67 protein-coding genes, 1 tRNA gene and 1 other RNA gene (2 of these 69 only partly in view) are annotated in these 56001 nt (G+C 33.9%); 29 read left to right on the top strand and 40 right to left on the bottom strand.

Going from position 1 to position 56001, the window contains the following annotated elements; all coding sequences use genetic code 11:
• From ACW9XA_RS00680 to ACW9XA_RS00665, 4 genes are all read left to right on the top strand, one after another.
• Nucleotides 1-364, top strand: the 3' portion of a protein-coding gene (locus ACW9XA_RS00680) for a hypothetical protein (protein WP_300325850.1). It extends 56 nt beyond the left edge of the window; 364 of the gene's 420 nt are visible here — the last part of the coding sequence; its start codon lies beyond the left edge, outside the window; its stop codon occupies nucleotides 362-364.
• Nucleotides 365-438: 74 nt separating this feature from the next.
• Nucleotides 439-936 carry a hypothetical protein gene (locus tag ACW9XA_RS00675; RefSeq protein ID WP_457762533.1) on the top strand — a complete coding sequence of 166 codons (498 nt, stop codon included), beginning with the start codon at nucleotides 439-441 and terminating at the stop codon, nucleotides 934-936.
• Between the two features lie 44 nt (nucleotides 937-980).
• A complete protein-coding gene (locus ACW9XA_RS00670; protein WP_457762845.1) occupies nucleotides 981-1268 on the top strand; it encodes a dienelactone hydrolase family protein in 288 nt (95 codons plus the stop codon).
• Between the two features lie 60 nt (nucleotides 1269-1328).
• Nucleotides 1329-1721, top strand: a complete 393-nt coding sequence (locus ACW9XA_RS00665) for a CBS domain-containing protein (protein WP_457762532.1) — start codon at nucleotides 1329-1331, stop codon at nucleotides 1719-1721.
• Here the strand turns inward: ACW9XA_RS00665 and ACW9XA_RS00660 are convergent, their stop codons facing one another.
• Entirely contained in the window at nucleotides 1722-2147 is a 426-nt protein-coding gene (locus tag ACW9XA_RS00660; protein WP_457762531.1) for a hypothetical protein, read from the bottom strand. It lies immediately after the preceding gene.
• A gap of 48 nt (nucleotides 2148-2195) precedes the next feature.
• Between ACW9XA_RS00660 and ACW9XA_RS00655 the strand changes: the two genes are divergently transcribed.
• The 5 genes from ACW9XA_RS00655 (at nucleotide 2196) to ACW9XA_RS00635 (ending at nucleotide 5561) form a co-directional block, all read left to right on the top strand.
• A complete protein-coding gene (locus ACW9XA_RS00655; protein ID WP_457762530.1) occupies nucleotides 2196-2750 on the top strand; it encodes a DNA-3-methyladenine glycosylase I in 555 nt (184 codons plus the stop codon).
• Between the two features lie 29 nt (nucleotides 2751-2779).
• Entirely contained in the window at nucleotides 2780-3145 is a 366-nt protein-coding gene (locus ACW9XA_RS00650) for a carbonic anhydrase (RefSeq protein ID WP_457762529.1), read from the top strand.
• Nucleotides 3117-4424: an NRAMP family divalent metal transporter gene (locus ACW9XA_RS00645; protein ID WP_457762528.1), complete on the top strand. Its 1308-nt coding sequence runs from the start codon at nucleotides 3117-3119 to the stop codon at nucleotides 4422-4424. Before ACW9XA_RS00650 ends, ACW9XA_RS00645 begins: the two co-directional genes overlap by 29 nt.
• A 240-nt stretch (nucleotides 4425-4664) precedes the next feature.
• Nucleotides 4665-5180 (top strand): ferritin, encoded by a 516-nt coding sequence (locus tag ACW9XA_RS00640; RefSeq protein WP_457762527.1) that lies wholly within the window; start codon nucleotides 4665-4667, stop codon nucleotides 5178-5180.
• 48 nt (nucleotides 5181-5228) lie between these two features.
• The gene (locus tag ACW9XA_RS00635) at nucleotides 5229-5561 is read left to right on the top strand and encodes a hypothetical protein (protein WP_457762526.1); all 333 of its coding nucleotides are present in this window, start codon (nucleotides 5229-5231) and stop codon (nucleotides 5559-5561) included.
• A 2-nt stretch (nucleotides 5562-5563) separates the two neighbouring features.
• On the opposite strand, the gene ACW9XA_RS00630 is transcribed toward ACW9XA_RS00635, so the two are convergent.
• The 3 genes from ACW9XA_RS00630 to ACW9XA_RS00620 are packed head-to-tail and all read right to left on the bottom strand — an operon-like array spanning nucleotide 5564 to nucleotide 6239.
• A complete protein-coding gene (locus ACW9XA_RS00630) occupies nucleotides 5564-5737 on the bottom strand; it encodes a hypothetical protein (RefSeq protein WP_014964780.1) in 174 nt (57 codons plus the stop codon).
• A gap of 34 nt (nucleotides 5738-5771) precedes the next feature.
• Nucleotides 5772-6071, bottom strand: coding sequence for a hypothetical protein (locus ACW9XA_RS00625; protein WP_457762525.1), 300 nt, complete (start codon nucleotides 6069-6071; stop codon nucleotides 5772-5774).
• Between the two features lie 27 nt (nucleotides 6072-6098).
• Nucleotides 6099-6239: a hypothetical protein gene (locus tag ACW9XA_RS00620; RefSeq protein ID WP_457762524.1), complete on the bottom strand. Its 141-nt coding sequence runs from the start codon at nucleotides 6237-6239 to the stop codon at nucleotides 6099-6101.
• Nucleotides 6240-6454: 215 nt separating this feature from the next.
• On the opposite strand from ACW9XA_RS00620, the gene ACW9XA_RS00615 reads away from it, so the two are divergent.
• A complete protein-coding gene (locus tag ACW9XA_RS00615) occupies nucleotides 6455-6901 on the top strand; it encodes a pyridoxamine 5'-phosphate oxidase family protein (protein WP_457762844.1) in 447 nt (148 codons plus the stop codon).
• Here ACW9XA_RS00615 and ACW9XA_RS00610 read toward each other — a convergent pair.
• From ACW9XA_RS00610 to ACW9XA_RS00585, 6 genes are all read right to left on the bottom strand, one after another.
• Complete coding sequence (locus ACW9XA_RS00610) at nucleotides 6896-7675, bottom strand: DNA repair protein (protein WP_457762523.1); 780 nt, start codon at nucleotides 7673-7675, stop codon at nucleotides 6896-6898. The two genes, ACW9XA_RS00615 and ACW9XA_RS00610, sit on opposite strands and share 6 nt — an antisense overlap.
• A 37-nt stretch (nucleotides 7676-7712) precedes the next feature.
• Nucleotides 7713-7913: a hypothetical protein gene (locus ACW9XA_RS00605; RefSeq protein WP_457762522.1), complete on the bottom strand. Its 201-nt coding sequence runs from the start codon at nucleotides 7911-7913 to the stop codon at nucleotides 7713-7715.
• Between the two features lie 2 nt (nucleotides 7914-7915).
• A complete protein-coding gene (gene lysS / locus ACW9XA_RS00600) occupies nucleotides 7916-9505 on the bottom strand; it encodes a lysine--tRNA ligase (protein ID WP_457762521.1) in 1590 nt (529 codons plus the stop codon).
• Nucleotides 9506-9513: 8 nt separating this feature from the next.
• Nucleotides 9514-11097: a tRNA uridine(34) 5-carboxymethylaminomethyl modification radical SAM/GNAT enzyme Elp3 gene (locus tag ACW9XA_RS00595; protein ID WP_457762520.1), complete on the bottom strand. Its 1584-nt coding sequence runs from the start codon at nucleotides 11095-11097 to the stop codon at nucleotides 9514-9516.
• Nucleotides 11098-11153: 56 nt separating this feature from the next.
• The gene (locus tag ACW9XA_RS00590; RefSeq protein ID WP_457762519.1) at nucleotides 11154-11747 is read right to left on the bottom strand and encodes a DUF6659 family protein; all 594 of its coding nucleotides are present in this window, start codon (nucleotides 11745-11747) and stop codon (nucleotides 11154-11156) included.
• A gap of 73 nt (nucleotides 11748-11820) precedes the next feature.
• A complete protein-coding gene (locus tag ACW9XA_RS00585) occupies nucleotides 11821-13065 on the bottom strand; it encodes a cation:proton antiporter (protein WP_457762518.1) in 1245 nt (414 codons plus the stop codon).
• A 178-nt stretch (nucleotides 13066-13243) separates the two neighbouring features.
• Here ACW9XA_RS00585 and ACW9XA_RS00580 point away from each other — a divergent pair, with 178 nt between their 5' ends.
• From ACW9XA_RS00580 to ACW9XA_RS00565, 4 genes are read left to right on the top strand one after another with little or no spacing between them, the layout of a single operon-like run.
• On the top strand, nucleotides 13244-13381 hold the full coding sequence (locus tag ACW9XA_RS00580; protein WP_457762517.1) for a hypothetical protein: 138 nt from the start codon (nucleotides 13244-13246) through the stop codon (nucleotides 13379-13381).
• A 50-nt stretch (nucleotides 13382-13431) separates the two neighbouring features.
• Nucleotides 13432-13812: a hypothetical protein gene (locus tag ACW9XA_RS00575; protein ID WP_457762516.1), complete on the top strand. Its 381-nt coding sequence runs from the start codon at nucleotides 13432-13434 to the stop codon at nucleotides 13810-13812.
• Nucleotides 13813-13859: 47 nt separating this feature from the next.
• Nucleotides 13860-14327, top strand: a complete 468-nt coding sequence (locus ACW9XA_RS00570) for a universal stress protein (protein ID WP_457762515.1) — start codon at nucleotides 13860-13862, stop codon at nucleotides 14325-14327.
• A gap of 1 nt (nucleotide 14328) precedes the next feature.
• Nucleotides 14329-14766: a universal stress protein gene (locus ACW9XA_RS00565; RefSeq protein WP_457762514.1), complete on the top strand. Its 438-nt coding sequence runs from the start codon at nucleotides 14329-14331 to the stop codon at nucleotides 14764-14766.
• 37 nt (nucleotides 14767-14803) lie between these two features.
• Here ACW9XA_RS00565 and purM read toward each other — a convergent pair whose 3' ends face one another.
• The 6 genes from purM to ACW9XA_RS00535 all read right to left on the bottom strand — a co-directional run bounded on the left by purM (nucleotide 14804) and on the right by ACW9XA_RS00535 (nucleotide 18739).
• Nucleotides 14804-15826, bottom strand: a complete 1023-nt coding sequence (purM, locus tag ACW9XA_RS00560; RefSeq protein ID WP_457762513.1) for a phosphoribosylformylglycinamidine cyclo-ligase — start codon at nucleotides 15824-15826, stop codon at nucleotides 14804-14806.
• Between the two features lie 49 nt (nucleotides 15827-15875).
• On the bottom strand, nucleotides 15876-16601 hold the full coding sequence (locus ACW9XA_RS00555) for a proteasome assembly chaperone family protein (protein WP_457762512.1): 726 nt from the start codon (nucleotides 16599-16601) through the stop codon (nucleotides 15876-15878).
• Between the two features lie 94 nt (nucleotides 16602-16695).
• Nucleotides 16696-17079 (bottom strand): CBS domain-containing protein, encoded by a 384-nt coding sequence (locus ACW9XA_RS00550; protein ID WP_457762511.1) that lies wholly within the window; start codon nucleotides 17077-17079, stop codon nucleotides 16696-16698.
• Nucleotides 17080-17178: 99 nt separating this feature from the next.
• Nucleotides 17179-17694 (bottom strand): CNNM domain-containing protein, encoded by a 516-nt coding sequence (locus tag ACW9XA_RS00545; RefSeq protein WP_457762510.1) that lies wholly within the window; start codon nucleotides 17692-17694, stop codon nucleotides 17179-17181.
• A gap of 93 nt (nucleotides 17695-17787) precedes the next feature.
• A complete protein-coding gene (locus tag ACW9XA_RS00540; protein WP_457762509.1) occupies nucleotides 17788-18288 on the bottom strand; it encodes a universal stress protein in 501 nt (166 codons plus the stop codon).
• A 94-nt stretch (nucleotides 18289-18382) separates the two neighbouring features.
• Nucleotides 18383-18739 carry a helix-turn-helix domain-containing protein gene (locus tag ACW9XA_RS00535; RefSeq protein ID WP_297442965.1) on the bottom strand — a complete coding sequence of 119 codons (357 nt, stop codon included), beginning with the start codon at nucleotides 18737-18739 and terminating at the stop codon, nucleotides 18383-18385.
• Between the two features lie 180 nt (nucleotides 18740-18919).
• Here ACW9XA_RS00535 and ACW9XA_RS00530 point away from each other — a divergent pair, with 180 nt between their 5' ends.
• Nucleotides 18920-19855, top strand: coding sequence for a calcium/sodium antiporter (locus ACW9XA_RS00530; protein WP_457762508.1), 936 nt, complete (start codon nucleotides 18920-18922; stop codon nucleotides 19853-19855).
• Nucleotides 19856-19875: 20 nt separating this feature from the next.
• Here ACW9XA_RS00530 and ACW9XA_RS00525 read toward each other — a convergent pair whose 3' ends face one another.
• Genes ACW9XA_RS00525 through ACW9XA_RS00500 form a run of 6 tightly spaced genes read right to left on the bottom strand, consistent with a single transcriptional unit; the run spans nucleotide 19876 to nucleotide 26512 of the window.
• Nucleotides 19876-21234, bottom strand: a complete 1359-nt coding sequence (locus tag ACW9XA_RS00525; protein ID WP_457762507.1) for a TldD/PmbA family protein — start codon at nucleotides 21232-21234, stop codon at nucleotides 19876-19878.
• A gap of 1 nt (nucleotide 21235) precedes the next feature.
• Entirely contained in the window at nucleotides 21236-22492 is a 1257-nt protein-coding gene (gene cofH, locus ACW9XA_RS00520) for a 5-amino-6-(D-ribitylamino)uracil--L-tyrosine 4-hydroxyphenyl transferase CofH (RefSeq protein WP_457762506.1), read from the bottom strand.
• The gene (gene cofG / locus ACW9XA_RS00515) at nucleotides 22489-23658 is read right to left on the bottom strand and encodes a 7,8-didemethyl-8-hydroxy-5-deazariboflavin synthase subunit CofG (protein ID WP_457762505.1); all 1170 of its coding nucleotides are present in this window, start codon (nucleotides 23656-23658) and stop codon (nucleotides 22489-22491) included. Before cofG ends, cofH begins: the two co-directional genes overlap by 4 nt.
• A gap of 42 nt (nucleotides 23659-23700) precedes the next feature.
• Nucleotides 23701-24843 carry a S1C family serine protease gene (locus tag ACW9XA_RS00510; protein WP_457762504.1) on the bottom strand — a complete coding sequence of 381 codons (1143 nt, stop codon included), beginning with the start codon at nucleotides 24841-24843 and terminating at the stop codon, nucleotides 23701-23703.
• 38 nt (nucleotides 24844-24881) lie between these two features.
• Complete coding sequence (locus ACW9XA_RS00505; RefSeq protein ID WP_457762503.1) at nucleotides 24882-26090, bottom strand: glycosyltransferase; 1209 nt, start codon at nucleotides 26088-26090, stop codon at nucleotides 24882-24884.
• 5 nt (nucleotides 26091-26095) lie between these two features.
• Nucleotides 26096-26512 (bottom strand): type II toxin-antitoxin system RatA family toxin, encoded by a 417-nt coding sequence (locus ACW9XA_RS00500; RefSeq protein WP_457762502.1) that lies wholly within the window; start codon nucleotides 26510-26512, stop codon nucleotides 26096-26098.
• Between the two features lie 173 nt (nucleotides 26513-26685).
• Here ACW9XA_RS00500 and ACW9XA_RS00495 point away from each other — a divergent pair, with 173 nt between their 5' ends.
• Nucleotides 26686-26883 (top strand): hypothetical protein, encoded by a 198-nt coding sequence (locus ACW9XA_RS00495; RefSeq protein WP_300324329.1) that lies wholly within the window; start codon nucleotides 26686-26688, stop codon nucleotides 26881-26883.
• A 40-nt stretch (nucleotides 26884-26923) separates the two neighbouring features.
• Nucleotides 26924-27253 carry a tRNA-binding protein gene (locus ACW9XA_RS00490; RefSeq protein WP_457762501.1) on the top strand — a complete coding sequence of 110 codons (330 nt, stop codon included), beginning with the start codon at nucleotides 26924-26926 and terminating at the stop codon, nucleotides 27251-27253.
• A gap of 51 nt (nucleotides 27254-27304) precedes the next feature.
• On the opposite strand, the gene ACW9XA_RS00485 is transcribed toward ACW9XA_RS00490, so the two are convergent.
• Nucleotides 27305-27865 (bottom strand): TATA-box-binding protein, encoded by a 561-nt coding sequence (locus ACW9XA_RS00485; RefSeq protein ID WP_300324335.1) that lies wholly within the window; start codon nucleotides 27863-27865, stop codon nucleotides 27305-27307.
• Between the two features lie 145 nt (nucleotides 27866-28010).
• On the opposite strand from ACW9XA_RS00485, the gene ACW9XA_RS00480 reads away from it, so the two are divergent.
• On the top strand, nucleotides 28011-29132 hold the full coding sequence (locus ACW9XA_RS00480; RefSeq protein WP_457762500.1) for a DUF1512 domain-containing protein: 1122 nt from the start codon (nucleotides 28011-28013) through the stop codon (nucleotides 29130-29132).
• On the top strand, nucleotides 29129-29311 hold the full coding sequence (locus ACW9XA_RS00475; RefSeq protein WP_457762499.1) for a hypothetical protein: 183 nt from the start codon (nucleotides 29129-29131) through the stop codon (nucleotides 29309-29311). The genes ACW9XA_RS00480 and ACW9XA_RS00475 overlap by 4 nt, the downstream gene beginning before the upstream one ends.
• Nucleotides 29312-29319: 8 nt before the next feature.
• On the opposite strand, the gene ACW9XA_RS00470 is transcribed toward ACW9XA_RS00475, so the two are convergent.
• Both ACW9XA_RS00470 and map read right to left on the bottom strand, forming a co-directional pair.
• A complete protein-coding gene (locus ACW9XA_RS00470; RefSeq protein ID WP_457762498.1) occupies nucleotides 29320-29433 on the bottom strand; it encodes an Sjogren's syndrome/scleroderma autoantigen 1 family protein in 114 nt (37 codons plus the stop codon).
• Nucleotides 29434-29455: 22 nt separating this feature from the next.
• Nucleotides 29456-30352 carry a type II methionyl aminopeptidase gene (gene map, locus ACW9XA_RS00465; RefSeq protein WP_457762497.1) on the bottom strand — a complete coding sequence of 299 codons (897 nt, stop codon included), beginning with the start codon at nucleotides 30350-30352 and terminating at the stop codon, nucleotides 29456-29458.
• A 184-nt stretch (nucleotides 30353-30536) separates the two neighbouring features.
• On the opposite strand from map, the gene ACW9XA_RS00460 reads away from it, so the two are divergent.
• From ACW9XA_RS00460 to ACW9XA_RS00440, 5 genes are all read left to right on the top strand, one after another.
• A complete protein-coding gene (locus ACW9XA_RS00460; protein WP_457762496.1) occupies nucleotides 30537-30668 on the top strand; it encodes a hypothetical protein in 132 nt (43 codons plus the stop codon).
• 432 nt (nucleotides 30669-31100) lie between these two features.
• Nucleotides 31101-31177, top strand: a tRNA-Pro gene (locus ACW9XA_RS00455).
• A gap of 140 nt (nucleotides 31178-31317) precedes the next feature.
• Nucleotides 31318-31563, top strand: a complete 246-nt coding sequence (locus ACW9XA_RS00450) for a hypothetical protein (RefSeq protein ID WP_457762495.1) — start codon at nucleotides 31318-31320, stop codon at nucleotides 31561-31563.
• A gap of 138 nt (nucleotides 31564-31701) precedes the next feature.
• Complete coding sequence (locus tag ACW9XA_RS00445) at nucleotides 31702-34971, top strand: lamin tail domain-containing protein (RefSeq protein ID WP_457762494.1); 3270 nt, start codon at nucleotides 31702-31704, stop codon at nucleotides 34969-34971.
• A gap of 34 nt (nucleotides 34972-35005) precedes the next feature.
• Nucleotides 35006-35497, top strand: coding sequence for a DUF367 family protein (locus ACW9XA_RS00440; protein WP_457762493.1), 492 nt, complete (start codon nucleotides 35006-35008; stop codon nucleotides 35495-35497).
• On the opposite strand, the gene ACW9XA_RS00435 is transcribed toward ACW9XA_RS00440, so the two are convergent.
• Nucleotides 35494-37947 (bottom strand): ABC transporter substrate-binding protein, encoded by a 2454-nt coding sequence (locus ACW9XA_RS00435; RefSeq protein WP_457762492.1) that lies wholly within the window; start codon nucleotides 37945-37947, stop codon nucleotides 35494-35496. The two genes, ACW9XA_RS00440 and ACW9XA_RS00435, sit on opposite strands and share 4 nt — an antisense overlap.
• Before the next feature lie 48 nt (nucleotides 37948-37995).
• Between ACW9XA_RS00435 and ACW9XA_RS00430 the strand changes: the two genes are divergently transcribed.
• Nucleotides 37996-38682, top strand: coding sequence for a hypothetical protein (locus ACW9XA_RS00430; RefSeq protein ID WP_457762491.1), 687 nt, complete (start codon nucleotides 37996-37998; stop codon nucleotides 38680-38682).
• Here ACW9XA_RS00430 and ACW9XA_RS00425 read toward each other — a convergent pair.
• The 4 genes from ACW9XA_RS00425 to ACW9XA_RS00410 all read right to left on the bottom strand — a co-directional run bounded on the left by ACW9XA_RS00425 (nucleotide 38666) and on the right by ACW9XA_RS00410 (nucleotide 42439).
• On the bottom strand, nucleotides 38666-40414 hold the full coding sequence (locus ACW9XA_RS00425; RefSeq protein WP_457762490.1) for a DUF2070 family protein: 1749 nt from the start codon (nucleotides 40412-40414) through the stop codon (nucleotides 38666-38668). The two genes, ACW9XA_RS00430 and ACW9XA_RS00425, sit on opposite strands and share 17 nt — an antisense overlap.
• Before the next feature lie 7 nt (nucleotides 40415-40421).
• Complete coding sequence (locus tag ACW9XA_RS00420; RefSeq protein ID WP_457762489.1) at nucleotides 40422-40586, bottom strand: preprotein translocase subunit Sec61beta; 165 nt, start codon at nucleotides 40584-40586, stop codon at nucleotides 40422-40424.
• 86 nt (nucleotides 40587-40672) lie between these two features.
• Entirely contained in the window at nucleotides 40673-41542 is an 870-nt protein-coding gene (locus tag ACW9XA_RS00415) for an arginase family protein (RefSeq protein ID WP_457762488.1), read from the bottom strand.
• Between the two features lie 564 nt (nucleotides 41543-42106).
• On the bottom strand, nucleotides 42107-42439 hold the full coding sequence (locus tag ACW9XA_RS00410) for an Sjogren's syndrome/scleroderma autoantigen 1 family protein (protein WP_457762487.1): 333 nt from the start codon (nucleotides 42437-42439) through the stop codon (nucleotides 42107-42109).
• 104 nt (nucleotides 42440-42543) lie between these two features.
• Here ACW9XA_RS00410 and yciH point away from each other — a divergent pair, with 104 nt between their 5' ends.
• Together yciH and ACW9XA_RS00400 are read left to right on the top strand one after the other, a co-directional pair.
• Nucleotides 42544-42852 (top strand): stress response translation initiation inhibitor YciH, encoded by a 309-nt coding sequence (gene yciH / locus ACW9XA_RS00405; RefSeq protein ID WP_014964819.1) that lies wholly within the window; start codon nucleotides 42544-42546, stop codon nucleotides 42850-42852.
• A gap of 6 nt (nucleotides 42853-42858) precedes the next feature.
• Nucleotides 42859-43848: a CPBP family intramembrane glutamic endopeptidase gene (locus ACW9XA_RS00400; RefSeq protein ID WP_457762486.1), complete on the top strand. Its 990-nt coding sequence runs from the start codon at nucleotides 42859-42861 to the stop codon at nucleotides 43846-43848.
• Here the strand turns inward: ACW9XA_RS00400 and ACW9XA_RS00395 are convergent.
• The 3 genes from ACW9XA_RS00395 to cofD form a co-directional block, all read right to left on the bottom strand.
• Nucleotides 43837-44745 carry a transcription initiation factor IIB gene (locus tag ACW9XA_RS00395; RefSeq protein WP_457762485.1) on the bottom strand — a complete coding sequence of 303 codons (909 nt, stop codon included), beginning with the start codon at nucleotides 44743-44745 and terminating at the stop codon, nucleotides 43837-43839. The genes ACW9XA_RS00400 and ACW9XA_RS00395 overlap by 12 nt on opposite strands.
• Before the next feature lie 108 nt (nucleotides 44746-44853).
• A complete protein-coding gene (gene cofC / locus ACW9XA_RS00390; protein WP_457762484.1) occupies nucleotides 44854-45492 on the bottom strand; it encodes a 2-phospho-L-lactate guanylyltransferase in 639 nt (212 codons plus the stop codon).
• A gap of 1 nt (nucleotide 45493) precedes the next feature.
• Complete coding sequence (gene cofD, locus ACW9XA_RS00385; RefSeq protein WP_300324382.1) at nucleotides 45494-46414, bottom strand: 2-phospho-L-lactate transferase; 921 nt, start codon at nucleotides 46412-46414, stop codon at nucleotides 45494-45496.
• Between the two features lie 116 nt (nucleotides 46415-46530).
• Here cofD and ACW9XA_RS00380 point away from each other — a divergent pair, with 116 nt between their 5' ends.
• Nucleotides 46531-47898: a hypothetical protein gene (locus ACW9XA_RS00380; RefSeq protein WP_457762483.1), complete on the top strand. Its 1368-nt coding sequence runs from the start codon at nucleotides 46531-46533 to the stop codon at nucleotides 47896-47898.
• Between the two features lie 197 nt (nucleotides 47899-48095).
• On the opposite strand, the gene rnpB is transcribed toward ACW9XA_RS00380, so the two are convergent.
• Together rnpB and ACW9XA_RS00370 are read right to left on the bottom strand one after the other, a co-directional pair.
• Nucleotides 48096-48374: RNase P RNA component (gene rnpB / locus ACW9XA_RS00375), an RNA gene on the bottom strand.
• Nucleotides 48375-48407: 33 nt separating this feature from the next.
• Nucleotides 48408-49037: a class I SAM-dependent methyltransferase gene (locus ACW9XA_RS00370; RefSeq protein ID WP_457762482.1), complete on the bottom strand. Its 630-nt coding sequence runs from the start codon at nucleotides 49035-49037 to the stop codon at nucleotides 48408-48410.
• 400 nt (nucleotides 49038-49437) lie between these two features.
• On the opposite strand from ACW9XA_RS00370, the gene ACW9XA_RS00365 reads away from it, so the two are divergent.
• Nucleotides 49438-52395, top strand: coding sequence for a hypothetical protein (locus ACW9XA_RS00365; RefSeq protein WP_457762481.1), 2958 nt, complete (start codon nucleotides 49438-49440; stop codon nucleotides 52393-52395).
• On the opposite strand, the gene ACW9XA_RS00360 is transcribed toward ACW9XA_RS00365, so the two are convergent.
• The 5 genes from ACW9XA_RS00360 to ACW9XA_RS00340 form a co-directional block, all read right to left on the bottom strand.
• Complete coding sequence (locus tag ACW9XA_RS00360; protein WP_457762480.1) at nucleotides 52396-53610, bottom strand: geranylgeranyl reductase family protein; 1215 nt, start codon at nucleotides 53608-53610, stop codon at nucleotides 52396-52398. It lies immediately after the preceding gene.
• Between the two features lie 48 nt (nucleotides 53611-53658).
• The gene (locus tag ACW9XA_RS00355; protein WP_300324397.1) at nucleotides 53659-53868 is read right to left on the bottom strand and encodes a hypothetical protein; all 210 of its coding nucleotides are present in this window, start codon (nucleotides 53866-53868) and stop codon (nucleotides 53659-53661) included.
• Nucleotides 53869-54137: 269 nt separating this feature from the next.
• The gene (locus ACW9XA_RS00350) at nucleotides 54138-54899 is read right to left on the bottom strand and encodes an SDR family NAD(P)-dependent oxidoreductase (protein ID WP_457762479.1); all 762 of its coding nucleotides are present in this window, start codon (nucleotides 54897-54899) and stop codon (nucleotides 54138-54140) included.
• 65 nt (nucleotides 54900-54964) lie between these two features.
• On the bottom strand, nucleotides 54965-55837 hold the full coding sequence (locus tag ACW9XA_RS00345; RefSeq protein ID WP_457762478.1) for an NAD(P)-dependent oxidoreductase: 873 nt from the start codon (nucleotides 55835-55837) through the stop codon (nucleotides 54965-54967).
• 24 nt (nucleotides 55838-55861) lie between these two features.
• Nucleotides 55862-56001 carry the 3' portion of a hypothetical protein gene (locus ACW9XA_RS00340; RefSeq protein WP_457762477.1) on the bottom strand. It continues 247 nt past the right edge of the window, so 140 of the gene's 387 nt are visible here — the last part of the coding sequence; the start codon falls outside the window, past its right edge; the stop codon is at nucleotides 55862-55864.

Here is a 56001-nt window from a genome sequence, read left to right as displayed (position 1 = left end):
AACTGACTCCGTTGCATATCAATTACAAAAAATTAACAATGTTGAGAAAACAAATGAGGGCCGTGATTGGTATCAGGAATTACCTCAAATTGTGAAAGAAAAATTCGATAATTATAAAAAAGATTATGAAAACCTTGCTCGTATTTTGGCATTGGAACATGAGCAAGTCCACAACGAGATGAATAAAGGATATTACTATTGGAGATTGCTTCGTTCTGCTTGTACTACTTATAGAAATGATTTGGTAGAATATGACCAACAATTAATTCTAGAGTTTAATCTGCCTGAAACTGAGGCGATTTCTGATAATTCTGTCTTAAACGAGTGTATTGGTGTTTTAGACAAACATGCAATTGAAAAATAAATTTCTACACTCGCTTATTTTGGTTATGAATGAATATTTTGAATCTTTTTATGAGTAAACAACAAGATAATACTATGGAATTAAAATCTGAAAAATCCATCAAAGAATACCTAGAAAAATTACCTGATGATACAATAATCAAGTATTATCTTGATGTGGAATATAGCCCCTTTCCAATTCTAGTACTTGAAGAATATACAAGACGATTCAAACGAAAAACCAAAAATGAGATCATAAAGGATTTAAAATTGCAAACACGTCTTGCAAAAAAGAAAACTAAAGAATTAGGTACAATGGCAAAAAAACACAAATTAGTTGATGACGTTACACGACAAAAATCTGAAGAGATTTTTGAACATGCAAAGAAAAAAGGCTATAGTATAAGCGGAAAAATTGCCACCAAAGGTAGTATTCTTGGCTCTAGACTAAAAAATAAAACAAAATCTACTCTCAAATCTTCATCTAACAAAGATCTTGATTTGTTAAAAAAACTTGGAGATTTACAAAAAGCAGGGATTATCACGAATAAAGAATTTCAAGAAAAAAAGAAAAAAATCCTATCTAAAATCTAGTTTTGTTCTCTAATTTTGAGATTATCTTTTAATACTTCTTACAAATAACACATGTAGATAATTTTGGTTCAGTTATATCTGACCCTGAAACTTTGTCTGTGATTGATTGGCCTGTTCTTGGTGTATTTGCAGAATTAGACAAAGGAATTCCTATTGAATCAGTAAATGCATTTGAATCTGCACTGAACCAAGCTGGTGTAGAAAATCAAATTCTCATCTATGATGGAGTTGATCATGCTTTTGCTAATCCTTCTGGGGAACGATTTGCTCCTGAAGCATCAAAAGATGCATGGGCTCAAACTATTTCTTTTTTGGATTCTAATCTCAAATAATCTTTAAAGAGACCAAATTTTTTATGAATATCTTAAATATTGCAATTTCTTATGAAAATAATGGATAAATCTGATTTCAATTCTTTGCTAGTCCAAGATGTTATGACTAGGGCATTAATCACAGTGAAATTATATACTACTGCATTGCAAGTTGCAAAAATGATGGCAGAAAGTGGCATCGGAGCAGTATTTGTACAAGATAATGGTAATCCTGTAGGAATTGTAACTGATAGAGACTTTGCAACAAGAGTAGCTGCAAACAATTTACCCTTTGATTCTCCTGTGGGGAAAATAATGTCTTCCCCTTTGATTACTATCAATCATAATGAACCAATTTCTAGTGCAGCAGAAAGAATGACTAGTAAAAAAATTAGAAAACTTGCAGTTACTGAAAATGGGAAGATTGTAGGAATTCTTACTTCTACAGATTTAGTTACACAATTGACAAAATAATTAGAATGTTTTTGTTTTTCTAAGAAATATTGTAACTGATGCCATATAACATCCTGTAGATATCACTTCAGAAATTAAAGATGCTTGATATGGCTCTATTCCAACCTCAAGAAAATAATACAATGTGGGCCAACGTATTCCAAGATATATTATTTCACCAACTCCAAATGATGAAATCAAAGCCAGTAATTCTTTTTTAATTAAATTTGATTTCATGGATCTATACCGTTCTATGTTGTCCCAGTAAAATAACACTGAAAAAATACCAAAATAAATTACATATCCAATAACAATCGTGATTGTTGTATTGAGATAATTCTCTTGGTCTGCTAATAACTGCGATGCAATTGCAGATAATGATGCTGAAATTACAAAACATATGAGAAAATTTCTGTTAATTTGTAATAATTGTGGATTTAGCTTCATGTATTCTCTACGGTAACTGTTATTTTGATTCATCTCATAAATCAAACTATGAAAAAAAGATGTCAATGGGCAAAAGATGAGCCAAATATCACATATCATGACACTGAATGGGGAATTCCAGAACACGATGATCAAAAACTATTTGAGTTTTTGATATTGGAAGGTGCACAAGCTGGCCTTTCTTGGACTACTATTCTCAAACGCAGGGATGGCTATAGGGATGCATTTTCTAATTTTGATGCTAAAAGAGTGTCAAAATTCACCCAAAAACATGTGGAAAAACTGCTTCATGACGAATCAATAATACGAAATAAACTGAAAATTTCTTCTGCAATAAACAATGCACAAATGTTTCTTAAGATCCAAGAGGAATTTGGCTCATTTGACAAATACTTGTGGGCTTTTGTAAATAACAAACCCGTCAAAAACAAATTCAAGAAATTATCTGATATCCCTCCTTCTACTGAAATTTCTGAAAAATTAAGCCTAGATCTAAAAAAAAGAGGTTTTAACTTTGTAGGCCCTACTATTTGCTATGCCTTTATGCAAGCAATTGGAATGGTAAATGACCATACTTCTGAATGCTTTTTGTATAAAAAATAATTTTTAAACCGGGATAATTCTATAAAATCATGGCAGAAGGAAAATTTGCAACATCTGTGTCTTGCATGGATGGACGAATTCAAATCCCTTTGAACACTTGGATAAAGGAAAATTTCTCTGTAGACTATGTAGACACCATAACTGAACCTGGTGTAGACAAAAATATCATAAATGTTCTTGAATCCGTCAAAAATAAAGTTGGGATTTCAATCAATGCTCACAAATCTGAATTAGTTGTGGTCTCTGGCCATTATGATTGTGCTGCAAATCCTGTGTCTGATGAAGAACATATTGCTCAAATCAAAAATACGGTGCAAGTAATTTCTTCATGGAATTTGAATGCCAAAGTCATCGGTGTATGGGTCGATGGTTCATGGAATGTTAACACCGTATAAAAGAATGAATTCAAAACTATCTCAATTTTCTAAGACTGCTGGACCTGGAATATTATTTGCATGTACAGCAATAGGTGTGTCTCATTTGGTGCAATCGACTAGGGCTGGAGCAGATTTTGGCTTGATGATGTTGGGGTTTGTTGTATTGGTTACTTTACTCAAATATCCTTTCTTTGAATATGGTTCTCGTTATGCAAACTCTACACAAACAAGTATCATTGATGGATACAAACAACTTGGAAGGCCTGCATTATGGTTATACTTTTTGCTTACTGTTTCATCTATGTTTTTTGTAACTGGCGCTGTAGGGTTTGTGACTGCAGGATTTTTTGAAAATCTTTTTGGCATTGATTTTCTTGGGGAGTGGACTGTGATTATTTTGTTTGCAGTATGTGTTGGAATTTTAGCAATTGGAAAATATAACCTACTTGATAGTCTGATTAAAATTGTTGCCATTGTTTTGTTAGTGTCTACTGTTTCAGCATTTTTACTTGCATTGTATAACGGACCAATATCTCCAATATCTGGTTTTGAGCCAAAAGATCTCTGGGATGTTTCTGGAATCTTTTTCTTGCTTGCATTGATGGGATGGATGCCAACAGCAGTTGATCTATCAAGCTGGAATAGCTTATGGACATTGGAAAGGATAAAGCAAACAAACTACAAACCAAAACTAAAAGAAACTTTGTTTGAATTTAGACTTGCATATCTAATTACGGGGATTCTTGCAGTCATGTTTGTTGTACTTGGGTCTTTCATTTTTTATGGCTCTGGTGAAGAATTACCTAATAACAATTCTCTATTTGCACATGAGATTGTTACGTTGTACACTGATACGATTGGGGATTGGAGTTACATTATCATTGCAGCTTCTGCATTTACTGTGATGTTTGGAACGATCATTGCAGTTTTTGATGGATATTCTCGTTCTTTACAAAGAACTATTGAATTGATTTTTACAAACAAAGAGGAAAAAATACGCACAAGATTTCGTACATTCTATGTGTTTTTCTTACTTTTGATTTCTGTAGGTTCTCTTTTGGTGATTTTTCAATTTGGAAATAATCTAAAAGAACTGGTAGATTTTGCAACTGTTTTATCTTTTGTAATTGCCCCGATAATTGCAGTTTTTAATTTTAGATTAGTGACTGGAAAATATCTTGATGAAAACCATCATCCTTCTTTAGGATTAAAGATTCTCAGTATTTCTGGAATTATTTTCCTTGTTGGATTTGCAACAATATTTGCAATGTTAAAATTTAATTTATTTTCATTATGATTCTTTGTTATTACATGCTGATTTTTTACAAGATTTTTTTCCAGTTTCGCTTTAATGTGAAACTGGCTTATTCTCTATGTGTTCATGTTCAAACATTTTGGATCATGGAAAATAATGTAAAATAATGGTTTATGCTCTGATTGGATTCAATTCTTCTTATGTTGATGCTTTACTAGTGCTCCTTAACAATGAGTTGTAGAAAGTTATTTTAACAGAGAAAGTCAAGTAAAACTGAACATCATGAAAATTTCAAAAAACATGGAAAATGCACTAAACAATCAAATCGCATTAGAGGCAAACGCATCAAACAGCTATCTTTCTATGGCATCCTGGTGTGAAATCACTGGATATGAAGGAGGAGCTAGTTTCTTTTATGCCCAATCTGATGAGGAAAGAACACATATGCTCAAGATTGTTCACTATCTGAATAATCTCGGAGTGCAGGCAATCATTCCTTCAACAAAGTTACCTGCAAGTAATTTCAAGTCTTTGGAATCTATCTTAAAGACTGCCTTGAACAGCGAACAGTTGGTTACTGCAGCAATCCACAAGATGGTTGAAATTGCACAAAAGGAAAAGGATCATTCAACATCTGTCTTCTTGGAATGGTTTGTAAATGAACAAGTTCAAGAAGAAACAAAGTTTGAAACTTTGATACAAAAGTTTGATCTAATTGGACGAGACAAGCTTGCAATTAATGAAATAGATAAGATACTGGCAGCTGATGCTATAACTCCTGCTGATGCTCCTGCTTAGAATCTTTTTTTCTAAAATAATTAATACCACATTATTTTCAATACCGTCATGACTGTAACTGTAACAAGAAAGCCTGGTGGCATTACTCAATTATTCAATACTGAAACCGGCCGTGTTACCTACAAGTGTAAGGCCGAATCAGGATACATGCAAATTGATGCATTTGGAGGAATTGTAAAATTTACTCAAAAAGGAGCAATGGCGACAGTCACAGGACACATTACCTCCCTTGAATCTTGTGATGTTTTAAAGAAAGATCATTCTGAATACAAACAAGCATTATCTGCAATTATATCTGCCCATAAAGAATTTGCACAAAGTGTTTCTGATTCATATCAAAAAGAAATTCAGAAACTAGAACATGAATTATCTGGACTTTGATTTCATCCATAAATCATACAATGTTCACATTCACAAACATCTTGTTCTTTTGATTTTTTTAGACATTTTTTATGCTGTCCTGCTTGACACTGTACACAAATTTCATCAAGATTATCTACTGTTGTGTATTTTTTTGATTGATCAAAACCAAATCCTCCGTCTTTTGGACCTACCATGTTTTTATTGAATCGAGGTTCTATTTCTACTTCACTAATTGATCACAGACTTTATCTTGTCTTGCAAATCTTTCTTATGTGTTTCAATGATGCCTCTAATTTCAAAGGTATCTACATATCCTCCAACTGAAGCGCGTGTTGCTTTGAGTAAATAATGCAAGGATCCTTCCTCGATTTTTCCAACATAGTATCCGTAAAGAAAATCAATCTCATTTTCACACTTCCAAATTTGTTTAATTGATGGAAATGTCTGTTTTATTTCTGAAGGTATTTCTTGAATCCTTCTCTTGATGTATTGATCAAGTGATTTCCTAATTGTTGAATCTTGTAACAAATTGAATTCTCTTTGTTGAGGTTTGCTTTAGTCTTTTTTGTCTTTGTTTTCCCCAGGCTTGTCCCACATATGCATTGTGCCTCTAACCATAAACGAACCTACAATTATGGCAACAAGTCCTGTTATTATGAATAAGAAAAATTTTCCGATATCTTTGATGCTTGCCACTGTGATTACTCTTCATCTTTCTAATTATAATAGTCTGGGGTAAGCAATTAGATTCAATAATGAGTTTGAGGAATTCTTTTCAAATGTCAAAAATTAAACAGATTGCTGCCTGGATTGCAATAATTGGCGGTGGGATTGCATTTTTTTTCTTCTCTATAGAGATGGCTGAATTCATGCGATAACTGTCAAAACTAAATATCCTCTATCTTAGAATGATGTTTGTGATTACTGAGAACATCAAAGATTTTCTTAATTTGCAAAAACTTGCCTATGTTGCTACTGTTTCACCTGATGGCAGGCCAAATATCTCTCCAAAAGGTACTTTGATTGGATGGGATTCAGAAACATTAGCTTTTGCAGATATTCGTTCCCCTGACACTATAAAAAATCTAAAAGAACACCCTGATGTTGAAATTAATGTCATTGATCCTCTTTCACGTAAAGGGTTTCTGTTTCAAGGAAAAGCTAGTATAGTTGAGGACGAATATGTATATGCAAAAATTCTAAACCATTATAGACAAAATGGAGTCAAAAGCAAGATAAATTCCATTGTTCTAGTTGCTGTTTCAAATGTGTCTGATGTGACATCTCCCTTGTATGATATGGGTATTTCAGAAGAAGAGATTAGATCAAAATGGCAAAAACATTTTGCAAATCTATGATTCTTTCACTGAATTAATATTTTGTTTTAATTTTTCCAGTTCTTTTTTTGTATTTTCATGTCCTTCTCTTTCTTTTTCTAATAATGTTTGAACTGTTTCTAATTCCTTTTGTGTGATATTGAGCTTTGATTTTAATGATCCTACAACTGCACTTGCAGCTTCAATAATTCCTGCAGAGCTTTTTTGGTTTTCATTGTTTATGCCGATGAATTCTTTTTCTGAAGGAGTCAAAATACTCGTATCTTCAAATGTGTCTTTCTTATCTAATTCATCTTTTGCATTGTATAATCTAGAATTTGCTTCCTCTAACTCTTTTTCAACTTCAACTTGTTGTTTTCTGATGTTGTGTAGTGTTGATTGTTCTTGTACAATTTGTTCTTTTAACTCCTCATATTTTTTTGTGAATTCTTCCAACTCTTCTTTGATTTTAGAATGTTCTCCTTCGGTTATTTTGAATTTATTGATTGATTCTGCATCTTTAATTAATTCTGCCTTTTTATTTTTCTCTTTGGTTTCTCTGTATTCTCGCTTGATGATATCCAATTCCATATTTTTTTGATTGATCTCTTTTTTTACCAGCATTAAATTGCCTACCATGGAATCATACTCTTCTTTTACTGAAGATATTTTTTGAGTAATTTTGTCTAATTCTTGTTGTTTTTCTCTGAATTCTTTTTGTAGGTTTTCTACCTCTGATTCAAGTTCTGTTTTGAGTGTGACTGCTTCACTTGCATCTTCTATTTCTTCTACTTTCTTTTTACCAAAAAATCCCATATCTCTATCCGTTTTTCTCCAAAAGATGAACCTATCTTTATGCTTTCTTTATCTTCCATCTAAAGAATTTCAGGTAAAACCCGATACTTCCGATAGCAATTCCAGATATCCATGCAATTGTGCCTAACCCTGCTTTGACTGTGCCTTCCTGTGGGGCAAGAAATAACAACAATGCTCCTAGGATGATTAATGCAAATCCTCCGCTGTTCTTTGATCTGTTGTGCTCTCCGTGAACCATGATTATGTATATTCTGAAAGTGTTTTTGCTACTTGTTTTCTTCCTATATCTGAAATGAACGGTCCTATTTTAGGCCCTCTTGAAGTTCCCAATATTATTTGGTATAATATTTTAAAGAAATCTTTTGGTTGCACATCATTTGATTTTGCAATTTGGTATATCGTATTTTGAATATCTTCTAGTTCTTTATCTCCTCCTAATTCGTCTACTAGCAATTTCAATGCCTTCTTTGTCGTGTCATCTAAATCAACTTGAGTTTTTTCTTGCTCATCAAATTCATCTGAATAGTTACCTCCAAGCTCAATGAGTTTTTCTATTTCAGGTTCCGGATTTTTTATTACTCCGTAATCTAGGAGTTTCTTCATCACTCTCTCACCTCTATTTTCTTTGAAGATCTTTGCTAATTCTACTACTAGTCTATAGTTTACATGTGTGCTTGATTGTTTTGGTGGGTTTAGTAGATTTACATATTCGTAAAGCCCTTTTGATTTTATCAATTTTGCTTGGTTATCTACTTTGATTCGTCCAAAGTAAATGTCTTCGAGTTCGTTATATTCTGCCATTAAAGATGGGATGTCGTCAAATCCCAATTCTCTTGCACCTGTAATCCTTTTGTATAGTAATAACAGAATTGATTTTGGACTTCCAAACTCTAACCATTTTTGGGCAGTAATTACATTGCCAAGTGATTTTGAAATCTTTTTTCCTCCTTTATCTAGAAACATTTCATATTTTACATGATGTGGATGTGGAAATCCTAAAATTTCATCTGCAACCCAGTCATTCACTTTAACTGAATCCATTATGTCTTTCCCATATGCTTCAAATCTGATATCAAATGCAGTCCATCTTGCAGCAAACTCTACTTTCCAAGCTAATTTTCCAAGGTCTTTTTCAATATCTGCCTCGCCTACATGGCCACACCCTTTGACTTTTTTTGAACCAATTTCTGTATCATGACATGAGTACTTTACTTTCCTTTCATCTGAAATATACTCTGTAGCTTCTGCTGTGTAAAGATGATTACAATTTGCACAAACTGGAAAATATGGTAAATATTTCTGATATTTTTCCTGTCCTACTAATTCTGAAATTTTGTCTCCGATTTTTGTGCTATTTTGTAATATTATGTGGATTTGATCTTTTAGTAATCCTTGTTTGTATGTGTCAACTGCTCTTCTAAATTCGTATTTTATTCCAACCTTGTCTAATCCTTCTAATAGAATACTGCTCATGTGCATTCCGTAGGAGTCATGACAACCGTAAGGATCCGGGATGAGTGATACTGGTTTTGCAATATGTTCTTCTAATCCAAACTCTTGCATGCCTTCTGGAATTTTTCTTAATCCGTCCAGGTCATCTGAATAAGCAATTAATTCTGACTTGTATCCTAGGTTTTCCAGTGCAAGTTTTACTCCGTATGCTCTAACTGCATCACCTAAGCTTCCAATATGTGGAATTCCAGATGCTCCCAAACCACTTTCTACTCTTAAAAGTTCAGTGTTTCTTCCAAGAGCCTTTTCACGTTCTAATAATTCTGAAGCTAACTTGTCAATCCACGTTCCTTTCCCTATGATGTCTTGCTCTGTCATTTTTCTCACTAGTTCAACGATTTGGACATGTATGGCCCATATAACGAATACCCTAATTTTTGATAATATTCTCTTGTACCTACAGCACTGATTACTAGAATTTTTTTTGCATCGAATTCTTCTTTAGATATTTTCTCAGCTTCTTTCATCAAATTCTTTCCTAATCCTGAATGTTGAATCTCGTCTTCTCCTTTTTCTCCAATCTTCAATGATTTTCCATAAACATGAATTTCCCTCACAATGCATGTGTCTTGATCAATTTCATCTCTATGTGCGTCAGCACTGGGTTTTCGTAATCTCAAAAATCCATAAATCGATTCATTTTTGTCCTCATAAGACAAGAATACTTCTTTTCCTCCTGATGAATCGTAATCAATTCGGTTTAGTTTTACTTCGTTGTTTGATTTTCTATTTGATAACCCTGCCTCTCTACATCTGATACATTTACAGGATAATCCTAGTTTGGCAAGATTCTGATGCACAATTTGTCTTAAATTGCCTGATTTGGGACCTGCGATGATCTCTTTAGGTGATATTTCTCTTTGAACTCTCATAATCCTTACCCATTTTGGAATATCTTTTTTAGCTTCAGTTAGAACTTTGATCATGGCTTCATCAGAATATGGGGTGTATCTTCCTTGTTTGTATTCTTCATAGAGCGGTGTATTTTCGATTACAAGTGAAGGATAAATCTTCAACATGTCTGGACGTAATTGTGGATCTGAAAATAATTTTTTAAAATCTGCAATGTCTCCTTCTGGTGTCATCGTTGGTAATCCTGGCATCATATGTGCGACAATTTTGTACCCTGCATCTTTTGAAATTTGAAATGATTCCACCACATCGTTATAATTATGACCTCTGTTGACTATTTCATAAACCCTTTCTTGTAATGATTGAACGCCGATCTCTATTCTTGTAATTCCGTAGCTTAACATTAGATCAACATGTTCTTTTTTACAATAATCTGGCTTTGTTTCAATTGTAAATCCTACGTTTCTTATCGATGCATGTTCATTGTTTGATTTTGCCTCTTCCAAATCTTTTGAGTCTGTTCCGTTAAGCGCATCATAACATGATTTGATGAATTCTTTTTGATAATCTTTTGGCATGAAGAGAAATGTTCCTCCCACAATCACTATTTCCATTTTGGATGGATCATGTCCAAATGCAATCAGTTTTTCAATTTTTGATGTGATTTGTAATTTAGGATCAAATTTGTTTTCTATTGCGTTTAGTGATGATGGTTCTTTTCCTGTGTAACTGTTTGGTGAATTAAATTCAATTCCTCCTGGGCAATATGTACAACGTCCGTGTGGACATGCATATGGTTTTGGCATTAGTGCAACTACTGATACCCCTGATGCTGTTTTGGCAGGTTTTCTTAACAATACTTTTTTTAATTTATCAAAATCTCCTTTTTTTGCCATTGATAGAATTTCATAATTTCTAGGAATTCTTTCAAGTGAATATTTTGTGCAAATTTTTATAATTTCTTCTTTTACTTGTTTTTTACTAGGTTCTTGAATTGTAAGCAAATTTTTTGTAATCTCGTCACATGCTTTGGATACAACAGGGTCTAGATTATTCATGAATAGTTATACTGTTTTGGACATAAATTCGTTAAATAATTTGGCATAAATGATAACTATCTACGCCTAACTATTTTTCCTTTTGAGTTAGCTGGCTTTTTCTTTGCTACTGTCTTTTTAGCTGGCTTTTTCTTTGCTACTGTCTTTTTAGCTGGCTTTTTCTTTGCTACTGTCTTTTTAGCTGGCTTTTTCTTTGCTACTGTCTTTTTAGCTGGCTTCATATTTTCTTTAATATTTTTTAATTCTTCAATTTCTTCTTGGATGACCTTAATTTCCTCATGAATGTATTTTTGAGGATTTAATTTTGATTGTATGAAATCGACTATTTTTAAATAATCTACCCCTTTATCTGTACGAACCAAAAATAATTCATTAGAGCTTATTGGAACACTAATGATTATTGCTTTTTCAAATTCAGTAATTGCTGATTTTTCTTTACCTATCTTATATGCTAAATTCGTATAGATGTCTCTCTTTTGTATGGCATAATGAATTGACATTTTGCTATTGTCTCCAGTTAGTAATTGCTCTACATTTTCTTTGTATCCTCCATGAACAATCTCTCCTTTGACATTTACCACTGCTGCAAATTTTATCTCTGGCTGCATATTGAGAACTTGTTTTGTTAGTTCTTCATAGTCAACAGTCAATTTTTTCACCCGTTATTTCCATATGCTTGTCTTTTTGCAATAATTTTCGTATATAATTTAAGATGTTTTCTACTCATTCTGGTTTTTGTTCTATTTCTTTTGATGAACTATCTCCACTTTTCTGTTCTTTCCGGTATTCCATTTTTAACCAAATTGGTGTGATGATTGTGGTTACTGCTACCATGATTACAATTGTGGAATATACTTCTGATGTGAGAATTCCTGCTGTGACTCCTACTCCCGCAACAATTAATCCGACTTCTCCTCTTGAAATCATTCCTATTCCCACTCTCATTCCCTGTGCTTTGTTTTTCAAGAAGAACATTGCAGGTAATCCACATCCAAATAACTTTGTAACAATTGCAACAACAATTATCACTCCGCTTAACATCAAAATATTCAAATCTACTGCTCTTAGGTCTACTTGTGCTCCAATAATTGCAAAGAATAATGGTGCAAAAATCAATCCTATTTTTCCAACATAGTTCTCTACCTTTTCAAATACTTTGGTAGTAGAAAGGGCCATACCAACAGCAAACGCTCCTACAATTGGTGACAGGCCTATGGATCCTGCAAGTGCTGCTGCCCCGAAGAACGACGCAGTGGCAATACCTTCAACACTCCCTTTTGCTTTCCATAATCTTGGAGTGATTATTTTTGGGATTACGACCACTGCTACCACTAACATTATTGCAAAGAATCCTAATACTTGTAAAATTGTAATCATTATCTCTGAAATATCGATGTTATCTACACCTCCATCGGATCCTGCAATTGATGATACGACTGATAATACTGCAATTGCTAAAATGTCATCTACTACTGCTGCACCTATGATCAATCTAGCTTCTGGTGCTTTGATTTTTCCAAATTCACTTAGAACCTGAATTGATATTGCAATACTGGTAGCTGTAAGTGCTGTTGCAATAAGCATTGATTGTAATGCGTCAAATCCAAACATCTGAAATACTGCAAGCCCTGCAAAGAATGGAACTACTACACCTAATGTCCCGACTGTAAATGATGCTTTTCCTCCTTTGAGAAATTCCTTTGGTGTCATTTCTAATCCTGCCATAAACAAAATAACAATTGCTCCCATTTCTCCAAGGATTTTGATTTCGTCATTGATGTGAAGTAGCTGTCTTCCATCTACTACGAAGAATGCTCCTAGTGCAAATGGTCCTACGATCATCCCTGCTAGCAATTCTCCTAACACAATTGGTAATTTCAATCTCAGGAAAAGCTCTGCCATTAATTTGGCTGCAAAAAGGAGAATGCCTACCCCGATAATGGTTTCAATAAATTGTGCCTCTGCCATCTTTTCCTAATTAATGCTAGGAAATCTGTCATATAAGGTGATATTGTGTTGAAAATTATTTTATTGGGGTATTAGTAATAATTTTAATTACAAAAACTGAAAATCCAGCCTATACAACACGATCTCTGAATATGGAATTGGCCTCATATCTTATTTAGCAGTCTGTTCAATTACATTTATGATCAATTTGAGTGAATTACGTGTTTGCAAATCTTGTGGAAATGTATTTGCTAAAAAAACTGGTGTATCTATCATAACAAGCTGTCCTCACTGTGATGGGGGCAATTTTGACACTGTAGTAATCGACGATGTCTAGAATCTCTATTGAATGACAAATATTTTTAATGCTAGATGAGATATTTTGATATGAAATTCAAATTTTCTGCAAATGATAGGGAATGGCATCAAACACTGCTTAATGCCTTTGAAAACATACTAAAAATGAAAATCCAACCAGTACTCGTTTATGATCGAAAACATTTTTCAAACTATGTCTATAAAAATAATATCAAACCCCATGAAGTTTGGGCCGAGTGTATCAAAGAGTGTGGCACCATATGGCTAAACCCTCATCTTGCATCAGAACCTAAAGTTGAAACTGTAAATACATTATATCATGAATGTCTTCACATAAAATATCCTGAAAAATCTGAGCGAGAAATAAGACAATTAGCTGATAAAATAATCCCTGTTGCAAAATCTCTAACTTCAAAGAAAACCAAATTTGATATTATTCATAGGCACTAATGATAAACTACTCTTAGGTTTATTTATCATGAATAAAATTGGTTTCTATGTATAAGACAATTCTTGTCCCTCATGCTGGCACTGGCGGTGGGGATATAGCTCTAGAGCATGCTATGTTTATTGCGAAGTCTTCATCCTCTGATATTGTGTTGTTGCATGTAGTTGAAGAAATTCAGCATCCTCCATCATTTGCACTGTCCTCATCTGAACGAAAAAGACTATTCAAAGATATCAAATCTGCTAATGAAGAAATTAGACAAGAAATGATTCCTGAAATGGAAAAACGAATACAGATTTGTAAAGAAAATGGGGTTAAAGCCCGTTTGAAGGTGATTATTGGTTACGCCTCTGAAGAAATTCTTCAAGCAATAAAAAAAGAAAATGCTGATCTTGTTGTTATGGCAAAGAGAAGAAAACTGAAAGGTCTTAAAAAATTGTTAACTCTTGGTAGTGTTTCACGAAAAATCGTTGAGAGTACAACATGTCCTATTTTGTTGTTAGATATAGGAAAATAAGATGACTGAAACATTTGATCATATTTTAGTACCATATAACGGGTGTGCCGGAAGTCAAAAAGCATTCAAAAAAGCTGTAATGTTATCTAAAGTCATACGATCAAAAATTACTGTTTTAACATGTATAGAGGAACGTTCTACTTTTGGACTATTCAAAACTAAAACTGACAAGCAGGAATTGGAAAAAGAACAGAAATCTGTGGTGAATAATCATCTTACTCTTGAAAAATATGCAAAAAAGTATGATGTGTCTCCTGTGTTTAAAATTATTAAAAATGATATAGCTGCACATGCTATTCTCGAATATGCAGAAAAACATGGGGTTGATTTGATAATTATGGGAATGAGAAACAAAATAAAATACGAAAAAATGCATTATCCTAGCACTATCGAAGATGTTTCCAAGAATTTCCGCGGCGCAGTTTTGATTTTGAATTAATTCTGCTTATTTTTTAATGAATGATAGTTTGATTAACTTAGGCAATTTTTATTGAATTTACAAAAACCCCTTTTTTGGAAATGATTTGTCCTATCTCCTGACTTGATATCTTGTGTTTTTTGAATATTGATTTGATTTTACTTGTTTGGTCTTTTGGTGCTACTACACAAAATCCTACACCCATGTTAAACGTCTTGTACATTTCTTCTGGTTTTACTCCTTGTTCTTCAACGAGTCCCATGATTGGTGGAATTTTTGGCAAAGAGTCTATTTCATAGCCTATGTTTTTGAGGCGTAATAGTTTGGTAAATGCCCCTCCTGTAATATGTGCAAATCCATTGATTTTACATTTTTGATTAATTTCGAGAACTGGGTTGGTATAGATTTCTGTAGGTTTGAGTAATGCGTCTCCTATGATTCCTACTCCTTTGACTTTGTCCTTGACAGAATATTTTGAAAGTAGTGCTTTTCTTGCAAGTGAGTATCCGTTTGAATGAATCCCTGAACTATCTGCTCCAATAATTACATCTCCTGCTTTGATTTTATTTCCAAGAACCATCTCTTTTTTTTCCAACAGTCCTACCACCATTCCTGCCAAATCAAATGCAAATCCTTTACCTTCTATCACATCTGGCATGATTGCTGTTTCTCCTCCGACGATTGGCATTGCTGATTTTTTTGCACCTGTTACTAATCCTTCCACAATTTTTTTGAATATCGTCACATCGTTTTTGTTTGCAGCAATATAATCCACAAATGAAATTGGGGTTGCTCCAATACAGATTATGTCGTTTACATTCATTGCAACACAATCAATACCTATTGTGTTGTATTTTTTCATCATATTTGCAATTACTACTTTGGTTCCAACGCCGTCAGTATGTGTTGCTAATAGTTTTCCTCCTGGAATTTCTACGATTCCTGCATAATGACCAAAACCATGTGTCATCTTTGCTTTTTTCTGAAGTTTGTGAGTTGATGCAATTAATTTGCCTATCGCCTTTTGGCTTTGTTTGATTTTAGAAATATCTACTCCTGCTTTTTTGTAGGTTAAAGCCATAGTTTGTTGCGTATCTGATGTGAATAAAAGAATTTGCCCTGTATTTCGATCACATATACATTCCAACTGTCTCTTCTCTGTGCTCCATGTATTTCTGAGACAATTCACTGAATTCTGTGTTGATTCTATCTTTTTCTTTTTGTAATTCCGATGTGTCTATTTTCATATGATAAAATCGGTTTAGTGCTTCAATTAGTGTTGCAGCTGCTGCTGGATCTGAGATTGCGCTGTTTGCTTTTGCCAATAATGTTAGTCCTTGAATTTCTCTTACTAGGCACTCATTTAGTATGCCTCCTGGAATTCCTGTGATAAATCCTTGAGGGATCATACTGATGTTTTTTTCTGCCATTGTTCTTACTAGATCTTCTTCTGCAGCACAGTATGCTTTGTCATCATGCTCTGTGCTTGCAACTCCGTCTAAAATCACGATTTCTTTGGAGCCTTTCTGGGCCGCCCAATCTAAAATTGAAGATACTAATGTGTACAGTCCTTCCATTCTTAATGTTATTTCACAGATTATCGCACAAACTGTTCCTTCTTTGTTTGCATAAAATCGAAATGGATGTCGTAGTCTGCCTCTCATAAACACAGTTGATGGTGGGAGATATTTTGATCTCATCACTGCAATCTCAGTCATTTCTAATTCTGTGATGATGTGGTTGATTGCAACTGGTCCTACTAATCCTGCCCCAACAAATCCTGCAAAAATTATCGGACTGTTCAATTCAGTCTTTCTGATTTCATACACTTCAGCTTCTGGGAATTCCTTTTGCACTGCTTACGTCGATTTATTCTGTCTAATTACTTTACTGAGGAGATATTTGATGAGTTAATTGTGAAAAAAGAATGATGTTCATTATTTGATCTCTTCAATTCTTCTTTGCTTCTCCTGTAATATCTCCGACAATCTCTTCTAGCAAATCTTCCACTGTGATTATGCCTACTAATTTTTCTTGTTCATCTATGACGATTGCCATATGCATATCTTTTTTCTTTAATGCTATGAGGAGATTACTGATTCTTTCATTAGAGTATACAAAAAATGGTGTTCTGGTAATTTTTTTAATTATTGTTTTTTTACGTTCTCTTTCTGGAATTTTAAAAATATCTAATATGTGCAATATTCCTATAATTTTCTCTGATGTTTTATCAAAAACAGGCACTCTTGAGAATCCTCTGTCTTCTATTTTTGATATTACTTTTGATAGTACTAATTCCCCATCTAATGAAAAAACACTGTCTCTTGGAGTCATGACGTCTTGAATTGGCTTGTCATCAAATTCTAGTGCGTTCTATACGAGGTCTCTTTCTTCTTTTTCTATTGCTTTTTCGGCATATCCCATATCTACAATTTATTTAATTTCTTCTTCAGTAATTGGTTTGGGTCTTGGAGAATATCCTCCAGAAATCTTCAATATTGACATTGTAAGATATTCTAAAGCTTTTACAAATGGATACATTGCATAAGTGAATGCCAATAAGACTTTGCTGAATCTAAGTGATGCTTTTTCGGGATTAACATTACAATATGTTTTCGGCAATATCTCTCCAAAAACCAAAATCACAAATGTCATTATTCCGATTATTATCCCCACTCCCTGATTTCCCAGTAATTTTATTGCAACATCTGCTGCAAGTACTGATGATGCAACATTCACTAGAGTATTTCCTAGATTGACACTGGATGTCATCATGGCTGGATTCATTTTCAATTTGTAAAGAGGTGATGATCCTGGAATTTTTTTTCTATACAGTCTGATTACTCTGGAACGTCTAACTCCTACTATTGCAATCTCAAGACCGCTAAAAAGAGCGTAAAATCCTACAAGTATTACTATTGCGACTATCTCTATTTCTACAAATTCCATCTATTCATACTAATTCTCTGAAAAGTTAAATAATTTTCAGAAAATCATTCGTGAAAATATCTCCTTTGTAGTTTTACTGATATTTTGTTATTTTTATTTTATTATCATTACTGGTTTTTTTGATTTGTGGACCACCTTGTATGATACACTTCCTAACAATATTTCCCCTGCATGGCCATGCCCATGTGATCCTATTATGATTAATTCTATGCCTGTTTTTTTGTCTTCTGCATATTTGACAATTTGATTTCCTGGATTTCCAAATAGAATCTTTTTTGAAAAAGTTGTCTTGTTTTGCTTACATCGTTTTTCAGCGTTTTCCAAAATCTTCTGTCCTTGTTTGGTCATTTTTGCTTCATATCCTTGAGTAGATATTGATGAGAGTGGGTTTAGAAGATCATCTATTGGAGCAGGTGTGTCATCAGATGGCACCACAAAAACTCCTACAATTCTTGAATTTGTAAATTTTGCTAGATTTATTGCATAGTTTAGAGAATGGATTGAAAATTTTGAACCATCAAGTGGTACTAGGATTTTTTGCAATCTTTTTTTTGGAAGTTTATAGTCTGTCTTTTTTTCTATTTTTTTCACCATACTATTGTTTTCATACTTGCTTTTAAATTAAAATGACTATCGAAAATCATTCTTGAAATTATCTTTAACTAGCATTCTTGTCTCCTGTATTGAATCAACACACATAATCATTTTTTTGCATGAACAAATTCAACATGACTCTTCCTTTGTCGGTGATTGTGTAAATTACGTTTGCTCCTACTGCTTCTTTTTTGATAAAGTTGTAGTCTACACACAAGTGTAAATAATTCAAAAATGACTTTTTCATTCTTATCTTTGACTTTGAATACAAGTCAGAAAATGTCATTGGATTTCCTCTTAGTTGATATAATAATTTCAACAAAGATAGTGTGCTGTAGTCTTTTGTTCTTGCTTTTACTGCATCGAGAATTTGCTCGTCTCTATGTATTATAAAATCCTCGAATTGGTCTGCCACTTCTAGTGGCACATATGTTAGTCTTGCTCGCATCATACCGTATGGTACGGTACATTACCTTATTAGTCTTTAACTTGAGCTTTATTGATCTTCTCAGCTGGTTTTTTTACACCTTTTTGTGCCTGGATCGGCTATTTTTAGAATAGCTTGAATTGTTTGAATTGTGAAATTATAGCATATCATCTGGTTTAAACAACCAGAATCCATACACTTTTTGTGGAAATCGCAATAAGTGCAATTCTTACCGTTGTGGGATTGGTGATGCTGTGCTTTGGTGGTAATTGGTTAGTTAATGGCGGTGTTGCAATTGCAAAGAAATTTCGTATCAGCAATTTGGTAATTGGAATGACAATTGTTGCATATGGAACTTCTACTCCCGAACTTGCAGCAAGTGTTGCAGCGGCTGGAGAACATAGTGCGATTATTCTTGGAAATATTGTAGGTAGTAACATTGCAAACGTTGGGATGGTAATAGGCCTTGCTGCAATTCTTATTCCTCTTGCTGTAGGGAAATCTATTTTAAAAAAAGAAATTCCTATCATGCTTGGTGTTTCAATACTTTTAGTTTTACTTTCAATTGATGGGGAACTTTCTCCATATGATGGTGTTTTACTACTTGCTGGTTTGGGAGTGTTTGGATATTATACCTATAAAGATGCCATGAAGCAAAGAGAAGAAAACCAAGAGGAAATAATTCCAAGCACAAATAATGTTTATCTAAAGTCTGCTGGGTTGATTGGGATTGGTGTTGTTCTTTTGTATGTTGGTGCAATACTTACTGTTGACAATGCTGTAATCTTGGCAAAAGAATTTGGATTATCTGAGACAATAATTGGTTTAACTGTCATTGCAATTGGAACCTCACTTCCGGAATTAATCACATCAGTTATTGCAATCAGAAAGGGGCATACTGATATTGGTGTTGGAAATATCATTGGAAGTAATATTTACAATATCTTGATGATCATGGGAGTTGGTGCAGCTCTAGGTGGTGTGGTTGTAGGTGCTGATGTTTATTTTGATTATACAATTATGATTATTTTCAGTTTATCTTTGCTAATTGCGATAAAAACTGGATTTATTAGCAGGACAATTGGTATTTGTCTTACAATTGGATATGTTGCATATCTTGCAGTCACATTTTTCAAGTGATTTGTGCCTATATTTTGGGTTTAGATGGGGCTTACTGAGATATCTTCTGCCTTCAATGACGGCGTGATTGATGGTAGAGATGCCCACTGAATCACATTTCTTAGATTCTTTCCAATTGCAGAAATATTTTTCATCATTGTAGGTATGTTGTGAATTATTCTTACTGATCTTCCTGGGCCTATTATTTCCCCATTTTTGATTATTCTAATTCCACTTCTTGCAGTACATGAAAAGTCTCCTTTGATTGGATTTACTGCATATGTATACCACAATCTTCCCACTAACAATCCATGTTTTGTTTCTTTTATCATTTCTTCTTGTGACTGATCCCCTGGAATGACTTTAAGATTGTGTGGTGCTGCCATTGGAATTGGCTCTGCACTTCTTCCCATTGGTGATCCTGCACGTGATGCATTACCTGTTGACTGTTTTCCTTCTTTGTAACTATCAAAAAGATTTGAATATGTGTTTTTGAAAATACCTTTTTCTATCAGATTTCTTTTTTTTGTTATAATTCCTTCATCATCGATTGATTTTGTTCCAATTCCATCTGGGATGTGCGGGTCATCAATCAAACTAAATTGTTCAACTGCAATCTCTTTTTCATGATGCTTTGAAAAACAGCTTCTTTTTTCTGAAAATGTTTTGAAATTAAAATTTGCAGCCATCACAAATGCTAATATCTCTCCCACAGAATATGGTTCAAAAATTATAGAGTATGAATCTGGATTGATTTTTTTTGGATTAATAGATTCTATACACATTGTCTTTGCATCAGTTCCTACTTGTTCTGCAGAAAAATTTGATAGTGTTCTTCCATTTGCATATCCAATTCCTGATACTGGTGTTTCTCCATATTCTGATTCTGCATTAATCAATCCTGAAATGTATGTTGCTTTATCTTTAAAATTTAACCCGTTAGAATTCATCAATTCAAAATTTTCCGATACTATGTTAAGCGATCCTGTAATCGTACTTATCTTGTCGTTGATGGATGAATTAATCATGTTTTGTGCGATATCCATGCTTTTTGAGCCTGAGATCTGATCTAATTTCTCATCAAATGTGTCCTTCAACACTTTGTATTCTGTTTTATGTGGTAATCCTCTCCAAAATTCCCGCGTTTTGAGATTTGAAAATGTTTTAAATGCTGTATCTATTGTTTTTTCTATTTCTTCTTTGTTTGTTGTTTGAATTGATGCAATTTTTTTATCTTGAATTAATCTGATTCCAAAACTCTCGTCAAAATTTTGTTTGATTTCTGCAATTTCTGAATCTGTAATTCTGACAGTTGTGATTTTTTTCTTGACTTTTACAATCTCACATTCATCAATACCTATTTTCTTTGAATGCTGAAGTGCCTTTTCTAAGGCTGACAAATTATTGCTTCCTAGGATTTTTATAATTAAATTTATTTATTTTAATTAATTCTACATAAGATCCAAATTGTGTATCTGTTACAGCATCTAGTTTATCTTCCATTTCTTCATTACCTTCAAACTTTTTTATGATGTTGTACTTTGTATCTCTCTCTGCTGGGATTCTTCCCATTTCTTTTACCATTCTTCTAATTTCTTTTGGTCTTAATAATTGACCATATTCTGAACCTGCAGAAGTTGAGATGCTCTCGTTGATCAGAGTTCCTCCAAAATCGTTTGCTCCCCACATTAGTAGAAGCTGAGACATTTTTTGTCCTTCTTTTACCCATGACATCTGAATGTTGTTGATAAAATTGTTTAACATAATTCTTGCAATAGCATGAGTTAACAATACATCATTACCACTTCCTCCTTGTCTGATACCTTCATGTAATTCGTGTTTGTACATTGGAGCTTCGGTGTGGATGAAATTGAGTGGAACAAATTCAGTAAATCCTCCTGTCTCTTTTTGAATATCCCTTAATTTTGCAATGTGTTTTACTCTATCTTCGAGTGTTTCAACATGGCCAAACATCATGGTCGAAGTTGTATTGATTCCTATTTTGTGAGCACTTTTGATGACTGTTTCCCAGTCTTTTACGCTTATTCTTCCAGGAGATATTTTGTCTCTTAATTTTTGGTCCAATATTTCAGCAGATGTTCCAGGCAATGTGTCTACTCCAGCGTCTTTCATTCTTTTTAGAAAATCTTGGATTGAAACATTTGAGCGTGTGGCACCATACAAAATTTCTTCAGGAGAAAACCCGTGAATATGAATATCTGGAATCTCTTTTTTGATATCTTTACAAATATTTTCATACATATCTCCCTTCATATCTGGTGGCAGCCCTGCCTGGATACAAACTTCAGTTGCTCCTAATTGATAAGCTTCTTTTGCTCTACGTACAATTTCTTCATTGGGCAAAAAATATCCTTCTTCTTCTCTAAAGTCTCTACTAAATGCACAAAATCCACATTGTTTTATACAGACATTTGTAAAATTGATATTTCTATTAACTACATAGGATACAGTATCTCCTACTCTTCTTCTTCTTAATTCGTCTGCAACCAGGCCTACTAAGTGGAAGTCTATTCCTTTGGCATTAAACAACACCAATCCTTCATCTGCAGATATTTCCTTTTCTGATAATGCATTGTTTAGAATATCTGAAACTATTGGGTCTGCATTTTTTAAAAGTGAATCTATATTGATTGTCATTTCCAATACTCCTCTTTTACGAATCCATCCTCATTTTCAATTACTGACATCTTGTCTCTTAACTCTTTGCTAATTGAAGAAAAGTATTCTGGGTATACTGGGAACCTGCATTTCAAATCAAATCCTGCTTTTTTTGAATTTTCATCGACTTTGTTAATTTCAGGCCATGAAAATTCTGGATTTACAAAATCTGGAGTCAATGGTGATATGCCTCCCCAATCATTAATCCCTACTGATAAAAAACTCTGGTATGATCCGGGGGATAGATTTGGAGGAATCTGTATGTTCATCTGTGGCATGATGATTCTGGATAATGCGACTACTATCTTGAAATATTTTTCATCCGCTGATGGCTCGTTTCTCATTTTAGTATCTTGTTTTGGCTGGAAATTTTGTAAAATCACTTCTTGAATATTTCCATATTTGTCATTGAGTTCTTTTATTGCAAATATTGAATCAATTATCTCCTCAATTGTTTCTCCAATGCCTACCAGGATGCCTGTAGTCATTGGAATGTCTAGTTTTCCGGAATTTTCTAAAATTTCTAATCTTGCTTTTGGCCTTTTACTTGCTGCTAGATGATGCGGCATGCCTCTCTCTGTTAATCGTTCACTTACATTTTCAAGCATTACTCCCATTGAGATATTTGTTTTTTTCAATTCTTTCATCTCTTCATAATTTAGGTTACCTGCATTTGTATGTGGGAACAACCCTGTATCTAATGCAAGTTCTGAAGCATGAATTAGATATTCCACTGTGGTTTTGAATCCGTTTTCTCTTAACCAGTCCCGTGCTTCTTGATATTTTTGTTCAGGTTGTTCTCCTGTAACAAAAAGAGCTTCAACACACCTGTATTTTTTTGCAAGCAATAACAATTCTAAAATTTGTTGTTTTGACATCAAGGAAAGTTTTGTTTCTGTTGGCTCTGCTTTGTAGGTGCAATATGAGCAAGTATCTTTACAGAGATTAATAATATTGAAAAATGCTTTTTTAGAAAATGTAACTGTATTTTTTTTATATTTTTTTCTTAAAATTTGAGATGCTGAAAACAAATCATTTGGACTATCTATTGCTTTTTGGTAAATATCACTTACTTCTTGACGTGATACTGGTTTGTTTTCTAAAATATTGTTTAAACTCTCAGAATCAAAGATAAGATCGTGCAACAAAATAATTTCTTGCTAGGCAGTATTTATGCTTGTATCAAATTAATTTCCATTTGGTCTTTCTTGAAGCACAATTGTGATGTTTGTTGTTCTTCCATCTCTTAACACTTCTAGAACCATTTCATCTCCTACTGATTTTGCTCTTTGGAGATGAATCAAAATGTCGTCAATCTTTCTAACTTCTATTCCGTCTACTGCTAAAATTATATCTCCTCCCATTGGATAGTTTCTCCCATCAACTTCAATGGTTTTCTCTGATCCAATCAATCCTGCATTATCTGCTGGACTGTCTTCGACAACTGTGATGACTAAAAATCCTATGGCGTCTTTTAGATTCAATACCTCTGCCATGTCCGGATCAATATCTCTGCCTGAAATTCCGATCCATGGATGTTTGTATTCTCCTTTTTCTACTAATGTTGGAACAATTTTAGCTACTGTTTGTGATGGAATGGCAAATCCTACACCTGTAAATTCTCCTGTGGCTGATTGTATTGCCGTATTGATGCCGACAATTTCTCCCCGCATATTAAGCAGAGGTCCTCCTGAATTGCCTGGATTTATTGCAGCATCTGTTTGAATTACATCTGGAATGGAATATCCTGAACCTGATGGTAATAACCTCCCTAACTGACTAACAATTCCTGAAGTCATGGAACCTGATAATCCAAATGGGTTTCCAATTGCAGCAATATTCTCTCCTACTTTAAGATTTGAAGAATCTCCAATCAATAATGGATGCAGTAATGGTAAATCTGCATTAACTTTGATCACTGCAAGATCTGTATATTCATCGGTTCCAATAATTTCTGCATTATATGATCTGCCATCAAGAAATGTAACTACTACTTTGTTTGCATTTTTTACTACGTGGGCATTTGTTATGACGTGTCCTTTTTTATCAAACACAAAACCTGATCCTACTCCTCCTGTTACATCTTCGGATTCTCCTCTTTGGACATTTACTCTGACCACTCCTGGTTCTGATTTTTCAAAAATTTCAATCAATGACAAACTATTTGAAAATAATGGAGTTGCCTCTGCAATTACATTATTTGTGGATTCATTAGTTATACTAATTTCAGTATTCGATGATCCTGGTGGATAAATGAATAATACTGCAATAATTGCAATTGCTCCCATGGCTCCTATAGCCCCACCTACAAACATTCCTGATTTGTCCATGAGATTTTTTATTTCTTATTTTCTATCTAAAAGGATTACTATATACTGATTGAACTTTGAGTATGATCTTTCATAGAATAACTCCTTCCTCTCCAAGTAACTGATGATGATTTTTTGGCTTGTATTAACCCACTCAAAAATCCTAAAACCACCACCAAACTTCCAATGGGTGCAAATAATGCATATCTTAATTTTAATTCCAATCCTGTTTTTACTTCGATGATTGCTCCAATGTAAATTAGAATTGAAGCAATACCTGATGTCACACAAAGCAGTTTTGCAGATGTTGCTTCAACTGGGAATGTTAAAGATATTGCAAATATTGGAAATGGAACAAATAGCAAAAATGTGACTGCAAAAAATATGCCGATTGCTATCTTGCTGCTTTGAAGATACAGTGGAACCATTAGTCGTTTCAATGCATTCCATAAAGTATCTTTATCCCGTGCCCAAATAGCTTCAACCAGATGCTCAGCACGTACCATTTTCATTTTATATCCTAACTCTTTCACTTTTTTCCCTAGTGCTCCATCTTCAATAATTTCATGTTTTACGCCTTCATGCATACCAATTTCCTGATATGTTGTTTTTTTCAAAATGAAAAAACTGCCAAAAAAATATCCTGTTTTCTTTTTTGGATTGTTAACATTTAGTGCTGAAAATCTAGTATGTAGAAATGTAGAGATCATCGGAAGTGTGATATTTGTCCAAAAATCAAATGTAAGCATTTTTGGAATTGCCGATAATGCATCTAAATCAAAAGAATTCAAATGAGATACTGCAAGTGTAATGATGTTTTTTGCATGTTTGGTATCTGCGTCTGTAAATAACAAAAGTTCTCCTGTGGATTTTTTGTAACCTTCCATACATGCCCAATTCTTCCCCATCCATCCTTCGGGTTTTGGTTTTGCAGAAACTGGAATAATTTTGGGATACATGTTTGCATATTTTGAAATTATGTCCCACGTTGAATCTTCTGATGAATCATCAATTGCAATGATTTCATAGTTTTCATAATCTTGTTGAATTAGAGAATCTAAACATTTTCCAATAAACTCTTCTTCATTTCTAGCTGGTAAAATTATCGATACTTTGTGATTTGATTTTGATTTGTTTTCAAATCTGTCCAAGTATGGTGTAAATCTAAAAGAATCTGTCATGGTTTTGATAAGAAATATCCATGCTCCACAAATTCCGATTAAAATTGCAACTATGGAATAATTAAAAATATCTGAAATCAAATCCATGAAAACTATCTCTCAATTTCTTCTTTGATGCTTTGCATGGCCTGCTCCGTCCCACTTTTGATATGTTTCTTTATCATGCCTGTAAACATGCCCATCATACCAGTTAGTTTGATATCCCAATGTGTTGTGAGTTTAGTTTTTTCACCATTGGATGCAAGTGATATGATTTTTTTACCATCAATGATTCCTTTGGTGAATATTGCTTCAATTTTTTCTTTAGGTTGAATTTTGACTTCTTGTAAGCATTTTTGGTCTCTGAATGCTATTGTCACTTCTCGTTTGACTATGTCTGCTTCTTTGGAAATATTTCTTACTTCTTTGGTTCCTTTCCAAAATTTTGGCTCGTTGTCGATGTCTGATACAACATCCCAGACTTTGTCAATATTTGCATTAATCTCAATTTCAACATCTATTGTAGCCATGTTCTACAACCATTTGTGTCGCATTAAATATATTAGATTCCCATAACATCTCAAATAGACTGTGATGGGTAACATGCCTAAAATCCGGAACATTAACTCCAGTTCCAATGGCGTTTGCCATTCTTCCGTCACAGTCACTTAAAATTTGAAAGAAAATGAAACCCACAAAATACATGCCAAAAATTGAAACCTTGGATGGTGCAGGTTTTTGGAAAAATGCCTATGCTCATCAACGAGGAAAATTATTGAATAAAGTCAACGTTCCTGAAGATCAAATTGTTGAACTAGTTAACAAAAAATACATGGAACTCCCTGCCGCTTTAAGATATGAAATTGAAACTAGTGGTATTAACAAAAAAGATTTACAATGACATTCGAAATTCATTTTAACGGGAAAAATTAGAGGTTAACATGTCTACAATATCTTATGATGATTTTGCAAAATTAGATCTTAGGGTTGCAAAAATTATTTCAACTGAACCTATTGAAGGTAAATCTCGAATAATTAAAGGCACAATTGATTTGGGTAATGATGATCAACGTGATGTAGTTATTGGTGGTGCACAATACTTTCAACCTGAAGACATTGTGGGAAAAACAGTGATTGTCCTTGCAAATCTTGAACCTAAAAAAATGGCTGGTATAGAATCAAATGCAATGCTATTGGCAGCAGATGTTGATGATAAACCATTTTGGTTGACTGTTGCAGAAGATGTTCCTTTAGGAAGTCCAATCAAATAATTAATACAATAAAAATTAAAAATTTATGAAAATAGGTTTTGACTTATGATGTCAATCATAAATCATTAATTCTTTTTCTTCTAATAATGCATGTAGGTTATTTACAGAACGATATACATCTGGTTCTTGTTTAGCCCCAGTACACACTAACTTTCCTGATGAGAAAAGCAAAATCACTGTCTTTGGGTCTAGCATTCTATGGATAAGTCCTGGAAATTGTTCTGGCTCGTACATACTTCGTGGCAGTGTTCTTGCCGCTTGCTCTAAATGGATTTTTCCACCCAGATTGATTGATGCTACAATATTTTGAATTGTGACTACGGCATCTTTTTTAACTTTAATGCCTCCTTTTCGAAGTTTTTGTACTACTGTTTTTACCGCTTTTCTGGCCATTTCTTCAGATTTTGAACCAGTACATACCATTTTTCCTGAAGTGAAAATCAACGTTGCAGTTTTTGGGGTTTTTAATCTGAACACTAATCCTGGAAATTGATCCGGATGATATTCTACATCTGGAAAAGTCTTTGTGATTTCATTCAAATCCATCTTTTGCATAACGTCTGCTGAAGCTACAACATTTTCTACACTTACGATAGGTTTTGTTTGTGGCATATTCGGCTTTTTTTGTATTTTAACTATAATAAAAGCACTCGCCATTAACCAGCCACAAAATCCCTTTTTTTGGATTCTTTACTGTAATCTGATCTTTGAAACAGGGACGAATGCTTTAATTTGGTTCTAAAAATTGTTGATCCTAGTGAATTTTACAAATTTTGATTTTGATCAGTTGTTTTCAATGAGCGATGATTCCAATCCTCTGATGATGCTCATATGGATTCTTCCGATAATTCTCTTCGTGTTTTACGGGCAACAAATCCAGCTCTTTGTTACATCAAGAGAAATTAAAAAAGGAATTGAAAAATTGAATAGTTTTCGAGAAGAATCCAAAAATGAATTAATTGAATATCTTCAAAAAAATCTCAAAATACAAAATAACTCTTTAAAAAAAATTGATCGATTTTTAGATTATTTCACTATTATGCCAGTTGACATGGATCCTAATGGCATTGTTGACAAAGTGCAACACACTGTTAGATCTAGAGAAGATTACACTCGAGCTCATGTAAAAGCAATGTCTCCTGAAATAAGTGATCTTGAGTTGACTAAAGTTCAAACTTTACTTGAAATCGCATCTTCATTACAAATGATATACAAGATTATCAATCACATGTTCTTGACTGCTAAAAAACAGAACAACTATCCTTTGATTTTACCATTACAAATGATTCTCCCCTTTATCATGGAGCAAGCAGAAGCTATGAAAGATGCAATTCCTGCATTCAAATCTGGTCAACCTGTCGGTGATGGAATTGGACCCATGGTTGTTGGGAAAATGATGTTGGAACATAAAAAAGAAAACATTGCATTCCAAACATCTCTTGCAAAAATTGATTTTGAAGACAGGAAATTGTTTCTTTTAAAAGCTGAAGGTCCTGGGTCTACTGTTGGAAGACCTGCAGATGCCCTTGAAGCAATCAGTTCAGAAAGCAAACTTGATGTAATAATAATGATTGACGCTGCACTGAAAATGGAGGGTGAAGATTCTGCAATAACTGCTCAAGGCTTTGGCGCAGCTATTGGAGGTATTGGTACTGAAAGATTCCAGATTGAGGCAATTGCCACAAGTAAAAAAATCCCGATATTTTCTATTGTTGTAAAACAATCTATCAAAGAAGCAATTACCTTGATGACTAAAGAAATTGCCGATACTGCTGAAGATGTACGTGGACAAGTCTTTGAAATGATTCGTGAAAATACTACTCCTGGTCAATCTGTGTTAATAATTGGTGTTGGAAATACTGCAGGAGTTCCACAATGATCTTTTCAAAGAAAAAAATCACAACTGCATATACTGTAGAACAATGCGTTAAATGTGGTACATTGACAAAAAGAAAATTTCATGACGGTGATGTGTTGTTTAAGGAATCCTCAAAATGCAATTCATGTGATGGGTTTACAAGAATTGAGAAAATATTTGGTGAAACTGTCGAGCAATAATTTTTAGATTATTCTGTTTTGTATTTGATATTGCACGAGGGACAGAACCATGACGTTTGTTCTCCTTGCTCTCTGAACATTATTCCTCCGCACTTTGGACATGGCCTGATTTCTTCGCTCAAACTTTTCTACCTGATTTAATACTTATTCTGCACTAGTAGTTACTGTAACTCCGTTCTCATTTGGAATGAATGTGTGCTCTGCTTGTGCAACTCTTTGTTCGTTTATTTCTATTAGTACTGGATATGCCTGAACAGCTTTTTTCTTTACTAGGAAATCTAATAATTCTCGTGCTTTCTTTTCTTCCCATTCGTCTGTTAACCATCTCAGTGCAAATGGTAACATGTTGCACTTTTCCCAGATGAAATCTAACATTTTATCTGCTTCATCATTTTTTGTTTTCTTTCGTGAATTTAATGCAAAAATATTTTTCGTTTGACCGTTTCTGACAAATCCTCCTCCTTGCTCTGTTGTCACAAATGGTTCACATGCATACGCTGAATTCTCTGAAAGTGTAAATCCTCCAATTGACCAAATATTTGGAATTGATTTTCCTGCATGAATTGTATATTGATCCAATGAATGGCCACTTAGATTTGCAATTGGTTTGAATCCCATTTTTTTTATTGTTGTTTCAATAGTTCTTCCAATGTCACTTGCTTTAACTCCTGTTTTTATCATTGACATTGCATTTGCTAGTGCTTCCTCTGCAGCTTGAACTAGTACGTCAAATTGAGCATCATAACATACTGTCACTGCCGTATCTGCAATGAATCCATCAATCTGTGCACCAAGATCAATTTTTACCAAATCAGTATCTTTGATAATGATTGGGTCGTTTGGTTCTGCAGTATAGTGTGCTGCAATTTCATTAATACTAGCATTTACTGGAAATGCGCATTTTGCACCTCTTTTTTTAATTTCACCTTCTACTTCTTCGCAAATTTCATAAACAGATTTGCCTACCCAGTCTTTTACTCTGACCATTTCTCTTACCTCTGAAGCAATTTTGCCTGCTTTGATGTATTGTTCTGTTTGCACAATTTTGATCCTAGGGTTGCCTTTAAAATGATTATCTGTTGATTCTACGAAATTTTACACTTGCAATGGAATCTATGATGGGAAGAAGATACAATAGAAAGCGGAATATGTCTACTTGACATTCCTTATTTCTCTTTTTTGTAAATTCCAATATGCTTAAGTTCAAAATTGATGTATGTATTATATGGTAAAACTAACTAAATCCAAAGCAAAACAAATTAACAAAAACAACAAAACAACCCCTAAAAATCTAGAGAAAAAACAATACGATGAATCTTTAGCAGAATTAAAGAAATCTATAAAAAATGACCAATGAAAAAAGAATAAAACATTTTACAAAATGCAAATTTTGTGGAAAGTCTGATCATGTGGAATATTTAGCTGGACTCGATTGGTTTTGTAATAAGAGATGTCATTATCATTATAGGCATATGCATGATACGGGAACATAATGCCTATTTTTCATTTTTAACTATATTCCTTACATGTACTAAAAAAATTAAAGGCAAACCTTAGATTCTAAACCATGCGTTTCAGTCGACTTTTTCGAGATGAGGAATTAGACTATATTTTTTCATCTTGTTGGGCTAATTCTGGATTCAACATGGAGAAATGTGCTAATTTGATTGATCCGGGATTTATTTGAACTCGTTTTTTGGCATATTTGAAAAATGACGCGTGCTTAACTTCAAAATTCAGTCAATTTAATATCTGTGAAGCTTAAATTGGGCGATTTTATGGACTTGTTGGGATTGTGGTCTAGCTTGGTATGATTCTGCGTTTGGGACGCAGAGGTCGGGAATTCAAATTTCCCCAATCCCACCATCACCATCTTATTATCAAATCATTTTCTAATCTAATCGCCGAGCAATGAGGAAGAGTTAGAGTAATGACTTTGAAATGAAGTAAACTAATTGAGTCTGAGCTCCGGCATGTTTTTATGAATATTTTGATTCTTTGGATTATTGAAATTTGAGAGACGTGACATAATTTTGATTGTGGGTATTTTCCTTGTTGTTTTAGGGATTACTCAATACGTCCCTTTTCATTATTCTGTATTGATTGGCTTGAGTGTATTTTTTGCAATCAAAATGTATGTGGAAAAGAGAAAACAATCCATCACAAATGCTGTCGGTGATGGAATATGTATGGAATGTGGTTCTAGAATATCTCATAAAAAATGCCCAAAATGTGACTATTCTCAAGAATAACTCATACGTACGCCTTAATACTGAAAAATAGTGTTGAATTTTGATGGTTTTAAGATATCTGACTTTAACAACTAGCTCAACTTTTCCTCAATTCCATTCTAAAATGAGTCTATTAGATAATCAAATCAGGAATATACAATGAATCGTACCTTACCTCTAGTATTTGCTGTACTTCTTTTTGCAGGAATTCTAGCACCTGCATATGCTCAAACTTCTGAAAATGTGGTAATCAACGAAGTCGACATTAATCCTCCTGGCGATGACTCTCTTTCTATTTCTGAGTGGATAGAATTACACAACCCAACTGATTCTGATATTGATTTGAGTGGATGGAGTATTGCATCTACAACAATACTGAAAAAAACAATGACTATTCCATCTGGCACTGTTATTAAATCAGGACAATTCCTGACATATTCTTATCAAAGTCTTTGGTTTACTGATACAAACGAATCCATTGAACTTCGAGACGAAAATAAAATTGTAATTGACAAGACTCCTTTCATAACTGATCTGAAAAACGATTTTACTTCGTGGCAAAGAATCTATGATGGATTTGATTCTGATAGTCCTGAGGACTGGAAATTTGTAACTTCGACTGCTGGTTCTTCAAATGGCAAATTAGTAAAAACACAAACTTCTGACGATGTCAGTATCACTGCTTCATCTACAAAATCATCTTATCTATTTGGAGAAATGGCAACAATCTCTGGAAGTGTTTCTAAAGAAGTATTTGTTGTAAAACCTTTCTTTAAACCTGAACAAATTGTAATTAATATTTCTGGTCCTAACTTTGATAAAACTGTAAATCTTTACCCTGATCTTAATCTGAATTACAAAATGACTCTCAGTCTGCACCAAGTCTTGGGAATTAATCCTGGAAATTATGATGTAACTGTAAGTTATGGGACTGCTACTACCACTACTAGTTTTTCCGTAGGGTATGAAATAATTGAAAAGGAAACACAACAGACTGCAGAGTTAAGCATTGTTACTGATAAATCACAATATATTCCAGGACAGACGGCTTCTATAACTGGATTTGCAACTGACATTATTCCTTTTGTAGGAATGAAATTCACTGTTACTGATTTTAATGGAAAATTAATTTCCAATGGTAATCTCTTCCCTGTAGATGGTAAATTCAAAACTAGTCTCTTCATAACTAATGTAAATCCTGCATATGGAACATACACCATCTCTGCTGAATACTTTGACAGATCTGCATCTACTACATTTGAAGTTGTAAAAGATTTGAAAGAAGACGTCCCTATTTCTTTGTGGACTGATAAGGCAGCATATGGTTTAGGGGATGAAGTTAAAATCTCTGGCAGATTAAACAAAGTTTTTGTCAACACTCTTGATTTAGAAATTATTCAGACAAAACAAACCTCTATTCTAAGCTCATCTTCTGGCAGCACATCTGGATTTAAAATTCTAGACAGTCTGACCGTCAAAGGTGATGGCTCTTTTAATTATTCTTTTATGATTCCAGATAATTCTTTGAGATTAGGTGATTACAGAATTTCTGTATCTAAAGATATTGGCTCTGCAAAAATTGTAATTCCTGTTGTCACTGATCCTGAAAACTTTGTTCCATCTGACCTGCCTTTAACAGTTGAAATGGATATGGATGTCTATGAATTTGGCGACACTATGAATATTAGTGGTTATGTGAAAGATCCTTACAGCAATGCCAGCTATGGCACCGGTGCAGGAGTTAAAATTTCAATTTCTCATGAAGATGGTACTCCTTTGGAAATAACATCCTTGTCAAAAAATGAAAATATCTCTGTTGGGTATAGTTTTTCTGCAATTCCTGAAACATCAGGACGTTATTCAGTACAAGTGGATGTGAGCAAAAACATATTTGCTGTAGGAAACTATATTGTAAAATCACAATACCTTGATCATACAGTAACGAATACTTTTTCCATTGAGGATTCCCTTGATTTGAAAGATGGACCTGTGATCACACTTGACAAGGAAGTATATGGATTGGGAGAGACTGTTCATCTGAATGGGGCCATTCCTCCAATTGGTGATAATTTCATTAAAATCTCAATTACAAAACCTGATGGAAGTGTAAGCAATTCTGGTGCAACTCTTGAGAATCAACGCTTCTCTTGGACCTGGATTACTCCGATAAGTGAAAAACCTGCAATGCTAAAAGTTGATGCTCTTGAAAGAGATGTAACAACATCTAACTTTGGGGTATACAAAATCAATGTTGCAACTTCATCTAAAAATGTAGATCTTTTCTTCAAAGTTTCTGCAGATCCAGAAAATGACTCTCTATCTAAAACGCCATTGTTTGTATCTGCAGAAAAATCAATTTACAAAGCAGGTGAAAAATTAAAAGTTATTGGAAATGTGATCAAACGTCAGCAAGGCAGTGAAGGTCTTGTGGTACCTGAGAGGGTTACAATCAAAATACTTGATGGCAAATTCCCATACAAACAAATCCATGAATCATCTGTTTATCCAAATCAAGGTGGAGACTTTTCAAGTCTTTTTGAATTGCCTGCAACTGTGTTCAGTGATGGCCTCTATAAAATAAAAGCATCATACTCTAAAGCTGTTGCTCAATCTGAATTCAGTGTTACAAACGACTTTGTCTTTGGTCTTGATGAAGATGTATCTCTCTTAGTATCTACTGACAAGTCTGAATATTATCCTGGAGATGTTGTTTACATTAGCGGAAAACCTAACAAGCTGATTTATTTAGAATTCTTTGATGTGAGTATAGTCAAAAAATCTGGAACTGAGATTACCTGTGGCTCATTTGTTTGCGGAACTCATACCGGTCCTGTATCATCTATTCGTCCTAGCCCTTCTGGAACTTTTACACATCAATTTGTTATTCCTGACAAACCTACTGCAATTGGAACATACGAAGTAACAGTTGATGCTGATTTTGAGAAAAAATCAATTAAATTCAATGTTGTTGAAAAATCAATTATTGAAAAATTAAACACTGTAATTGAGAAAGAAAACAGACTGCCTGAAAAGATTATTTCAATAATTACTGAAGATAAAATTTCTGATGGTGCAGTGATTTCCCCTAGGGTGATTTCAGGATCTTTAATCACTCCTATTAGAGGAGATGAATCTAATGTTAATCTCAAAGTGTCTGCACCTTCTGGAACTTGTATAATCGGTCCTGATGTTGATTGCTTGGTAAAAGATTCTACTAGAGAGCAAGGCCAAATTTATGACGTTGTGGATGTGGATGGAATAAGTCTCAAAGTAAGGTATAGTGGTCCTGATGTTCGTCTAGAAAAATTCAGCATTTTGCCTGAATCCTCAAATGCATTTCTGCCTGATGCTGACTGGAATGTCGTAGTACTCAAAGATGACCAAATTTCAAGATTTTATTACAAAGTAACATACAAAACTCTAGAGTAAATTCAAAATACTCTGAATTCTATTCTTCATTTACATGAAATTACAAGTTTTGATGTTTTATCAAGATGATCCTAAAAAATGCACAGCTGCTAAGATGGTGAAATTTGGTCTTGCACAAAATATCAAGAAAATTGGCTCAAAAGGATTAGTTTTAGATCCTTTTTCTGAAAAAACATTACTTCCAAAAGATAAATCTGTAATTTACTCTATTGTTGGAATTGATTGCTCTTGGAATCTTGCTGAACAGGCTTTTTCTAAAAAATTTTCAGGCATTAAAAGAAAACTTCCTCCACTTCTTGCTGGTAATCCTGTAAATTATTCAAAATTAAATAAATTGACTACTGTCGAAGCATTGGCTGCATCATTATTTATTTTGGGTTCTAAAGAACAATCCTTGGAATTACTTGACAAATTTAAATGGGGGCATACATTTTATGAACTCAATCAAAACCTTTTGGAAGAATATTCTAAACTTGAAAATGAATCTCAGATCGAATTAATTTTAAAAGATTATGGGTTAATCTAGTTTCTTTTTTTTAGATATGTTATAATTCCTAAAACCACAACAATTGACAATATCCAAATCCAATACTCTGGATTGTTTTTAGAAAATTCTATATCTTCATTACTACTTACAGGTAATTCCAAAGCACCGTCTGTTACCATAAAACTTGATTCATAAAAATCAGGCTTTAAAACTGAATTTGAAATTGCAAATATTTTGATGTTATTTGCCCCTATGCCTAATTTCTTGGTGTCTTTTGGCAATATTTTGATGACTGTATTTGTTTTTTCAACCTTTTGTGTGTCTGAAAGAATTTTCTGCCCTTGGCTATTTGTCAAAAAATATAATATTGAATCTGAATTTTTTATCTCAACTGTTAAAGTGATTTCTTTGCCTCTCTGAATAGAATTGTTCATGTCTATCTTTTGAATTATTGGAAACTCTGTTTTTTCAAAACTTTCCCATTCTCCTTTTTTGAATGGATATGAATCATCATCAAATGCTGATACTTTGATTGTTCTTGATTCTGGAGAATATGATTCTAAATAGAATGGACCATTGCTTATCACTGCATGCTGCTTGTCTTGAATCCATTCTATTGAAGAATCGTATCTTTTTTGGTAATACTCTGATTTTTGATTCTCTTCTTTTAGTGCTTCAGGAATATGTCTTTCTTCTTTGAATTCTTGCAAATATTTTTTTATCATATTTGCATCATTGGGGATGATCAACGATGCCCAGTTCACATTTTTACTGGTAGCCCCTGATCTTGAAAATGATATTTTTCCATCCATCACTGCATTTTCCATGGCAGAGGTGATTTCCCAAGGTATTGAGCTCCATAACACTGCCCATTCTGCAATCTCTCCTTCATCAAAATGCCAATAATCCACATACACTTCTATTGTATCGTCGTCAATTTGGTTGATTCCTTTAATTGTCTGTATGCTCTGGGCTGCTCTTGGAGTAAATTCTGTATCAAATGATTTGTCGTTTTCATCTATCTGTGTTCCCCATTCTATTGTAAAATACAATGAATGCAAAACATCATTCATGTCCATTTTTTCTCCATTGTGCCAATTGCTGAATTTAAAATCAAACGTAACTTTGCTTATGGCCCTTGCATTTTCTCCCACTTTTTCCCATTTTTGTATTGTGGGACTCCAAATTTTTGCGTCTGCTGGTATGTCTATTTTTTCATCTGGTCCATCTGTTTCAACTTTCCACGTTGCTCTTACAGGAAATGTTTCTCCTGTGAATGGATGCTTGAATGTTGCAGGATCTGAAATTATTCCCCAGATATGTCTGCTATAACTATCTGTAAATCCCATGATTGGATTCCATGCCCCTTGATAGATTTGCTTGACTCCTATTGTTAGATCATCCTGATTGCTTTTTGCATTGATTGGGGTGAATCTACTTGGAACTCCTGCTCCAAAATCATTTACAATGCCGCTGACCTTTTCATTTGCAACGTATTGATCTATTTTACTGGCCAAAAAAACCCTGACTGATTCATTGACTCCTTCTGTGACTGCTTCTTGAATTAATGCAGTTCTCTGCTCTGCAGTTTCAAAATCTCCTGTGTAAATTTTTTGTGTTAGTGAATCTAATTTTTCATTCTTGTAATTCCAATATGATGGATCATTGAATCCTGGCATATTTGAAAACCAAGGAGAATACATTTGCCCCAGTCCAACTGAATCGTATTTTACAAATGCAGAACGTCCCCATCCTTCTGTGTACAAATTCCATTTTACATCTGATGGATTTGAACCATACACAACAACAAATGCTTTATTCAAATCCCCGAAATCTTTTTTCACTGAGAATCCAATTTTTTCTAATTCTACAGATAAAATTTCTCCTATGGATTTTCTTACAGGGTCATCACTTCTAATAAAAATTGTAATCTCTATTGGGACCCCGCCCATTTCCCATTTTCCATTGTTTTTGATTGCTCCTCTATCTTCCAATGCTCTGGTGATGATTTTTTCTGCAAGTGTGGGGTTGTATTTGAAATTAAACGTCTCTAGTTGTTCTACTACTGTTAGATATTCTGGATCTGACGGACCATAGTATGAAATTATTGGAGATCCATATCCTCCCATCAATTCATTTACGATTAATTTCCTGTCAACTAGATAATTTATTGCAAATCTAATATCTTTACTTGAAAAAGGATTGAATTTTTCTGACTCTGCAGGATTAGTTAGAATGCTGTAGGACCCTCCAGTTGAATCAAAAACCTGCAATCCTTGCATATTTTGATTGCTTTCTAATCTGTCTGGTGATATTGTATAATAATACAAGTCCAAATTCCCATTTCGTACTTCTTCTAATGCTGTATTTTCATCAAGATATTGAATGAATTTCACTGAATCAAAAAATGTATTCTTTTCTGCAAATGATTCACCATGCATTGTTAACAATGTTAAAAAAGCTAGCATGATAACTAGCATAATTTTCATGTCATTACTTTCAAAACCATGTAATAAAACCTATATCATAATACCCTGATGTTATTAGCTCCTAAAACCTATATTTCTAAACTGACTCAAAAATCACAATTGAAAATTCATCCCAAAATGATTATTGGATTACAAGGAATTATACCTGGAGGTGTATCTGTAAAAGATTTTTCTGCTGTTACAAAAATGAACTCAAATGATTCTAAAATCATTCTAGACGAATTGATTAAAAATAATATTGGGACAAAGCAGGATGATTTTTATTTTTTTGAAGTCGGTGATAAATTAAAAATAGCTGTGGCTTTACTTGAGAGAGGACTTCCTATAGATGAAATCTCCGTTGCTTTGGATTGGAGAGACTTTGAAGGACTAACTGCTGAGATACTATCTGAAAAAAATTTTGCAGTTTTGAAAAATATGATGCTAACCAAGCCTAGAATGGAAATAGATGTTGTAGGAATTAGACTGGGAATTGCAATTTTAATTGACTGCAAACACTGGAAGCGATATAGCACCTCTGCCTTGTCTACTGCCGTCAAAAAACAAATTGAGCGAACAAAACAATATGTTGCAAAAACTCCCGGTGCAATGGCAGTGCCTGTAATTGTGACATTATACCAAGACAAAATTGATTTTATAGAAAATGTCCCTATAGTTCCTATTTTTCAATTTGGATCATTTATTGATGAATTTTATGGCAATATTGATCAAATGAAGACTATAGGAACAGACTAGTAACAAAAAATATCACGCCTCCAATCACAAACCCTTTAGTGATTTTCAGAGAATTATCAAGCGCTTTGGAATAATCTTCATAAATTCCCTGCCCCATCACTTTGACGTCTGATTCATTTTCTAAAATTTCAAATTTCGCCTCTACGATACTCTCTTCTGCTTTCTTTGCAATTTCAAAAAACCATTTTGCTAGCTTGTCTGCACTGGTAATCAGTCCTAGTTGATAGTATCCGTTTCTGTTTCTTGCCTTTACTGGTGCATAATGTGTGTCTGATGTGCAAATTTCAAGTAGTTGATAATCTCTCTTTGCAAAAATTTCTATAATTTTCTCTCTGACGCCATTTTCCATGTTGTTAGAATCTGCCCATCCAAGAAAATATTTTTTCCCATTAATTCTAAAACAAATAATTCCCAATCCGCCCATTCCCAAATCTTCTGTCCATACATCCATTTCGTCCGTATTGGCATAGCCGAACTCTATTGGAAAATTGTCTTTTGTGATAAGAGAATCTAAGCATGATTTGGCAGCTTTTAGCATGTCTTCTCCGTCTTCTTTTGAAATTTCTTCTCCCATTGCATTATGACAATCTACAATCATTGTTCTTGCATAGTTTCGATTTTTTGCATACTGGACAATTTCTGTCATCATGTAACTTGGAAGATCTTCCATGCCGTGTGGAGATAACGATAAAAACAACAATGGATTATTTTCAAAAAGTAAACCTGTCACTCTAGCTTTGTTTATTTGAACTGTGACTGGTTCTGTACATCTCATTCCTTCTTCTTTTACTTTGCTTTTCTCTAAATTTTTCAAATATCTTTCGACTTCGTTTCTTGATGGAAGATTTAATGCATGATCTGAAATACTATGCATAATCATAGCTGATGATGATAAATTCTTGTAAATCAAATACGGTATGTTACTTCCTCCTACAGGATGATATGGTCCTGGATGTATTCCTGGAAGTACCATTCTGAATTCTTTTTGCCCTTCTTTGGGTGTAAATTTTATCTGTGATGTAGATACTTTGGTTTCACTTGAGCGTTGCTCCATCAACTCTTCAGCATCTGCAAAATCATTTCCTTGGGATGCAAGATATGCTTGAATTGTTTTGTGTGTGCTTTCCATTCCTGGCCTTCCTGCCCTGTCTGTAAGAACTGACCATACACTTGCAATGATCATAAAAGAGACTCCGTATCCTAATCCGACTGGTTCTGTAAGTATTGCAATCCACATGTCTTGAGGGATTAATACTAGATACATTGCTAATGGTTGAATCAAACAAATCGTCCATGCTTTTTTGAGACTAACTCCAAGTGTTGTTGTGTAGATTCCTATCCTAAAACTTGCAAAAAGCAAAATCCCAAAAGTTATGAAAAATAATTGCATGTCTTTTGATAAAACAATGCTTGAAAGTATTCCCATCAAAAGCGTAACCGTCAATAACATATTTCCAAAAAGTGACGAATGCAGTGATTTTGAATATTCTTTCTTTTTTGTAAATCGGGTGTCTAGTAATTGTGTTAAATATAATACTCCTAAAACAATTGGAAGTCGATACCAGTTTTCATCAAATCCTAAATTTCCTAAATATCCAAAATATATTGCTAAAACTGATACTGAAGCTACTATTAGTGAAACTACTAATGAGAAATAATGTGATGATGGATTAACTAAAGTGAGGGAGAACCTGTTGTGTATATTTGAAACATTGTCTGGAGATTTTTCCATTGTTTATTCACGGAGCTAGAAATAAATCAATTATCCATGAAATTGCAATTAAACTGATTGGGATTGATACTACAATTTTTGGGTCTATCTTGAATCCTTTTGTCTCATCTTCAAAGAATCTCATGAGACCCCCACTAGATGCTGGAAGTGGTGCTGATTTCTTATCTGCCATTACAATTCGTCCTCGAGGATTTTAACATAAAAACTTTATTCTACATCCAAAATTTATGCCTAAATTCAGAGGAAAGTTCCGAGTTTTTAGAAATGAGGAAGTTTAAGTTTTATCTGTATTGAAGACAATAATTCCCCGATCATACGTGACGCCAAATGCGATGTGTTGTCTTGAATATCAAATTTTGGACAAACTTCCATCATATCCATCCCCAATATTCCACCCTGTGTAATGTTTTTTAGAATAATTGATGCTGTAATTGGATTTAATCCCATAGGCACTGGAACAGAAACACCCGGTGCAAATGCCGGATCTATACAATCCATGTCAAAAGAAACATAGATGTTTTTTCCTAATTTTGAGAGGATGTCCTCAATTATTTGTTTGAATCCGTGATACTGAATATCTGCTGGTGAATACATCGTAATTCCATATTTTTTCATGTTTTCAATCTCTTCTAATTCAGGGCTACGAATGCCAATCATTACACTTGATTTAGGATTAATGTATGGAAGGCAATCATATACAACTGAACCATAAAAATTCCTAGTTGACGAAAGAAAATCTGGGTGTGCATCAAAATAGACAAGAGAAATAGGTCCACGTTTGTTTCCTAATTCCCGTATGATGGATGCAGTTAGAGAATGGTCTCCTCCAATTGTTATTGGTATTTTTCCATCATTAGATATTCGTTCATAGACAAATTGGATATTTTCTCTAGAAATATTTCCCAAATCAAATATTTTTGATTGTGGTTTCCCTGAATTTGTATATGCTAATGATTCACGATTATTTTCAATATACACGTCTCTGTCCCTTGAGATTTTCCTTATTCTATCAGGTGCTTCAGAAGTTCCCTTGCGTAATGAATGTGAATGAGACTCATCAGAAATTCCAACTATGACGTATTCTGATTCTCTATAAGAATTACAATTTGACCAACATAATGTTTCCATTAACTTTTCACCATGATCATAATGTTTTGTAAAATGTTATAATTTAGATGAAATTGTATCATGAAATATCCAGTATTTACTCATGTAATTAAGGAATAAAGTAGTTGATTTCATTTAATCTGAAGTCAACCCTGAATCATTTCGAGTGAACGAATAAATAAAAATGAAAAAAGAAGATTGCCACAAAAACGGATTACTGAGTTTTATTTTTTTCAGATTTTTTTGTTTCTTTTTTTGATTTGTTTGAGGTTTTACTCATGGTATGATATTCAGAAACAAGTATATGAAATAAAATAGAATTGACTTTATTCAGAACTAGATCAAATGATTCAATATCTTAAATTTATCAATGATGATCATTATTTGTAATTATACGTGGTTTGTAAGTAAATAGAACATGTTATATTGAATTCAACTCTGAGAACAAATCCTTCTTAGTACCATTCAAAAATTCAATGTCGATATCTGCTATGAGTTATCAATATGATGACTATGTTGACAATATATCTTATGAATCCGATTATAATTAACTGTTCTAGATTTTTTTTAAAAAATCTTGAATCTTTATTGTTTTTTCTTTATTTTCTCCATTGTTTCTAATAGGGAGTTTATCGTCTTGAGGATATTTTGCTGTTTTTCATGATCTTCTTCAAGTTCTAATTCTTTTGTTAACATCTCCATCTTTTTTTCTAGTGTTTTTTCTATGGTTGGTGATGTTTCTTCTAATTGATTTTGTTTAGGGATCTCTTTTTTTTCTGGTTGACGCCCGCAACCAATACACAAAGCATATCCTTCTTTCATCACTCTGACTCCTTTACAATATGGACAAGGTTCACTGAGTAATGTTGCCCCTTTTAGTAACATTTCTGCAGCTTTTTTTGTAAGATCCTCTGTCATACTATTTCATCAATTTTCTGTTTAAAAAATCCGATTATTTTTCATTTTTGAAATATATCCAAACAAGGCTTAATAGTGTGAATAATTGAAATTATTTCGAACGAATGGCAGTAATTTGTAATACTTGTGGTCTTCCAGAAGACTTGTGTGCTTGTGGTGAACTTGCCAAAGATAGTACTAAGATAATTATTCGATTAGAAACTAGACGTTTTAAGAAAAAAGGTACTATGATTGAGGGATTAGATCCTAAATTAAATAATTTAGAAACTGTTGCCAAAGAGCTAAAAAACAAATACGCTTGTGGGGGAACTGCAAAAGAGGGATACATCTTCTTACAAGGTGATCATAGAGACACCATAAAAGATACTTTGATAAATTTAGGATTTGCAGAAGATACTATAGAACTTCATTAGAACGAATTGCAAAATTCAAATAAATTACTCCAATCAATTGGAATTCCTTTTGCTGCATTACTCTCAGTTGTATTTGGCTTACTCCTCGTATCTTTTCCAATTGGAATTTTCGTAGTTTTTGAAAGTGATATTGGGGGCGATATCAATTATGAATATCCTTTCACTCATCTGGATCTTTTTGTCGGTACTGATTTCTATCAAGCCCCTATCGATGTTAGCATAGGTGATGTGTTTGTTGTCTTGTGGGTTTTGTATCTTGTTCTTTTTGTAATTGCGATACTTGGACCAAAACATAATTTCTTGAAAACACTCACTCCGATAATCTCCTTTGGTAGATACGATGATAGACTAAACTATATGATTGGCGTAACAAAATGGTTTTCAATCTTAATTTTAATTTCTGCTTTGATTAATTTTGTACAAGAAGGATTTGGAATTGAAATTGTACCTCCTTTAGATGACAATGATCTCATTCAGTTCTTTTATGTCAGCCTTGCTCCTTTAATTGAGGAACTTGGATTTCGCATCCTCCTAGTTGGAATCCCTCTGTTTGCTTTGTATTCTCACAAATCATCATTGCGATATTTTTTTACATGTTTATGGAATCCAAATCTTTTGCATATTTATGATTCAAAAAAAGTAATTATTTTGATAATTTTTGTAGGCATTCTTTTTGGTTTCACCCATGTTGCCTTTGGAGATTCGTGGAGTGAAGGTAAATTTGCGCAAGCTACTGCTAGTGGAATTATTCTTGGTTGGGTCTATCTTAGATATGGATTTGTTGCATCTCTTTTGATTCATTGGGCCACAAATTATTTTGTGTTCTCATATGCAAATTTTATCTCTCAGATAAACATGATTTCTATTAATGATGCTTTTTCTCATTCCCTAATGTCTACTTTGGAATTGCTGCTTTTGATTTCAGGCGCATTTTCACTATGTGTTTTATTTGTAAGTAGATTTTATTCTAAAAAAGAATCTGACTTAGAGATTTAGTGCAACTTTCAAACCTTTGTATCTATTTCTAATTGTCACTTCTGTTACTCCTGCGGCTTCTGCTACGTCTCTCTGTGTTTTGTTTTCGCCGTTTGTCACGCATGCTACATAAAGTGCAGCTGCAGCTAGCCCCATAGGATCTTTGCCTGCTGAAATTTTTTGCTCTTCAGCTGTTTGCAAAATTTTTGTTGCTTTTCTTTTTGTTTTCTCTGATAGTCCTGCTTTACTTGCTATTCTTGAGATACATTTGACTGGATCTACAACTGGCATTTTCAAATTTAATTCTCTTAACAGTAATCGATAACATCTTGCGATATCTTTACGTTTGATATTGCTTGCTTGACCAATATCCTTCAATGTTCTTGGCGTTTCAGTATCTCTACATGCTGCATAAAGTGCAGATGCAATTAAAGCTGAAATTGAACGGCCTCTCACTAGACCTTTTTCTAGTGCTTTTCTGTAAATGTAAGCTGCTTTCTCAATCACTGAATCCCCTACTGCAAGCTTGTCCTTCAGTCTGTCTAATTCACTGAATGCTTGTCTAAAGTTTCTATCCACTGGTTCATGAACTTGACTTCTGCTGTCCCATGTTCTCAGTCTTTCAATTGTACTTTTCATTGCTGCCGTTAGTGGCTTGCCTGTTGCATCTCTGTTTTGTGGATTGATTACAGTTGCAAGTCCCATATCGTGCATTGCAAGTGATGTTGGAACTCCTGCCCTGCTTTTGTTTTCTCCTTCATTTGAAAATGACCTCCATTCAGGACCTGACTCTTCTACTTTGTCGGTAATTACAAATCCACATTTTCCACAAAAATTTTCTCCAGTATTTGCATCTGTAACTAGAGTTCCTTTAGCACATCTGGGACACTTGTCTTTTGGATTGTTTGTTTTAACCATTTTTTTCTCTCAAAACCTTTTATGATGATATTTAAGATTTTCTAATTCATCACTTATAAGTTTGCTGTTATCAGATACATAAATTTGGTTTTGTAATTTTTTAATATTTTATTTTAATTCCAGGATTTTTTTAATTTTTTCTGAAATTTCTGGTTTTTCATTTTGCTCTAACAGGAATTTTAAATCTTCTTTATTATCCACATCCCACATTATTCTCTTTACAAACACCATTGCAACATTGAGTGTGTGTTCTTTTGCAGTATTCATATGAATTTTGTAACTATCTTCATCATAATGGGTTTTCATCAAATCCACTGGCATTCTTGCCAGTGCATTTGTTCCATCAAATCTTCTAGATGGAACTATTATTGCAAAATTTGGATGCATTTTATAATTTAGCATAAAATCAATATCTTGTGTTTTGATAAATGGTATGTCTTGAGGAAACACAATTGATGCATCAAAATTATTCTCTAAAAGATATTTGTCTGCCAATGCAACTGCACTGTTTACGCTTTCTTCATCCTCATCTCTTATTGTAATTGCATTGTATTTTTCTGCTAATGTTATTGCTTTTTCCTCTTTTGTAATCATGACTGTTTTTTCAATTTGAGGTGATATGGATAATGTATGCAAAATTTCTTCTAACATTACTTTGCACAACTCTTCTACTTGTTGAGGAGATAAATCTAAACGTGATTTTGCTTTAGAGAAAGTCTTTACAGGAATTATTGCTGCTATTTTCAAATTATACGTGTACTTGTTTTAAAATGAAATTTGCTAATGCATCTTCTGCCAACTTGTTTTTCATGGTGATTTTTGTTTCAAATACTTTCATGTCCAAACTTTGAATTTTCTTTGTTAGCATTTTGTCTTTAGTGTCTATTATGATGTTTGAACATACATCGGAATACATTTTTGCTAATCCATAAGCATTTGATTCAATTCCTGCAGCTTGCATGTATTTTGCTGCTGGTCCACTAATTGCATCATCTCCAATCAATGGACTAATTGCTACCACTTTTTTCTTTATTTTTGATAATTCTTTTCTAATTCCTTTTATCTGTAGCATTGGACCTATTGATGTTAGTGGATTTCCTGGTGCTAAAATCACCATGTCTGCATCATGAATTGCGTTTACTGCTTCTGGATTTGGACGAGCTTTGTCTGCTCCAATATATTGAATTCCTTCTACTGGATCTTTTCCTCTATGCTTGACCCAATATTCTTGTAAATGTAATTCGCCCTTGTCTGTTGTAATTCTTGTTTCAATGCTGTTATCTGTTACTGGAATGATGTTTGCACTTACTGCAAATTTTTCACACATCCACTTTGTAATGTCACTTAGATTTTTTCCATTTTTCAACATGTTTGTTCTAATCAAATGTGTTGCAGCATCTCTATCTCCGACTCTGAACCAAGTCTCTTCACCAAAAACTTCCATTTGACGTAAAAAGTTGAATGTGTCTTTCTTCATTCCCCATCCTCTTTCCTGATCAAGTAAATCTGCCAATCCATATACGATGGTATCAATGTCTGGGCAAACATACAGTCCGTATAACCAATAATTGTCTCCCACATTGCTGATGACATTAACTTTGGATTCTTGGGCAACTAATCCTCTTACTAGTTTGACCGATCCTGTCCCTCCTGCTAAAACTGTAATCATATCATATTTCCTCTAAAACTATTATCTGGTGTTTGTCACTCAATATTACTTTTTCAAAAACTGCCGATCTGGCTAATTGGGATAAGTTTATTACTGTATTTTCATGAATTTTACTCGTGTCTCGGGCTGTAATTATGTCTGTTTTGCTTGCAACTTTGATTGTTGTTGGTACTAGTACTCCTGCTTGGGCTGCACAATTAGATGCTAGAATTAATCCTAATACTGAAACATCTCCTTTCAAGATGACTTATCTAAAAACGGTCTTTATTGAATATCCTAATGGAGGAAATCTTTTTGAGGAATTACAAGGAAAGGAATGGACTGTATCTGGATCTGCTGATCTTTCAAATCCTGGAGTACAAGATCTGTTACATGAACTAAATCGTGGAATTGCCAATGATGGAAGCCAGGCACAAATTGATGATTTGAGTGTGTCCTATGATTTTCATCTTAAAGCTAGAAACATCAATACCTCTATTGACTATCGTGTAATTTTAGAAGGAACTTTAACTGATTATGTAATTACAAAAGATTCTCAAAGAACCCTTATCGATTTAGGATGGAGAGGATTAACAACTGATAAAGAAATCACAATCGATGGTGTTGAAATCAATATTCCAATTAACATTCTAAGAGATAATGAACCTGAGGTTTATACCTATTTTGCAGGAACTGAGGCAGAAAGTGTTTTAGGCAAACATCTCATTGATGCCGATTTTATTTTAGCACAACCATTGACTAATTGGCACTTTTTGTTTGATCCAACTGGAATCAACGTAGATGCTGGAACCTTTGGCCTAAGTGAAGAAATTGCAGGATATGTTGTTTCATCTTGGACTATGGGTGAAAGTAGTCTTAGGGAAGGAAGACAAGTTGAAAGAGTTTTTGAAGCTGAAATAATGTCTGATGAAAGATATGTTGTTAGAAGTGTCCAGTCTGCTGATCAAGGAAACTTGGCTGCAATTGGATTTGGTGCTTTAGATATTTTAGATGATGTTGAAATTGCTGGTGTAACTCCAACTCCTCCTGAGGATTATATGACCACCTCGACAGGTGATTTCCCTGTAATGATAGTTTATGGAATGGCAGGTTTGGCTGCTGTTGCAGGCATTGCATTTTTCTTTGTTAGTAGTAGATCACTCAAAAATGAGCAACAAGGACAACAAGGAATTGATCCTAGCAGATTAGTTGGATATCAAACTAGTGCTTCTTCTGGCGGTTATCAAACCAACAGAGGTGAGGCCCAGCTTAGAGATGATGCTGATTACCAAAAAACACGTAGTGTATATGAGAATACTGCTCCTCAGGAAACAACTACTCCTCCACCAACTATGGCTAATCGTGAAGAGGCTGCATGCGGCTGTGCTGCTTCAGCAGAAATGGGCTCTGAATGTGATTGCGCAATGCACGGCTCCTGTCTTTGTGATGCATCCTGTGGTTGTTCTGCAGATATTTGTAAAGAACAAGTTCAATCAATGAGTTAAGCAAGTCTTTAATTTTTATTTTCTAAAAATTTTCATTTAATTGTTTAATTTATGAATTGTTCTGATATGTCTATCTAAATGGCCTTTGCCTGCAAGATGCTTTTTACAATGGGGGCATTGAATTCTTTTCACCATTTCTTATATTCATAATAATTATGAATTTCATATATGAATCAATATCCAAATTTAAAAAATATGTGTGCTGGGAGTAACCCTCCTTCTGTTTTCACGATATTTCGCTTTGCAGCCTACCTGAACCTAGTACAGGAACTTTAAGTTCTGTTTGGCTTTGCTCCATGTGGGTCGTCTTTTTCATTCCTTTTATGGAAACCTCAGGTTTTGCCATCACAGTGCGCCATATTGGATTTTTTTCTGCTCCGTTGCCAACCATCTCTGGTTATCTATCTCCAGATCACATTTCCTGTTTGGAGGGAGGAGTTTCCTCTGCCGTAGCAGCGTGTCGTGCTCCAGCTCACATGGTTACACTGTCTTTTTATTGAATTTGAATATTACTTTGCGGGTTTTGTGCCTGTTATGAACAAAGTCCCGTATTCTCTCTTCCATTTTTTCTTATTTTCCAAATCTTTGACGTGTTTTGTTTTTACTGCAAATCCTGCGTTTTGAAAAAGTACTTTCCATTCTTTTTTTGAATGAAGGTGCATCTGAATTTTCATGATCTTTGACCATTTTGCTGTTGCTTTGTTATCTGTGTAAAAATCAGTACCGCAGAAAAATTTCCCTCCTGGCTTTAATAATTTGTATATTTTTCCTAGTGCAATTTCAATAGAATCTGCATAGTACAATGATTCCATAGAAAAAATAAAATCAAACTTTCCATTGTATTTTATTGACTCGATGTCTGTGTGAAAAAATTCTTCTTTTTTACTGTCTATCTTTTTCTTAGCTTGAATGATCATTTTTTTGCTTTTATCAATTCCAACTGCTTTCTTGCATTTTTTTTCTTTTGCAATTTTTCTTACTATCCAACCATTACCACATCCTACATCTAAAAATGTAAATGGACTATCAAATGATACTGTTTTTAAAAACTTTAAAACATTTTTTCCATGCTCTACTTCCATTAATTCTGCTCTTCCGTTTTGGGCCCATTCGTCAAAAGTTTTTCTAACTCTATCCATGTTTCAACATCTTCTTGTTTCCCTTATAATCTTCGTCTTACTGATCATTGATATGAACAATTTCTTCGTGTTTCTTATATTCAATTTTGAATTATTTTTTTTGAAGAGAATTGCCTGATGAATCATGCCGAAACTGTGGTGGAAAATTATCTGAGAACACAAGATGTTCAGGATGTTTCAAACCTGTTAGTATGATTTGTAATGATTGCATGAGGTGCACTTCAGAGCAATTTCATTCATTTTGTATGTCTTACCAGACCAACCAAACCAACACTGTGCCAACAATTGAGCCTGGCAACTGCTGTCAAGTAGTTGCCATGGCTTGATTTAAGAAATTGAAGAATACCTCGTATCATGGATGCCCAAGTTTTAAGTAGTATGAGTATAGATTTGGATCCTTGTGAGCCGAATTCCTGTGGTTTTGAGCCTATTTGTAATGCTTTTCATGCCTGTATATGCATCAGCACAAACTCCTGATAGAATAACCCTTTTAGAAAATTTTGGTAATTATGATTATGGTGAGCCATTATTTGTTTATGGACAAATTGCAAATGTTTTGGATGATTCTTTTTTGATAATGCAGATATTCAATCCTCAAGGCGACTTGTGTCAAATACAACAATTAATGCCATTGTCAAACGGCGCTTTTGTTACAGATGTAATTCCATTAAAGGGTAGGATTTGTGGAATTCAAGGCGAATATGAAATAAAATTATTTTATGGTGACTATTCAACCTCTACAACATTTAGTGTTTCATCAAACACTTTTTCTGAATCAACAAATGATCAAATGATTTCTTCTGCTAAAAGTTTATTGTCTTCACATGGGGATGTCATTGCAAATTTTTTTGATATCTCCTCTCCTGTATCTGATCAAACATCTGATAATTTATCTGAATTAGAATCTGAATACGTTGCTTTATGGGCTGAATTCTTTGTAGATGACTTGATACTTGAAATCAATCCTTTGATCAGACCTGCAATATCCTCATCATTAGATTCAGTACAGCAATTGTTGGATAAAGATGAAGTTTCATTTGAAATTGCAAAATCTATCGATGAACTCATTTTTTCGTCTATATTTTACTATGAAATTGGTGATAAAACAAAAGCTATTGATTTGCTCACTGATGCATTTGTTGGTATTAGAAATGTAAACCCTGAAAAAGTATCTGTTCAAAGAGCTCCCACTTTTGATGAATTAGAAGAAACCTTGTTGAATCTTATGAAAAAATCTGACACCGTAATGAGCAAATCTGTAAAAAACGAGGTGGGTTTTATTTTTGCAAGAGGAACTGCACCTGTATATGCTGATGAAATTGGCAGTTTGATTGATCTTCTTTCCAAATCCAGATACTTGGATGTGGTTTCTAGAAAACAAAGTGATCTTTATCGACTAGTCCAAAACGATTGGGCTTCTTTGAAACCTTCTTTAATGGCCAAAGAGTCAATTGATGAATTAATTACATCTTCTGTTAGAATCACCGAACTGCATCAGGCAGCCCTTTTGCTTCGAGAATTAGATAACGTTGATAGATTCATTTTACTTGATTCTGAAGAAAATAGTGATCTTGCAAATCTGATTCAGCCTGAATGGGATAAACTGGAGAGTAATATGGCATTGGCATCATCTGTTCAAGATATTTTGGAATCTGAATCTGAAATTCACCAAATGGCCCAAGTCATAGATATCTCATCTCGAATTAGCAAAAGTGTGGAAATTTCTCAAACCGCAGGCACTAATTCTGAAATAACGTCTAATTGGAAATTGCTTTTAGAACGTGTTGAAAGTGCAGATACACTAGATGATGTTCTGGAAATTGTTTCTGAATTTGATGCATCTATGGCAGAACTTCGTGAGAAAAGAAGTCCTTTAGCTGTATTGGAATTTCAATATAAAACAATGAAAGAAAAAGCTGAGTTGCAAGCTGATTATGAAAATTTATTTTTAATTGACAATGCTCTGAAAATTTTACACACAGCTAAACAAATGGAGTCTGGCAATCCCTCTATCACTAGAATAGACAGAATTGAAGTTTTGTTAAGTTGGACAAGTGACATGTCTTCTAAAATACAATCTGATTTGGACTCTTACAACAAGGATGCATACAAAATCCGTGCAAGTGACATTCTCCAGCGAGCAAAATCTTTAGAAAATTTGGTAGAATTAAGTTTGACAAAAAATCGTTTCTTGCCAAACTATGTAGAATTTACTGAAACCTTTAATGAAAAAATCGACAACGTACGAGATCTTGTAATTAAAAATGATCTTGATCAAGCTGATGATCTAGTTCGTGATTTGTTTGATGAATGGAGTGCTGTTTCAAAAGCATACACCGATGATCCATATGGCTCTGATGTCGGTTACACTTCTGATGAAATCAAGCGTATTGAATTCCGTAAAAAATTAGACACTTTTTCAAACATGGTATCCACTTTCTACAATACGGGATTTTCAGAACATGCTGATCAATATAATCAAATGATGATGGAAGCTGATAAAATGATTGAGTTGGCAAATTTTGTTGATGTTGAATCAAAGATATCTGAAATCGGTAATTATCTTAGTGAACATTTGGTGCTTAACAGCGATAGTATAATTTATGATATTTCTTTTGATTCTGAAAAAGATATTTGGATAATTAATGGAGCAACTGAAAAGTCTATTTTTGATAGACGAGAAAATCTCTATGTAACTGTGTATAGTATGGATGGGACTGTACATAGCAGTATGGAATTTACTGATACTAAACAAGGCAACTTTTTCACACAGTGGATAGCTCCTGCCGACCCTGGTCTATATGTTGTAATGCTTCAATACCGGGATTCTATGGCTTCACAAATTGTACATGTTGAGGAAGAGTTTGATTATGAATACAATAGTGCTGATTTGAGCATGGTTGACCTTGCCCGTGAATTTGAAGAATTAAAGTCATTTGCAGAAGAATTTGGAGGTGATAGTTTTACTGAAAATCCTCGTTTTGCATCTGTAATTAATGAAATTGAATTTGCCTTCAAAGACAAAGATGCTGAAAATGTAGATGATAATCTTGATGAGTTAAAAACCATAATTGAACGCTATCTTCCTATGCGCTCTCGTGTTGCCGTGGTTGAAGCGATATACGATGATGATAAATTGATTGTATCAGGAGCTGTCCAGAAAACTCTTGCTTTTAGGGAGGATCTTTTTGTCGATGTTTATGATCAAAAAGGTACCCTGATTGAAGAGATTGCATTAAAAGACAATTCTTCAGGATTGTTTACCGAAGTTTTGTCTCGTCCATTTGAATCTGGACTTTATGTTACTCAACTGCAATATCATGATGTGATTGTAACTGATTTCTTTAATGTGCGATAGTTATTTTTTCCCTTTTACCAAATTGAATAGTTGTCTTACTGCTAGTTTCGGATGGCTGGTTGCAAGTTTTATCATGTTGGATAATCCGAAATCTGCTTTAATAAAATCTAGAAACTCTTCAGGTTTTAATTCACTGATGATGTCTAATTCTTTGTCCCAATCCTCATCAGTTAGCCCAATCCATCTGTCTTGCACTTTTCCTGCAGATTTTATTTTTGATTCGATTGCTTTTTTCCAATTCTCTTCATATTCTGATAATTTTTTTTCTGATGTGTCATTTGCTTTGATGGCTTTTGCTGCAACTTCTCCTGCTATTCTTCCAAATTTTATAGCATAACGAATTCCTTCCAATACTAATGGGTTTGCCTGTCCTGCTGAATCTCCGACCAAAATTAAATTATCATAAACTGTTTTTCTTGAAAGCCCATCATTTGGAATTAATCCGTAGTGAAATTCTATTGGTTCAATTTTGCCCAAATCTGCAATTGGACCTTCTTTATTTTTGATCAATTCTTTCAGTCTGGCTATTGGGTCTATGGGGGAATCTGGTTTTCCAATACCTACACCAATTCTCGCAATGTTGTCTCCTAATGGAAAAATCCATGCATATCCTGCAGGTGAGTATTTTTGTCCCACCATTAACCACCATGTGTCTGCTTGAACATGCTCTACCTTTGCTTCGTATTCTGCACCTGCACCAAATCTTTCCCACTGTTCTACAAACCCCATTGATCTTGCAACTGTTGATTGAAAACCACTGGCATCAATGATCACTTTGCCGTAAAATTTAATTTCTTTTTCATGGCATGTTGCCTTCACTCCAATTATTTTTCCTGATTCATTTTTTATTGCATCTTTTACAAAAGTATCTACAAAGGTTTCAGTACCTTCAGATTCTGCTTGTGATGCTAACCATCTGTATGTCTTTCTTACATCTAGTACTGCGGAGTGAGCAACTGTATCTCTAATGCTGACTTTATTGTTTGGTGAATAAAATACAAAATTCTTTACTGGATTGTAACAGTCATCTGGAATTCCAAATTCTTTGATATTTTTAATCCATGTAACTCCGCTGGTCCTAACTGATTCTGCAATTGATTCTTCTTTTTCAATCATTGCTACTTTCAATCCTTTCTTTGACGCTGCAAATGCTGCTGAAGATCCTGCCGGGCCTCCTCCCACAACTACTAGATCATAATGATATTCTTCAGACAATTGTTCTCAGTCATAATGACCTAGGATATAATTTTGAGCTAGTTTTGACTATTTTTTTAGTACTGGGGTTCCTGTTGAATCGTTTTCTCTTTCTGAATCAAAAGTTTCCATATGTGCTGGGTCTCTATGCATGTAACTGTGTGTTGCTCCTTCTGTCTTTCTACAGAATTTTTCATGAATTGTTTCTTGTACTTTTAACGTGGTTTCGTTTTCATGAAATAGACGTTTTCCACAGTCCGGACACATAAATTCAGGCATAAATTCCGTCAACATTAAATCTATTTAGATGTTTCATGTATTTTGGGAATATTTTGCTCTCAACCCAAGCTTTAGATGTTTATCAATATCTGTAAAATCATGGATGACTCTGAACTTGGATCTTTTTTGATGTGGTCTGCAATAACTGGAATAATTATACTTGTTACTGGGTTTAGCTACTACATGTATTCAAAAAAGAACAAGACTCGTCAATCTTGATTTTTAATGCGTTTAGTTATTGAACAATTATTTTTGTTTGATTTGTAAGATTATCCTTCTGAGGCTGTTTTTCCGCCATCTACATTCAAAATGGTTCCTGTAACCCAATTTGCTTCATCCGATGCCAAGTACAATGCTGCATTTGCAACGTCTTCTGGCTCTCCAACTCTTGCAAGTGGTAATCTTTCTTCTAATACTTTCCTTGCTTGTGGATCATCCAAATATGGTTTGATCATTCCTGAATTAATAATTCCTGGGTTTACGCAGTTACATCTGATGTTCCTTCTAGCATATTCTACTGCAATGGATTTTGTAAACATCGAAATTGCAGCTTTGGTGGATGAATATACTGCCAAATGAACTCTTGGAATTGCTCTTTCACTTGAAATTGAACCGATATTGACAATTGCGCCGCTTTTTACATCTGACATTTTTGAAAGCACTGCTTTTGTCATATGAAAAACACCTAACAAATTCACGTCAATCAATTTCTTAATTTCTGAATCTTTCATCTCGTGAAAATGCACTGGATCATTGATCGCCCCTGCATTGTTTACCAAAATATCTATTTTCCCATAAGTGTCCATTATCTGATTTACTGCTTGCAAAACTTGGGATTCGTCAGTCAAATCACATGATATTGACACAGTTGAATTTTCGTTACCTATCTCTTTTCTAGTTGCTTCTAATTGTTCTAAATTTCTGGCAATAAGAATAACTTTTGCTCCTTCTTCTGAAAATCTCTTTGCAATTCCTTTTCCTATGTCACTTGATGCGCCTGTAACGATAGCCACTTTTTCCTTTAATCTCATAATTTTCTAATATTCTTCTAACTTATAGAATTTTTCTTAAATACTATTCGTGATTTTTATTTGTTTTATTCATTGGTTTTTTTGATATATTCTATGATTCCTGTATAGTCTATTTCTCCAAAGCCTTCTTCGATTGCCTTTTCATAGACTTCTTCTGCTTTGGTGATCATTGGCAGATTAATTCCTAAGGATTTGGCGGTGTTTGTCATCGTACTGATGTCTTTTTTTAGATTAGATAATGTGAATGTGGTATCATATTTTCCATCTATCATTTTGTATGCCTTTTTTTCACTCATTCCTGTTTTGAAATATGTTGAATTCAAAATCTCCAGAAATATTTTTGGATCTACTCCTGATTTTTTCATCAATGTGATCCCTTCAGATAATGCCAGTGCAAGCATGGTGATTTGAAGATTCATGGCTAATTTGACAGAATGGGCAATTCCACTCTCTCCTAGAAAAAATACTTTGTTTGCAATTGAATTGAAAACTTTTTCACATTTTTCAAAACTCTCTTTGTCTCCTGATGCCATCATAACCAAATCTCCTGTTATTGCAATGTTTGGACCTCCCATTACTGGTATGTCTAATTTTTCAATGTTAAATTCATGAAATTTATGTGAAATTTCTTTTGATTCTAAAGGATCTATTGTGCTCATGTCTGCTACAATGAGTTTTTCATGATTGCCTTCGATGATTCCATTTTTTTCAAATGATACTTGTTTTACTGCATTTGCATCTTTTACTATGATTATAACTATCTCTGAATTTTCTGCAACTTCTTTTGGCGATTCTACGATGGTTGCTCCTTTTTCTTTTAATTCCCTTGTTTTTTCTTTAGTTCTGTTATAAGCTGTAATTTTAAAACCCACGTCTATCAAATGTATTGCTACTGCATTTCCCAACATTCCTAATCCTATAATTCCTATTTTTTGCAAATGTATTTCTCCGTTAATGTTGTGCTAATGACGTTCTTCATTTTGAATCTCCCAGTGTTTATTTCCAAATCTAGGTGCCACAAATTCTAACTGTCCTATTGTTTTGTCTCCTTTTTTCACTTTTGCAAAATCAAATTTCTTCATTTTGAGAATTTTCTCTTTGG

The organism is Candidatus Nitrosopumilus sp. bin_6a (genome assembly GCF_054095695.1).
Note: the sequence above shows the minus strand (reverse complement) of the source record. Positions and strands in the feature narration are given on the sequence as shown.

What these genes read in the sequence shown, in the direction of transcription:
- ACW9XA_RS00445 (WP_457762494.1), top strand. Translation starts at nt 31,702, where the DNA reads ATGAATCGTACCTTACCTCTAGTATTTGCTGTACTTCTTTTTGCAGGA.
- ACW9XA_RS00635 (WP_457762526.1), top strand. Translation starts at nt 5,229, where the DNA reads ATGACTGTAACTGTAACAAGAAAGCCTGGTGGCATTACTCAATTATTC.
- ACW9XA_RS00475 (WP_457762499.1), top strand. Translation starts at nt 29,129, where the DNA reads ATGATCTTTTCAAAGAAAAAAATCACAACTGCATATACTGTAGAACAA.
- ACW9XA_RS00545 (WP_457762510.1), bottom strand. Translation starts at nt 17,694, where the DNA reads ATGGAATTTGTAGAAATAGAGATAGTCGCAATAGTAATACTTGTAGGA.
- ACW9XA_RS00350 (WP_457762479.1), bottom strand. Translation starts at nt 54,899, where the DNA reads ATGAGATTAAAGGAAAAAGTGGCTATCGTTACAGGCGCATCAAGTGAC.
- ACW9XA_RS00645 (WP_457762528.1), top strand. Translation starts at nt 3,117, where the DNA reads ATGGTTCATGGAATGTTAACACCGTATAAAAGAATGAATTCAAAACTA.
- ACW9XA_RS00655 (WP_457762530.1), top strand. Translation starts at nt 2,196, where the DNA reads ATGAAAAAAAGATGTCAATGGGCAAAAGATGAGCCAAATATCACATAT.
- ACW9XA_RS00640 (WP_457762527.1), top strand. Translation starts at nt 4,665, where the DNA reads ATGAAAATTTCAAAAAACATGGAAAATGCACTAAACAATCAAATCGCA.
- ACW9XA_RS00425 (WP_457762490.1), bottom strand. Translation starts at nt 40,414, where the DNA reads ATGGAAAAATCTCCAGACAATGTTTCAAATATACACAACAGGTTCTCC.
- ACW9XA_RS00505 (WP_457762503.1), bottom strand. Translation starts at nt 26,090, where the DNA reads ATGGATTTGATTTCAGATATTTTTAATTATTCCATAGTTGCAATTTTA.
- ACW9XA_RS00575 (WP_457762516.1), top strand. Translation starts at nt 13,432, where the DNA reads ATGAAATTCAAATTTTCTGCAAATGATAGGGAATGGCATCAAACACTG.
- ACW9XA_RS00490 (WP_457762501.1), top strand. Translation starts at nt 26,924, where the DNA reads ATGTCTACAATATCTTATGATGATTTTGCAAAATTAGATCTTAGGGTT.
- ACW9XA_RS00595 (WP_457762520.1), bottom strand. Translation starts at nt 11,097, where the DNA reads ATGAATAATCTAGACCCTGTTGTATCCAAAGCATGTGACGAGATTACA.
- ACW9XA_RS00665 (WP_457762532.1), top strand. Translation starts at nt 1,329, where the DNA reads ATGGATAAATCTGATTTCAATTCTTTGCTAGTCCAAGATGTTATGACT.
- ACW9XA_RS00415 (WP_457762488.1), bottom strand. Translation starts at nt 41,542, where the DNA reads ATGGAAACATTATGTTGGTCAAATTGTAATTCTTATAGAGAATCAGAA.
- ACW9XA_RS00570 (WP_457762515.1), top strand. Translation starts at nt 13,860, where the DNA reads ATGTATAAGACAATTCTTGTCCCTCATGCTGGCACTGGCGGTGGGGAT.
- ACW9XA_RS00540 (WP_457762509.1), bottom strand. Translation starts at nt 18,288, where the DNA reads ATGGTGAAAAAAATAGAAAAAAAGACAGACTATAAACTTCCAAAAAAA.
- ACW9XA_RS00420 (WP_457762489.1), bottom strand. Translation starts at nt 40,586, where the DNA reads ATGGCAGATAAGAAATCAGCACCACTTCCAGCATCTAGTGGGGGTCTC.
- ACW9XA_RS00435 (WP_457762492.1), bottom strand. Translation starts at nt 37,947, where the DNA reads ATGAAAATTATGCTAGTTATCATGCTAGCTTTTTTAACATTGTTAACA.
- ACW9XA_RS00585 (WP_457762518.1), bottom strand. Translation starts at nt 13,065, where the DNA reads ATGGCAGAGGCACAATTTATTGAAACCATTATCGGGGTAGGCATTCTC.
- ACW9XA_RS00675 (WP_457762533.1), top strand. Translation starts at nt 439, where the DNA reads ATGGAATTAAAATCTGAAAAATCCATCAAAGAATACCTAGAAAAATTA.
- ACW9XA_RS00460 (WP_457762496.1), top strand. Translation starts at nt 30,537, where the DNA reads ATGGTAAAACTAACTAAATCCAAAGCAAAACAAATTAACAAAAACAAC.
- ACW9XA_RS00650 (WP_457762529.1), top strand. Translation starts at nt 2,780, where the DNA reads ATGGCAGAAGGAAAATTTGCAACATCTGTGTCTTGCATGGATGGACGA.
- ACW9XA_RS00355 (WP_300324397.1), bottom strand. Translation starts at nt 53,868, where the DNA reads ATGCCTGAATTTATGTGTCCGGACTGTGGAAAACGTCTATTTCATGAA.
- ACW9XA_RS00430 (WP_457762491.1), top strand. Translation starts at nt 37,996, where the DNA reads ATGTTATTAGCTCCTAAAACCTATATTTCTAAACTGACTCAAAAATCA.
- ACW9XA_RS00550 (WP_457762511.1), bottom strand. Translation starts at nt 17,079, where the DNA reads ATGACTCCAAGAGACAGTGTTTTTTCATTAGATGGGGAATTAGTACTA.
- ACW9XA_RS00615 (WP_457762844.1), top strand. Translation starts at nt 6,455, where the DNA reads ATGTTTGTGATTACTGAGAACATCAAAGATTTTCTTAATTTGCAAAAA.
- ACW9XA_RS00510 (WP_457762504.1), bottom strand. Translation starts at nt 24,843, where the DNA reads ATGGACAAATCAGGAATGTTTGTAGGTGGGGCTATAGGAGCCATGGGA.
- ACW9XA_RS00485 (WP_300324335.1), bottom strand. Translation starts at nt 27,865, where the DNA reads ATGCCACAAACAAAACCTATCGTAAGTGTAGAAAATGTTGTAGCTTCA.
- ACW9XA_RS00395 (WP_457762485.1), bottom strand. Translation starts at nt 44,745, where the DNA reads ATGGTTAAAACAAACAATCCAAAAGACAAGTGTCCCAGATGTGCTAAA.
- purM (WP_457762513.1), bottom strand. Translation starts at nt 15,826, where the DNA reads ATGGCTTTAACCTACAAAAAAGCAGGAGTAGATATTTCTAAAATCAAA.
- ACW9XA_RS00410 (WP_457762487.1), bottom strand. Translation starts at nt 42,439, where the DNA reads ATGACAGAGGATCTTACAAAAAAAGCTGCAGAAATGTTACTAAAAGGG.
- ACW9XA_RS00605 (WP_457762522.1), bottom strand. Translation starts at nt 7,913, where the DNA reads ATGGTTCACGGAGAGCACAACAGATCAAAGAACAGCGGAGGATTTGCA.
- ACW9XA_RS00580 (WP_457762517.1), top strand. Translation starts at nt 13,244, where the DNA reads ATGATCAATTTGAGTGAATTACGTGTTTGCAAATCTTGTGGAAATGTA.
- ACW9XA_RS00495 (WP_300324329.1), top strand. Translation starts at nt 26,686, where the DNA reads ATGCCAAAAATTGAAACCTTGGATGGTGCAGGTTTTTGGAAAAATGCC.
- ACW9XA_RS00440 (WP_457762493.1), top strand. Translation starts at nt 35,006, where the DNA reads ATGAAATTACAAGTTTTGATGTTTTATCAAGATGATCCTAAAAAATGC.
- ACW9XA_RS00565 (WP_457762514.1), top strand. Translation starts at nt 14,329, where the DNA reads ATGACTGAAACATTTGATCATATTTTAGTACCATATAACGGGTGTGCC.
- ACW9XA_RS00630 (WP_014964780.1), bottom strand. Translation starts at nt 5,737, where the DNA reads ATGGTAGGTCCAAAAGACGGAGGATTTGGTTTTGATCAATCAAAAAAA.
- ACW9XA_RS00370 (WP_457762482.1), bottom strand. Translation starts at nt 49,037, where the DNA reads ATGGATAGAGTTAGAAAAACTTTTGACGAATGGGCCCAAAACGGAAGA.
- ACW9XA_RS00660 (WP_457762531.1), bottom strand. Translation starts at nt 2,147, where the DNA reads ATGAAGCTAAATCCACAATTATTACAAATTAACAGAAATTTTCTCATA.
- lysS (WP_457762521.1), bottom strand. Translation starts at nt 9,505, where the DNA reads ATGACAGAGCAAGACATCATAGGGAAAGGAACGTGGATTGACAAGTTA.
- ACW9XA_RS00535 (WP_297442965.1), bottom strand. Translation starts at nt 18,739, where the DNA reads ATGATGCGAGCAAGACTAACATATGTGCCACTAGAAGTGGCAGACCAA.
- ACW9XA_RS00610 (WP_457762523.1), bottom strand. Translation starts at nt 7,675, where the DNA reads ATGGGATTTTTTGGTAAAAAGAAAGTAGAAGAAATAGAAGATGCAAGT.
- ACW9XA_RS00500 (WP_457762502.1), bottom strand. Translation starts at nt 26,512, where the DNA reads ATGGCTACAATAGATGTTGAAATTGAGATTAATGCAAATATTGACAAA.
- yciH (WP_014964819.1), top strand. Translation starts at nt 42,544, where the DNA reads ATGGCAGTAATTTGTAATACTTGTGGTCTTCCAGAAGACTTGTGTGCT.
- cofD (WP_300324382.1), bottom strand. Translation starts at nt 46,414, where the DNA reads ATGATTACAGTTTTAGCAGGAGGGACAGGATCGGTCAAACTAGTAAGA.
- cofH (WP_457762506.1), bottom strand. Translation starts at nt 22,492, where the DNA reads ATGACAATCAATATAGATTCACTTTTAAAAAATGCAGACCCAATAGTT.